Below are 56,382 nucleotides of genomic sequence, written 5' to 3' on the forward strand. Positions count from 1 at the left end.
ATTCCTCGTCGAATACATCGGCGACGAGTCGCCGTGGGATCGTCCGCTGCTGGAGCGTGGCTGGGTTCGTTGAGCGAAGCGATTATTCGCGAAACGCAAATGCCGTAGTCGCGCTCCGTTGCCTTGTTGACGGGCGTCGTCGCCCCTAAAGTTGAATCCAACAAGCGGTTCAACTCAGGAGACAGCAATGACCGACACGGCATTCCACACCGTCTTTGGCTCGCTCGACGGCTACACGAAGGGCGAGATCGAAATCACCAGCGGCAGCGCAAAACACTACGCGTTCTCGAACGTCTTCGAGATCGCATCGAAGTCGGCGCCCTACGAAAAGGTCGTCGCCGGCAAGAACCTCGAATACGTGATCGAAGTGCTGCGCACCGAAGGCCAGTCGCCGTGGTTCGCGTGCGCGCATGACGAGTTCGCGATCCAGATGGATGGCGAAGTCCGCATCGACTTCATCAAGCTCGACAACCCGCCCGCCACCGGCCGCGGCACCGTGAACGCCGGCACGCAGCCGGCGGGCCGCGAGATGGGCTATGTCGTGCTGCGCAAGGGCCACCAGGCACTGCTGCCGGCCGGCTGCGCGTATCGCTTCGCCGCCGGCAAGCCGGGCGTCGCGCTCGTGCAGACCGTGCTCGGCGAGCTGTCCGTCGAGAAGTGGGCCGACATCTGCCTGCACTGATCGATTCGATCGCGAAGATTCAACTATTCCAGGAGACACGTTATGGCCACCCTCGAGACCCTCGATCTTTCCGCAGGCTTCGCCGCCGATCTGGTGCAGGCCACGCAAGCCGATGCCGTCACCGGTTACCGCCGCTTCCACCTCGGTGAATTCGCGTTCCAGCGCGACGAGTATTTCGTGAAAATCAGCTGGCCGGCGAAAGGCCAGACCCGCACGCACGCGATCCCCGCGGACGCATTCCTGCGCGCGATGATGCGCGACGTCGCGTGGGGCTTCTTCTACGGCTGGGTGAATTTCGATCACGTGTTCGGCACGCGCAACCACTACGGCAAGGTCGACGTCTATGCGGGCACGTTCAACGGGATCCTGAAGGAAGCCGGCGTCGACTACACCGAGACGTTCGAAACGCCGACGATCATGGCGACCTTCAAGGCGATGCTGCACGACTGGACCAACGAAGGCTTCGATCCGTTCGCGGCGCCGGAGGAAACCGGCACGGCGTTCGGGCGCAAGCACGGCGAGAACGGCTCCGCGATCGAACGCACGCGCATCGCGACGCGCCGCATGCCGGGCCTCGAAGGCGACTCGCCGCTGCGCGACGATCTGCCGGTCAACCGCGCGTTTCTCGACGTCGCTCAGGACGAGCCGGAAGTGCACGTGAAACCGGGCTTCGAAGGCGAGCTGCATGCGTTCAATCTGTTCAAGTACCTGTCGCGTTCGGACGTGACGTGGAATCCGTCGGTGACCTCCGTGTGCGGGCGCAGCCTGTTCTGCCCGACCACCGAGGAATTCATCCTGCCGGTATTCCACGGCAACGACCGCGTCGAATGGTTCCTGCAACTGTCCGACGAAATCGTGTGGGACATCGGCGACAAGAACACCGGCGCACCGCGCGCGCGCGTCACGATGCGGGCCGGCGACATCTGCGCGATGCCCGCCGACATCCGGCACCAGGGCTACTCGACGAAGCGTTCGATGCTGCTGGTCTGGGAAAACGCGACGCCGAACCTTCCGCAGCGATACGAGAGCGGCGAGCTGGCGCCGTATCCGATCGAGTTCTGAGCCGCGCCGGCTCGCACAAGCACACCATCGAGGACGATTCATGCAAACCCAACTCTTCATCGACGGCCGTTTCGTCGACGCCGTCGAGCGCGGCACGATCGACGTGCTCAATCCGCACGACGGCTCGCTGATCACGAAGATCGCCGCCGCCACCGCGGCGGACGTGGACCTCGCGGTGGAAGCCGCGACCCGCGCATTCCCGAAGTGGTCGGCGATGCCGGCGGCCGAGCGCGGCCGGCTGCTGCTGCGCCTCGCGGACGCGATCGAAGCCAACGCGGAGGAACTCGCGCAGCTCGAATCGCTGGACACCGGCCACCCGATCCGCGATTCGCGCGCGCTCGACGTGCCGCGCACGGCCGGTTGCTTCCGCTACTTCGGCGGCATGGCCGACAAGCTGCAGGGCTCGGTGATTCCGGTCGAAACCGGCTTCCTGAACTATGTGCAGCGCGCGCCGATCGGCGTCGTCGGCCAGATCGTGCCGTGGAATTTCCCGCTGATGTTCACGAGCTGGAAGATGGGCCCGGCGCTGGCGGCAGGCAACACCGTCGTGCTCAAGCCGTCGGAGATCACGCCGCTGTCGACGCTGCGCATCGTCGAACTGATGGCCGAAGTCGGGTTTCCCGAAGGCGTCGTCAATATCGTTCCCGGCTACGGTCATACGGCCGGCCAGCGTCTCGCCGAACACCCCGGTGTCGGGAAGATCGCGTTCACCGGTTCGACGGCGACGGGCCGCCGGATCGTCGAGGCGTCGCAGGGCAACCTGAAGCGCGTGCAGCTGGAACTCGGCGGCAAGGGCGCGAACATCGTGTTCGACGACGCGAACCTCGACGCCGCCATCAACGGCGCCGCGTGGGCGATCTTCCACAACCAGGGGCAGGCGTGCATCGCCGGTTCGCGGCTCGTGCTGCATGAACGCATCGCCGACGAATTCCTCGAGCGCTTCGTGTCGCTGGCGTCGTCGATCCGCGTCGGCAACCCGCTGGACCCCGACACCGAGATGGGCCCGCTGACGTCGAAGCAGCATCTCGACCGCGTGCTGTCGTTCGTCGACGTCGCGCGCGAGCAGGGCGGCCGCGTGCTCGCCGGCGGCAGCGCGCCGCAGGATGCGGCACTCGCGAACGGTTACTACGTGCGCCCGACCGTCATCGAGGCGAAGAGCGCCGCCGATCGCGTCGCGCAGGAGGAAGTGTTCGGCCCGTTCGTCACCGTGCTGCGCTTCGGCAGCGACGAGGAAGCGCTGTCGATCGCCAACGCGACCGAATACGGGCTCGGCAGCGGACTCTGGACCAACGATCTCTCCCGCGCGCACAGGATGGCGTCGCGGATCGACGCGGGCATGTGCTGGATCAACTGCTACAAGCGCGTCAATCCGGGCAGCCCGTTCGGCGGCATCGGCAAGTCGGGCTACGGCCGCGAGATGGGTTTCGAGGCGATGCACGACTATACGGAAGCACGCTCGGTGTGGGTCAACGTCGACGGCAAGGTGCCGCCGCACTTCAAGCGCTGAGGCCGAGATGGAGCGCTTCGTCTATCAGGGAACGCCGTCCCGCGTCGTGTTCGAATGGGGCGCGCTCGAACGGCTGCCGGACGAGTTGTCCGCGCTCGGCGCGCAGCGGGCGCTGATTCTGTCGACGCCCGAGCAGCAGCCGCTCGCCGAACGCGTCCGGGACGTGCTCGGCGAGCGTGCGGCCGGCGTGTGCGCGCAGGCCGTGATGCACGTGCCGGTCGAGGTGGCGCGCGCCGCGCGCGAGATGGCCGCCGAGCTGGGCGCGGACTGCTGCATCGCGATCGGCGGCGGCTCGACGATCGGGCTCGGCAAGGCGATTGCGCTCGAGTCGTCGCTGCCGATCCTCGCCGTGCCGACGACTTACGCGGGCTCGGAGATGACGCCGATCTTCGGGCTCACGGAAGGCCGGCTCAAGCGCACCGGGCGCGATGCGCGCGTGTTGCCGCGTACGGTGCTGTATGACCCGTCCCTGACGCTGTCGCTGCCGCCGGGGATTTCGGCGGCATCGGGCGTCAATGCGATGGCGCATGCGGTCGAGGCGCTCTACGCGGAAGATGCGAACCCGGTGATCAGCCTGATGGCCGAGGAGTCGATTCGTGCGCTCGGCGAAGCGCTGCCGGCGATCGTGCGCGCGCCCGACGACCGCGAGATGCGCAGCCGCGCGCTGTATGGCGCATGGCTCGCCGGCACGTGCCTGGGTGCGGTCGGCATGGCGCTGCATCACAAGCTCTGTCATACGCTCGGCGGCACCTTCAACCTGCCGCACGCACAGACGCACGCCGCGATGCTGCCGCATACCGCACACTACAACCATGCGGCGGCGCCCGACGCGCTGCGCCGCGTCGCGCGGGCGCTGGGCGGCACCGACGCGGCCGACGCCGGCCCGCTGCTGTTCCGGTTGAACCGGCAACTGGGCTTGTCGGCGGCGCTGGCCGACATCGGAATGCCGGAAGCGGGCCTCGACGAAGCTGCCGACCTCGCGTGCCGGAACCCGTACGCGAATCCGCGGCCGATCGAGCGCGCGCCGATCCGCGAGTTGCTTCAGCATGCGTGGGAAGGGCGCGAGCCGCAGTGAGCGGCCGGCTGCATACAAAGGAGACGAACGTGACGAATGATCATCATGATGACGGCGACACGCGGTTGACCGAGCAGGTCGTCGCCAGCTTCGACGGTACGCCGAACCCGCGCTTGCGCGTGCTGATGCAGAGCCTCGTGCGGCACCTGCATGCGTTCGTCCGCGAAACGGAGCTGACCGAGGCCGAGTGGATGGCCGCGATTCGCTTCCTGACCGAAACCGGGCAGATGTGCGACGACGTCGTGCGCCAGGAATTCATCCTGCTGTCGGACACGCTCGGCGTGTCGATGCTGGTCGATGCGATCAACCATCGCTTCGCCACCGGCGCGACGGAAACAACCGTGTTCGGCCCGTTCTACATCGAGGGCATGCCCGAGCGCGCGTATGGCGAAAACATGGCGTTCACGCCCGGCACGCCGGTCGTCGTGCATGGCCGCGTGCTCACTACCGACGGCGCGCCGGTGCGGGACGCCGTGCTCGACGTCTGGCAGACCGCCGAAAACGGCATGTATTCCGGGCAGGATACGGCGCAGCCGCACGGCAACCTGCGCGGCCGCTACCGGACCGATGCCGAAGGTCGTTACGCGATCACGACGATCCTGCCGGTCAGCTATCCGATTCCGACCGACGGCCCGGTCGGGAAGATGCTCGACGCCACCGGGCGCCATCCGTGGCGGCCCGCGCATTTGCATTTCATGATCGATGCGCCGGGCTACCGCAAGCTCGTCACGCATCTGTTCGACGAGAACGACGCGTATCTGCAGTCGGATGCCGTCTTCGGCGTGAAGCCGTCGCTGATGGTCGCCTATCGGCCGCGTGCGGCGGGTGACGAGCTCGCGCGCCGGGTCGGCTTGAGCGGCCCGTATCGCGAGGCGACGTACGACTTCGTGCTCGACCGGAGCTGACCGACATGGCGCGATTCTTTGCGGTGTTTGCGACGGACCAGCCCGGGATGCGCGAGGTGCGCGACCGCGTGCGGCCGACGCATCGGACCTACCTGCGTTCCGCCGCGCAGCACGGCGTGTATGTGCGGCTCGGCGGGCCGACGCTCGATCCGCAGGGCGATGCGATGAACGGCACGCTGCTCGTCGTCGAGGCGGACGACATCGATGCGGTGATGCAGTTCGTCGGCAACGATCCGTATGTGAAGGAAGGGCTGTTCTCGCGGGTCGAGGTGCGTCCGTGGGACTGGAGCCTCGGCAATCCCGAGCGGAGAGCGTGAGTCATGGGTGCCACGCAACTCTGTCGCTTCGCCGATGTGCCGGATGGTGGCGCGCGGGTCGTCGATGAGGCGTGCATCGGACGCCCCGTCATCGTCGTGCGGCGCGGGGAGCAGGTGTGGGCTTACGTGAATCGTTGCCCGCATTTCTCGGTTCCGCTCGATTTCGTGCCGGGCAGCGTTTCCTGCTATCGATCCCAGGTGCTGATGTGCGCGCATCACAGTGCGCTGTTCCGGTTCGACGACGGTGTGTGTATCGACGGGCCGTGTTCGGGGGCCGGGCTGGAAGCCGTGGCCGTCGAGGTGGATGCGGCGGCGTGGGTGATTTGCCGGAGCGCCTGAATCGGCGGACGGGCCGATCGCATCTGACTGGATGAAATCGGAAATACGCGGGATTTCATTCGTTCAAGTCGATAAGCAAAACTAAATGAATTTTATTGTACCGGCCCGGATGCAAGCCTGATCCGGGTGGGGGAAGGTGTTGTTTCACGAAGCATGAGCGGATCGTTCGCGACGTGGCGGGCGACCGGCTCGAATTTCAAAAAAGACGGAGACGCAATGAAGCTCAGGTTTGGAGTATTCGCGATGCTGGCCATCGCGCAGGGTGCGTATGCACAGAGCAGCGTGACCATGTTCGGTCTGATCGACAGCGGCATCTCGTACGTCAGCAACGAGGGCGGCGGGAAGAACGTCAAGTTCGACGACGGCATCTTCACGCCGAACCTGTTCGGCTTTCGCGGCACGGAAGATCTCGGCGGCGGATATCACGCGACGTTCGCGCTCGTGAACCAGTTCTCGATGGCGAACGGCAGCATCATCGGGACCGGGATCTTCGGACGTAATGCATACGTGGGTATCGAGAGCGACCGGTTCGGCAGCGTCAGGCTCGGGAATCAGTACGACTTCATGGTCGATTCGCTGTTTGCGAAGGGGAATGCGATCTCGATGGACATCTCGGGGCTGTACGGATTCAGGAATGGCCCGTTCCAGCGTCTCGCGCTGCCCGGTAACCCGACCGGCGCGTTCGACTGGGATCGCACGGCAGGCAGCAAGCCAGTCGCGAACTCGGTCAAATACAGTTCGCCGACGATTGCAGGGTTGTCGGGCGGCGTGATGTATGCGTTCGGCGGCGTGGCCGGTTCCATCGGCGCGGACAATGCCATAAGCGCGGGCTTGAACTACGAAGTCGGCGCGCTCGGCATCGGTGCCGCATATACGAACGAGAAGTACGGCCCGGCGCCCGGCACGCCGTCGACCAGCGTGCGCAACTGGGGTGTCGGGATGCACTACGACTTCGGTGCGGTGAGCGCGAAGGCACTCCTGACCACCGTGCACAATTCGTTCAACGATGCCGGCGTGTGGATGGCCGAGGCCGGCGGCGTGTGGCGGATCAGGCCGGACGTGTTTCTCGGCGCGAAGTACATGTACATGAAGGGCAACGAAGCCGTGAACGACAACCATGCGCATCAGGTCAGCGTCGCGCTTCAATACCTGTTCACGAAGCGGACGATGGTCTACGTGTCCGCCGATTATCAACGCGCGAACAGCGGCGCGAACGCGCAGATCAACGGCGTGCTCGATCCGAACGGGGCGTCGAGTTCAGCGAGTCAGGCGGTGGCGCGCGTCGGGCTGCATACGATGTTCTGATGGTGCGGCGGGCGGGACCGGCGTCGCGGTCCGCCCGCCAACCGGCTACCGCGCCGCTGCGGCCGCCTCCTTGGCCTTGTCCTGTTCCGCCGCCAGCGCCGCATCCGCCGCCTGCGCGCGCTGGATCGCCGGGCGCGCCAGCACGCGATCGATGTACGCGCGAATGCGCGGCGTTTCGGGTACCAGCTTGAACATCGTCGTCCAGTTCAGTGCCGAGCCCCACAGCACGTCGACCGCCGTGAAGCGCTCGCCCAGCAGGTAGGGCCCTTTCGCCAGTTGCGCATCGATCCGCATCATCACGGTATCGAAGTCGCCGTACGGCGACGTCGAGTAGGCGGCGGGCGGGCGATTCATCGAGCGGTCGACGATGGCCGGCTCGAGGCACGAGCCATAGAACGTCATCCAGGTCAGATACGGCCCGCGCAGCGAATCGCCCGGCGCCGGCGACAGGCCGGCTTCCGGATACAACTCGGCCGCGTACATGTAGACGGCGGCCTGCTCGGTGACGATCACGTCGCCATGACGCAGCGCGGGCACCTTGCCCAGCGGGTTGATGGCGAGGTAGTCGGCTTCGTGATGTTTTCCGGTGGAGAGGTCGAACGCGTGCAGTTCATAGTCGGCACTCAGTTCTTCCAGCAGCATCCGCGCGCCGGCCGAGCGGCTGCGCGGGGAGTGGAACAGGGTCAGGTGACGGTCTTGCGGCATCGCGGGCTCCGGTGTGCATTCGGGACAGGGCGCCCAATATAGGACGGCCGCGCGGCTTCGTCTTGGAAAAATCCGCTGTGGCGGTGCATCATCACGCAGTCACCTCAACGGTTCGTCACCATGGCCGACTTGCGTAACGTGACCGAGACGCCCAAAGGCGTCGTCGGCCCGAAAGCCTTCAATCAGCGCTTCCGCCTGAATCGCTATTACCCGTGTGCCGACCTGGCCGGCGTGCTGGATCACCACTGGATCGTCGAATGGGATCTGCGCGACCAGCCGCCGTATGTGCAGCGCACGCTGCCGTATCCGTGCGTGAATCTGGTGTTCGACCGGCGGCGGACGGGGATCTTCGGCGTGGTGTCGGGGGCGTTCGAGACGACGTTGGCCGGGGCCGGGCGGGTGATCGGCTTGCGGTTCCGGCCGGGCGCGTTTCGGGCGTTCTTCGGCAAGCCGGTGCATTTGTCGACCGACAAGGTGCTGCCGGTGTCGACGCTGCTCGATTGCGGCGACGCGCAAGCCGAAGACGCCGTGCTCGGTGCCGAGGATGACGCCGGGATGGTGGCGGCTGCCGAGGCGCTGCTGTTGCGGGTGCTGCCGCCGGCCGATCCGCAGGTCGAACGTATTCATGGCATTTTGCAGATGCTGCAGCAGGATATCGGGCTCACGCAGGTGCGCGATCTGGCCGAGCGCGCGGGGCTGAGCGAGCGCACGCTGCAGCAACTCTTTTCCGACTATGTGGGCGTGACGCCGAAGTGGGTGATCTGTCGTTATCGCCTGCATGAGGCGGCCGACAAACTCGCCGGCGGCGAGCCGGTCGATCTCGCGGAACTGGCGCAGGCGTTGGGGTATTTCGACCAGGCGCATTTCACACGCGATTTTCGCAAGCTGGTCGGGAAGGCGCCGGCGGAGTATCGGCGGGAGGATCGGCAGGGGTGAGGTTGCGGATGAGCGGGCGTTGGCCTGCTTTCGGGCTGACAATGAACCGGCGAAGGGGCGCTCAGGGCATCGGTGAATTTCAAACAATGGATGCGTTGCCTATCATTCCACCCTATAGTGCTCGTCGTTGACCGATCCGCAAGAAAATCAGGAGCCTTCGTGTTTCATCGGAAATCCAAGTTGGGGCGTTCGAGCTTCGCGTGCGTCGTCGCTTTGACGATGATCCTGGCGCCGGTCGCGGTGCATGCAGAGGCGGAGGCCGTTGACGGCACGACGCACGTCGCGCCTGCTGCCGATCACGACGCGTCGCCCGCACGACCGATCGTCGGCGACGACCCGGTTGCCATTCGGGATGCCCTGAAGAAGCTGCACATCAGCCCCGCGCCGCCTTCCTTGACCGACCGGGTTCGCGGCCTGGTCTCCGACGCAACCGACCGGTATGCCCCGAATCCCGCCCTGGCGGCCGTCGGCCTGGATCGCGACGTGACGTTCGTGGTGCCGGTGCAGTACGGGCTGCGGTACCGGTCGCAGCGACACCTGTTGACGCTGGACGTCGACCTGTTCGACGCGGAGCACGGCGACCGGACGGGCGTCCTGCTCCGGAAGGTCACGAAGGGGCCACGAGGGCGAGGGCTCGTGATCGCCCCCGAAGCGAAAGCGAAAGGGTACATCCAGCAGATCGACATCATCGAACTCGATTCCGGGCATGGGAAAAAGACCACGGTTCGCAGCCGGATGCGGATTTCGCCTGCCGTGTACGCTCAAGCGCATGGCGACTTCGCGCTCGTCTTTTCCGGGCGGCTGGTTCGGCCTTATCTGACCGAGCAAGTCGAGCATGCCGATCCGAGTATCGACGAGCCGACGGACATTACGACCCGGATCTCCAGGGTGCATATGGATATCAATGCGATCTCGCTGGTGAGTCCGTCGAGCGGGGTTGTGTTGGCGAAAAAGCTGAAGTTGTCGAAGTAGGGTTTTTTCCAGTGCGGGGCGGGGATGCTGTGCGCGCATGTCCTGAGCTTCGATGCCGATCCTCGGCGCGATTGCGTGCGATTGCGGTGTCGTTGGCGTCCGGTCGGAACAATAGTTCCGGTATTTCGCTGTCGAGAGGGGCGTGCGCCGGGTTCGCGACGCGGAAAACTGCAGTTGCGTCCGGGAGAAACAAAAATGTCACTGAAAGATCACAAAAACTTGTTCCGCAAGTATTCGGGGCACAGGCTTGGTTTTCAACACATTCTGATAAGAACGACAGACCATCTCTCGCCGTTTCAGGCGATGACTTGTCCCGAGTTGCCGGCATCCGACCCAAGGGTATGGAACGGGCACTATTACACAAGCTTTTTAACACCGACTGCCGGCCGAAAAGGGCTTGCAAATGCAGCTTGGAGCCCAAAAACGCAGCGAGTCCATATCAGTGAAGTGTGTTCGTCGCATGACGCCGCTTAGCCATCGCCGCTGGATGCATGCACTATTGCTGGTGCGTTTTCAAGCAAAGGTCCATTTGCTCGGAAAAAGTTCCGACTGCCTGCCCGAATGCTTGTGCTAGTTCGCCTTGCTCTTCAGGCGATTTACCTCGAATTACACATACTCGGTATTCCCGCGAGCTGCTCGGCGAAATTTCCGCTTCGGACGGAAGTGCACACTGTGACGACGTCGTAGCCGAGGCGGATGATGCGGCAGAAATCGCTCGTTTCGCTGCGGCAATCGCTTCATCGGACGCTTTTTTCGCTCTTTCGATGATATCCGTTGATGCCAACTGTTGTCCTTGAACAGAAATTGAGGATGCTAGCTGAGAGGAGGCATCAGCCGCCACTTTGGCGGCTGATGCGGCACTGGCCGCTAAGAAGACGGCGGCCTTTTCATCTACCACTTTGGTGTTTTGTATGGCTAGCGATACCTTTGTGTGCAAGTTGGACGTGTATTGGGTGGATTTATTTTGCGCGGCCTTGTAGCTCTGCAGCGAATTCAGTAAGTCCTGTTCTGACGGAGCGCTGAGTGTTACTGCGGTTAGTGCAGCTCGGAGGTCAAGGCTTACTTTTTCAATATAATTATTAGTGAGATGAGGAATGGTGGCATAGAGAGACATTGTCTCTGCGTGGATTTGCTTGCGAGCGTCTGCTGGAAGTGCGTCCAGTAAAGCTGGGTCAATTGGGTCGAGCAAATCCCTCGCGCAGCGCATTCTTTGAGCGGCTCGGTCGAAGGCCAACGACTGTACGCTGGGCTGGTAATGATTATCTAATGCAACGCTGCCAGCAGCTATTCCGGCGCCGACATTTCTCAAGGCGATGCTGCTCGCGGCGACACCGCCAACCGCAAGAAGACTCCCGTAAAACAAGAGCTCGCGCGTTATCATCTTTGCATCATCTCGGTGCCGGCTCGCGGTATTCAATTTTTCAGTGAGTCCGAAAACCAGGTTCCTCGCGTCATCTACCGTCAGAGGAACGGCGGTCAGCTTCGCCCCATCATTAACGAGCGCACGCTGATCTTCGGCATTAAACATCGGATATATCCACGAATCCGATGCGCAGCCGCTAGCTAGGAGTACAACCGAAGAAAGCAGAATAATTTTTTTCATTGCTATCATCGACAAAAAGATGTCGTATAGAAATTTTGGTGTGCGATAGAAATCGCTATATCGTTTCCCACGCATTCTGTACCGTAATTTGAATAGGTTGATTTGCATGTCGAACTATACTGATACGGGTCATCAGCGCGTCAAATGCAACTTTGCTGTTGAGTATCTCGTTTTGAGCCTTCAGTGTGCCAACGAGAATGCAACCCTCGGTGTCCTTCGGAAAATTTCCCGCGTGAATGCGAACCCCGGAGAATCCAGGGACATTGTCTAGTAGAGGTGTATAGTATTGGTCGCGATAAAAATACGTTACTTCGACGTTGTATGTGCCAACAGGAATCGCGGTTGAGCCAAAAACCTTCCAAGCGCTCACTGGCACATTAGGTCGCTCGCGGTACACCGGCTCCAGGGTATAAGAGAAAAAAACTTCGTCAATGAATAACTTTCCTTCCGTGGATTGCGATGTCTTTATGATGCGTTGCAGTAGAAGATTCACTGCAGATCTCCTTTCTCGTTGATATTGGCGAGGACGCGGGTCGCTTGGGATAACGTCCTCGGCAGAATTTAGATATTGATATTTGTTTGGTCAAAGTTGAGAAATCGCGTCCCAAACAAACTGGTCAACAGTGTTGTCGTTAACGTAGAAATGAAGTTCGGTTATATTGTTGCTGTCTGCGGCAGTGGCATATTGTTGAATTTCGTGAGAGCCCTTTACTGAGCCGAGCTCTCCGGCCATCGGGAATATTTTCCCAGCCGCCGCCCCGATATTCCCCCAAGCGCTTAGCGAAGCAATATAGTTGGACGATGGCCCGGTGCCGATAGATATTGGTCCGTGGTCAGTATCAGCGCGCCAGTAGGCTTGAGGGTACACGGCGTCTGAATATTGTAAAAACGTGGCCCAAGGAAGGGCGGGGTACGGCTTTGCTGCCAAGTAGTGCGAGGTGACACCAAACAGCATCGTTGGATTTGCTTGACGGATGGTTGAACAGTAATCGTCTGCTACGGCGGCTAATCCTGGATGGTTCCAGTTGTAGAGTGAGCGGCTATCGCCCTCTGGGTCAACGATAAATCCATCCAATCCTAGTTGAACAATTTGAGCTGTATCCAGCGCCTGTTGATGTGCGGCATGTGGGTCAGTTGGCGGATATCGCCAGCCGAGGACGTCAATGCTATTTTCTTTCATGGCCGGGATAAGGTCCGCAAAGTCAGTGTAGCTCGTACGGACGCAAACCGCTCCGAACCCACATTGCGTTGCTCTTTGAATTAGAGTGTCGATATTCGGTACGTCGATTGCCCATAGAATTTTTCGATAAGTCATTTTATTCTCTCGTAGCGAAATGGTGTTTGTATGAGTGTCGTTAGACTATTGCATGTCTGTCGCATGTCTCAGGATGTTATTTTGAAATTTTTCTGAAGAGTAAAAATTGTAGTGCTGGAACGTCGAAATTCTATTCGGCGAACTGGTCTGGTACCGCTGATATTCTGCGTCGCTTAGTGACTTCGTGGTCTACGCAATTCAACTGCGAAAAACGTGTGTTAACAGGCCTGTTCGGATGGCGAGAATTTAAGTTGTCTCGTGGTTCGATGAAAATTTTAAGATGTATGATGTCCCCTCCATTGGTAATTTGATGGTGGAAATGTTTTGGGTATATTTAATTAAATCTTAAATTTAAATCAGGAAAGTTCTTGGGAGGATGCTGTAAATATAGTTATGACATTCCTGCCATTTTTTCAAGTACTTTTTGCATGGTGGAATGGGGTGTGGGAAGAATTTCCTGCTCTTCGTCGATGTTCGGCTAGCGGCGAAATTTTTGTAATGGATGCGAAGCGCAAATGAAAGAAATCTGGCGGTTGACCTAAATGTCTACCGACTGGCAAGCGCAGCTTCTGATCGCAGAATTTGCAGAATAGAAGGCAATGGGAGCGGCAACCGCAACACTCACCGAAGTTGATGTTCGCCGCGCGATTCAGCGTCAATTGATTGCAAGCGGCTACCTACGTGGGCAGGCGGATGGAAGCATTGGACCGCGCAGCCGCGGAGGTACCACATTTAAATCGGTTTGCTGAAGGAACTACAACCCACGCAAACAAAAAACAACGTGCACGGAATTTCAGCCACTTGATACATCGCCGATTGCCAGTCGGGAGCCAGCGTTAACGGCCGGGCACGGTGCGGTCCTTCCAATTTTCTCCATTTCTCGAGAAATAGAAGACGGCGTTCGAGGGTGGATTGATGTCGCGCCTATAGCAATTGAAGAGAAGGTCTGTCGCTAACGAGAAGAGGAATCCAAGTAAGATGGTGCTCTTCATTCGGATCGCACAGAGTGAATTTGATGCGATTGGCGGGTAGCTCCTCCAGTATTCGCGCGAATCTTGAGTTTGCGCGGGCCTGCCAGGGATTGGGTATCCGGCACAAATTTACGTGGGCGTATCGTCCGCAGACCAACGGCAAGGCCGAACGCTTCATCCAGTCCGCGTTACGTGAACGGGCCTACGCATGGACATACCAGAGCTCCGCCAATCGCATCGAAGCCTTGGCGAGTTGGCAGCGCCACTACAACTGGCATCGTGCCCATAGCGCCATCGGCGGCGTTGCGCCGATGGCCAGACTTCCTGCGTCGAGAAACAACCTCTTGACGCTTCACATCTAGCCGGTTCATCCAACGGTTGACGACATCTAGGATATGGATGAGAACGTGCAGGACTAGGTGCGCGGACACCACTGGAGTTGCCGGATTGAAGGCCGCCGCATGACGTGCGACAGGCCGGACGACGGCGCCAGCGGCGGCGACTTTCGCGACTATGCATCGCGGGCTCGCGGCATGACGCTAAGGGTTCTTTCGGAAGGCGCTTTCCGGACCGCGAGCTAGTATTACTGGACAATATGGGGCCGTCAGGGCGGCTGAGCCACGCGGCGCGAGGTGAACAAAAATGTCACGTCTATCCTGGTTGCGGCGCGATGCCGCAATGTCGACGCGCGAGCTGTGCCGGCTCCTTACGTTGGTGGGGGCCTTCTGCCTGAGTTTGGTCCTGATCGCATGCGACCAACGGCCGCCGCCGGACGTCGCGAGTGCCGCCTCTGCACCGGAGTCGACAACAGCATCGAAAGACCCATTGGCGCTGCCCGCCGACGGACTAGACGATGAAACCATTGCGAACTATCTGCATGCCGCGATGGACTATAAGCGGCCGGACGAGTTTTCCAAGGGCTTTAACGACGCCGCCTTGGTCGGCCGGCACTTCAAGATTTACATCCCGGCAGACAAGGAAGGTGAGCGCGGGCCGACGTATGACTACGATGCGGACAAAGAGCAACTCACTCTCACTGTTCGTCCCGCCTACAGTGTTGGCTCTCTTGACTATCTCACCTTCGTGCAGGAAGTGTCGTACGGAGCGCCCAAGCTGGAATCCAACGCATACAACGTAACCAAGGAAGTCACGCCGGTCTCGTACCGGGTCATTGGCGTAGGCGCCGTGGCGGGCATGTACATGGGCGTCTTTCCGAAAGATAGCTATTCGACGAGAAAAGTCATCGTTTATCGAGACCTTACCAAAACGCTCAAACTCTCACCGGATGCAGCTAAGAGAGCCGTCGAAGGCCTGACGATGGAGGTCGAAGGTACGGTTACCAAGGACCGCAACGGCCACGCGATTGGTTGCATGGCAAGCACTCGAGGGGCCACGGTCGACCACCTGTATGAGGAAGATTGGCTCCAGTGTGTGCTGTTGGTGAATCTCACACGCATCACCGTCAGCTCGCCAAGTGCGGGCGTGCTCGCTCAGTGGGACGCGGCCGGTCGAGTCGAACACCACAAGGGCGTCAAAAAGGTAAAAGCCCTGGCCGCCACGGGGTGACCCCTGCCGAACACGCCCCGGCGTCAGGCCAGCGGTTTCGGCGCCTCGCGCTGGCGTGAGCCTATACAGCTTTCATTTCCAGCGAGCACGAGCCCGGCCCTCCACGATATGCCCTCACTCCACCGTCACCGACTTGGCCAGATTCCTCGGCTTATCGATATCCGTCCCCCGTGCCAACGCCGCGTGATAAGCGAGCAACTGCATCGGCACCGTATGCAGAATCGGCGACAACGGCCCGTAGTACTCGTTGAGCCGAATCACCTCGATCCCCTCACTCGGCATCAACCCGCAGTCCACATCCGCGAACACGAAAAGCCTGCCGTTCCGCGCGCTGACTTCATGCATGTTCGACCTGAGCTTTTCGAGCAGCACGTCATTCGGCGCCACCGCAATCACGGGCATTTCGTTACTGACCAACGCCAGCGGCCCATGCTTCAACTCCCCGGCGGGATAAGCCTCCGCGTGGATATACGAAATCTCCTTCATCTTCAGCGCGCCTTCGAGCGCGATCGGATAATGCATTCCGCGTCCGAGAAACAGCATGTTGTCGCGTCGCGCGAGCAGTTCCGACCAGCCCATGATCTGCGGCTCCAGCGCAAGCACCTTCGACATCGCATCGGGCAGATGCCGGAGCGCACGCAGATGCGCCTTCTCCTCGTCGTCGCTTAACCGCCCGCGCACCTGCGCCAGTGACAACGTCAGCAAGAACAACGCCACGAGCTGCGTCGTAAAAGCCTTCGTCGACGCCACCCCGATCTCGATCCCAGCACGCGTGACGAACTGCAGCGTGCATTCGCGCATCAGCGCGCTCGTCGCGACGTTGCAGATCGCGAGCGTGTGCAGCATCCCGCGCTGCTTCGCGACGTGCACGGCCCCGAGCACGTCAGCCGTCTCGCCGCTCTGCGACACCGCGACGACCAGCGTGCGCGGATTCGGCACGCTGTCGCGATACCGGAACTCGCTCGCGATCTCGACACTCGCCGGCAGCTTCGCGATGCTCTCGATCCAGTACTTCGCGGTCAGCGCTGCGTGATAGCTGCCGCCGCACGCGAGCAGCAACACCGAATCGACGTCGTTGAACGCGCGCCACGCGCCGTCGCCGAACAGCTCCGGCATGATCGACCCGACATCGAGCAGCGTATCGGCCACCGCCTGCGGCTGCTCGAAGATCTCCTTCTGCATGTAATAGCGATACGATCCGAGATCGGCCGCGCCGCTATGCGCGGCCACCCGCTGCACCGCACGCTCGACGCGCTGGCCGGCCGCATCGACGATCCAGTAGCGATGCAGCTGGATATCGGCAACGTCACCGTTCTCGAGGTAAGCGATTCGATCGGTGATACCCGACAACGCGATCGCATCCGACGCCAGGAAATTCTCGCCATCCCCGACACCGACGACGAGCGGCATCCCGTCGCGCGCACCGACGATCCGGTGCGGCTCGTCGCGGCACATCACCGCGATCGCGTAGCTGCCGCGCAGTCGCGCGACCGCGCGGCGCACCGCGTCGAACAGGTCGCCGTCGTACAGGTGATCGATCAGGTGCGCGATTGCCTCGCTGTCGGTCTGGCTTGCGAACACATAACCATGCGCCTGCAGTTCCGCGCGCAGCTGATCGCAGTTCTCGATGATCCCGTTGTGCGACAGCGCGATGCGCGCGTTGTCGTCGCTCGGCGAGAAGTGCGGATGCGCGTTGAGCGTGACGGGCGCGCCGTGCGTCGCCCAGCGCGTATGCGCGATGCCGGTATAGCCCGACAGCGCATGCTCGGCGATCTCGCGCTGCAGGTTGGCGACGCGGTCGACGCTGCGCGCGCGGGCCAGCGCGCGATCGCGATAGACCACGACGCCGCACGAGTCGTAGCCGCGATATTCGAGCCGCTTCAGCCCGTCGACGAGGTTCGGCAGGATGTCCCGCTGGGCAACCGCCCCGACAATTCCACACATAGCGCACTCCGTAAATGTCCTGTCTGGACCCGTGACAGCGATGGTAGAGGCGCACGAATGGAATTAAATTTCAAAATACGTCAACGAATGAAACGGACGGGCGATCGTCTATCATGTTGAAATTAAATTTCACACCCTGACCGGAAGGAGCCGCCCATGGCCGGCATCACGCTCGACGATCTCGACCTGCGCATTCTCGCGATCCTGCAGGACGACGCATCGGTGTCGAACCTGCAACTCGCCGAGCGCGCGCTGTCGTCGCCGCCGACCTGCATGCGTCGCGTGCGGCGGCTGACGGAGGCGGGCGTGATCCGCCGCCAGGTCGCGGTGCTCGATCCGGTCGCGATCGGCACGGCGGTCACGGCGCTGATCGAGATCAGCCTCGACCGGCAGACGGCCGAAGACTACGACGCGTTCGAAGCCTACGTGTGCGCGGAGCCGGCGGTCACGCAGTGCTACCGCGTGTCGCCGGGGCCGGATTTCGTGGTGGTGGCCGACCTGGCCGACGTCGCCGAATACGACGCGTTCGCGCGGCGACTGTTCACCGGCGCATCGAACGTGCGCAACGTGCGGACGTTCTTCTCGACGCATCGTGCGAAGTTCGAGGCGAACGCGCGGGTCGCGCATGCGATGCGCAAGCGTGCGTAATCGCGCGTAAGCGCAGCCGTCACGCCGCGGCGGCTGCCGCGAGTTGCAGCGGCTTGCCGTACCCGAAGCAGTGCGCCGGCTCGGGAAACACGCGCTGCCGCACGTCGTGCGCGTACTGGCGGATCGCGTCGCGCATCACCGCGTTCGCATCGGCGTAGCGCTTCACGAAGCGCGGCGTGTACGCGTCGAATGCGCCGATCATGTCCTCGGTCACGAGCACCTGCCCGTCGCACGCGGGCGATGCGCCGATGCCGATGGTCGGGATCGACAGTGTTTCGGTCAGATGGCGCGCGAGCGCTTCCGCGGTGCCCTCGACGACGACGCTGAACGCGCCGGCCCGCTCGGCCGCGCACGCGGCGTCTAACACCTGCGCGGCCGAGCGCGGGTCCATCCCCTGCGCGCGGAAGCCGCCGGTCGCATTGGCCTGCTGCGGCATGAGGCCGACGTGCGCCATCACCGGAATGCCGCGCTCCGTCAGGAAGCGGATCGTGTCGGCCATCTCGCTGCCGCCTTCGAGCTTGACGCCTTGCGCGCCGGTTTCGGCGAGCAGCCGCGCGGCGGAGCGATACGCTTGCGCGGGCGATTCCTGATACGTCGAAAACGGCAGATCGACGACGACGCACGCCTGCGCGGTGCCACGCACGACGGCCGCGCCGTGCGCGCTCATCATGTCGAGCGTGACGCGCAGCGTATCGGGCATGCCGTACAGCACCATGCCGACGGAGTCGCCGACGATGATCACGTCGGCCACTTCGTCGACGAGCTTCGCCATCGGTGCGGAATAGGCGGTGAGCGAGACGAGGCTGCCGATGCCTTTCGTCGCGCGGATCGCGGTGACGGTCTTGCGGGTGGTGCGGGTATGCGCGCTCATGAACGGAAGCCGTGAGAAAGAAGAGTCGTTACGGTAGCATCGCGATCGTGCATGCAATGACCTTCGGAGGACGTCTTATGTCGCTGGCGGGACAATCGGGTGATCCGTACGCGGTGCCGCCGATGGCGCGCCTGCCGAGGCCGCTGTTCGTGCGCGCGTTCGGGATTCCCGGCAACGCGAGCGTCGACGCGCATAGTCACCCGTGGGCCCAGCTGATGTATGCGACGAGCGGCGTGCTGGAGGTATCGACGCCGTCGGGTCGGCATCTGCTGCCGCCGCACTATGCGATGTGGATTCCGCCGCACGTGCCGCACGCGGTGTCGACGCGCGATTGCGTCGCGTTCCACAGCCTGTATCTCGACGATGCGATCGCGCGCGACGATGCCGCCGACGATTGCATGATCCTCTGCATGACGCCGCTGTTGCGCGAGCTGGTGATCGCGACCGGCGAGTTGCCGGTGAACTACGACGAGTCGGGGCCGGACGGTGCGCTCGTGTGCCTGATCGCCGACCGGATCGCGCGGATGCGGCCCGCGCCGCTGACGGTGCCGCTGCCGCACGATTCGCGTCTGCTCAAAATCGCGCGTGCGTTGCATGCGCATCCGGGCGACACGCGCAGCCTGGACGAATGGAGCCGTCAGGTCGGTGCGACACGGCGCACGCTGTCGCGTCTGTTCCGGCAGGACACGGGGCTGTCGTTCACCGAGTGGCGGCAGGCCGTGCGGCTGCTCGCGGCGCTGCCGCTGCTCGATGCGGGCGAGCCGATCGGCGCGGTGGCCGCGCAACTGGGCTACGACTCGACGTCGTCGTTCATCGCGCTGTTTCAGGCGAAGTTCAACGTGACGCCGGGCGCGTATGCGAAGCGTGAAGCGCGCCGGCCGGCATTGAGCGCATGACGCGGCAACGCGCGCCGCGGATCTTCATTCAGAACGCCAGCGACTGCTGCATCGGATGACGTTCCCCGCGCGCGAACCCGGCGCCTTCGAGCGACAACAACGCGCGTTTGCGTTCGATGCCGCCTGCATAACCGGTCAGGCTGCCCGACGCGCCGATCACGCGATGGCACGGCACCATGATCGACACAGGATTGCGGCCAACCGCGCCGCCGACGGCACGCGCCGCGCTCATCGGCAGCCCGACGCGTTCGGTGATGTCGCCGTATGAAACGAGCTCGCCGAACGGAATCGCGAGCAGTTCCTTCCACACGCTGCGCTGAAACGCGGTGCCGCGCAGATTAATCGGCACCGAGAAGGTTTCGCGCGTGCCGGTGAAATATTCGGCGACTTCCTCGGCGACCTTGCGCGCGAGCGGCGACGCGCCGCGTACGTCCGCGTCCGGCGCGATCGCCAGCGACGGATAGTATTTCTGGCCGACGAAGAACAGGCCTGTGAGCGCATCGTCCTCGATACGGATGGCGATGTCGCCCAGCGGGCTCGGAATCAGATGAGCGTGCGTCATCGCGAAGCGTCTCCATGAAGGTCGAGCAGCCCGTGGCCGGGCGCGAGCTCGGGCCGGCAGCGCATGCACGGCCGAAAGCCGGCCTTCTCGGCGGCCGCGGCGGTCGGGTAATAACTGCAGTTCCGCGCCTTCGGCGGTTTCACCGGGCAAACGGGGCGGCAATACACGCCGGTCGTCGACACGCCGACGAAGAACCAGCCGTCGAAGCGGCGGTTCCGCGCAAGCAGGGCGTCGTAGCAGGTGTCGGGGTCGAGGCGCATGCGACGAATGTAAACCATCCGCGCCGCCGATTCTGGCTGGAATCGGACATGTGTATCGACGCGCCATCCCGCGTCGTGGCCCCGTTTCGCACGCGTGAAAGTCCCGGAAAAACGGTTAATGCCACTCTGCGAAACAGTCATCTCTTTTTGCGCGGCCCATTTTGAGATGACTCATCGAAATCCCCGACTGACACGGCACCGGCCCACGCCCTATCCTTTGAAAAACGTTTTCCAGAACTCGACGGACGAGCGGCCGCGCCACGCAAGGGGCGTGGCCGCCGCCCGCCCCGGCGCCCGTCGTCGGTCACGGACAGCACAATCCAGCGGCGCGACGGGCGCGACCGCGTATCGGAGACATTCATGCAATCCGCCGTCGTCGGTGCCGTGCGCACCGCGGCCAGCCGCTACCGCTGGACCGTTTGTGCGCTGCTGTTCTTCGCGACCGTCATCAACTACATGGATCGACAGATCCTCGGCCTGCTCGCGCCGATGCTGCAGCACGACATCGGCTGGAGCCAGGTGCAGTACGGTCGCATCGTGATGGCGTTTTCCGCGTTCTATGCGATCGGCCTGCTCGGCTTCGGGCGCATCGTCGACTGGCTCGGCACGCGCATCTCGTATGCGGTCGCGATGCTGGTGTGGAGCATCGCGGCGATGCTGCACGCGGCGGTCGGCTCCGTGACGGGCTTCGCGGCGGTGCGCGCGCTGCTCGGGATCGGCGAGGGCGGCAACTTCCCGGCCGCGATCAAGACGACGGCCGAATGGTTTCCGCGCCGCGAACGCGCGCTCGCCACCGGCATCTTCAACTCGGGCGCGAACATCGGCGCGGTGTTCGCGCCGGCGATCATCCCGGCGATCGCGGTGGCCTACGGGTGGCGCGCGGCGTTCGTGATCATCGGCGCGATCGGCATCGTGTGGCTCGCGGTGTGGCTGCTGATGTATCGCACGGCCGACACGCGCGCGCTCGCCGCGGAATACGACGAGCCGCGCGACGAAGCCGAAGCGCTCGACGCGGCGAACGCGGATGCCGGCGCGCCGCGCTGGGGCGAACTGATCCGCAAGCGCGAGACGTGGGCGTTCCTGATCGGCAAGTTCCTGACCGACCCGGTGTGGTGGTTCTATCTGTTCTGGCTGCCGAAGTGGCTCAACGAGTCGCGCGGGATGGACATGCAGCATATCGGCCTGCCGCTCGTGTGCATCTATGCGCTGACGACGGTCGGCAGCATCGGCGGCGGCTGGCTGTCGTCGGCGCTGCTGCGCGCGGGCTGGAGCGTGAACGGCGCGCGCAAGACGGCGATGCTGTTCTGCGCGTGCTGCGTGCTGCCGATCGCGTTCGTGTCGCAGGTGCATAGCCTGTGGATCGCGGTGCTGATCGTCGGTCTCGCGGCCGCCGCGCACCAGGGCTGGTCGGCGAACCTGTTCACGACGGCGTCCGACCTGTTCCCGCGCCGCGCGGTCGCGTCGGTGGTCGGCATCGGCGGGATGGCCGGCTCGATCGGCGGCGTGCTGTTCTCGGAAGTGATCGGCCAGGTGCTGCAACGCACGGGCCACTACTGGGTGCTGTTCGCGATCGGCGCGCTGGCCTACCTGCTCGCGCTGGCGATCATGCACATGCTCACGCCGAAGATGAAGCCCGCGAAGCTCGACGCGTGATCGCGTGCCGGCAAACGAACGCGCCGCCCGGAGGCGGCGCGTTTTTGTTTGCGAAGCGACGAAGCGACGAAGCGACGAAGCGACGAAGCGACGAAGCGACGAAGCGACGAAGCGACGAATCAACGATACGCCGAAGCAGCGATACAGCGGATATCGAACGCGATGCGCGCTTCAACCCACCGCGGCCGTCGACGCGCGCATGATCAGCCGCGGCTCGAACGTCGAATAGCTCGCCTCGGTACGCCCGGCGAGCGCGTCGATCAGCTTCTGCATCGCGAGCTCGCCCATGTTTTCGCTCTGGATGTCGATGGTGGTCAGCGCGGGCGCCGCGTATGCGCCGTACGGCACGTTGTCGACGCCGGCAACCGACACGTCCTGCGGCAGCCGGAACCCGAGCGACGCCGCTTCCTTCATGAAGCCGAGCGCGATCAGGTCGTTGTAGCAGATCACGGCCTGCGGACGCTGCGGCCCGAGCATCACGCGCGAGCATGCGCGCTCGCCGGCTTCGGCGGTCGGCGCGTGCGCGTCGTGCACGTCGAGCGTGAGCCCCGCTTCCGCGAGACAGTCGCGCGCGCCCTGGATCCGTTCGTCGTTCACGCGCGCGGGCCCGAAGCCGAGGTACGCGATGCGCGTATGGCCGAGATTGAGCAGGTGACGCGCAAGCATGTAGGTGGCGAGCCGGTTGTCGATGCCGACGCTCGGAATCGGCAGGCCGGGGCTGCGCCGCAGCAGCACGAGCGGCTTGTGCAGGTCGAGCATCCAGCCGGCCTGGTCGTCGGGCATCCGCGTGCTGACGATCAGCCCGTCGACGCGCTGCGCGAGCGCCTCGATCAGCGAGCGTTCGCGCGCCTGGTTCTCCTCGGTATCGACGAGCAGCAGCGTGTAGTCGTGCTGGAGCGCGACGCGGTTCGCGCCCTTGACGACGTTCGTGAAGTGCGGATTGCTGATGTCGAGGATCACGAGGCCGATGGTGCGCGTGCGCCCGGTGATCATCGAGCGCGCGAGCGGGTTCGAACGGTAGCCGAGCCGTTCGATCGCTTCCTTGAGCCGCGCTTCGACGGTCGGCGAAAAGCGCTGCGTGCCGTTCACGTACTTGGAGACCGTCGCGACCGACACGCCGGCTTCCGCGGCCACGTCGCGGATCGTCGGGGAAACTTTTTTCATCGGAAGGGTAACGTTTTCGTTCGATTGCACCGGATTGTGGCAGAAAAAGCCGGCGTCCGGCCGCCGGACGATATCGGGAAAGTGCGGATGGGTGCGAACAGGTTCAACCATTGACGTTCGGCTTTTGCCCCGCGTATAGTTGGAAAACGTTTTCCGATCGTTTGCCGGCTCCGCCGGTTTCGGGCAACGTCCAGGACACCTCAGAACAGATTCAAGGAGATTCGATGAACGCCACATCCACCGGCGCACGCAAGCCGTTCGGGCGTCTGCTGCTGACCGGCGCGGCCGGCAATCTCGGCCGTCAGGTGCGCGGCGCGCTGGCGAACTGGGCCGACGTCGTGCGCGTGAGCGACATCGCCGCGCTGGGCGACGCCGCCCCGCACGAAGAAACCCGCGTCGTCGACCTGGCCGACCGGCCGGCGGTGATGGAACTCGTCGACGGCGTCGACGCGATCGTCCACCTCGGCGGCATTTCGGTCGACGCGCCGTTCGACGATCTCGTCGATGCGAACATCACCGGCACGTACAACCTGTACGAAGCCGCGCGCAAGCACGGCGTGAAGCGCGTCGTGTTCGCGAGCTCGAACCATGCGATCGGGTTCCATCCGGTCACGGAAGTGCTCGATGCCGATTCGCCGCAGCGTCCGGACAGCCTGTATGGCGTGACGAAGTGCTTCGGCGAGTCGCTGTCGCGCTACTACTTCGACCGCTTCGGGATCGAGACGGTGTGCCTGCGGATCGGCTCGTCGTTCGAAGTGCCGAAGAACCCGCGCATGCTCGTGACGTTCCTCAGCTATCGCGACTTCATCGAGCTCGTGCGCTGCTCGCTGCTGACGAACCGCGTCGGCCACGCGATCGTCTACGGCGTGTCGGACAACCCGGTGAAGTGGTGGGACAACACGAAGGCCGGCTTCCTCGGCTTCCGGCCGCAGGACAGTTCCGAGCAGTTCGCCGGGCTGTTCCCGGTGACGGCGCCGAGCGCCGAGTACGACGATCCCGCGCAGCGCTTCCAGGGCGGCGGGTTCGTCGTCGGCGAGCCGCTGGAGCGCAACGCGAAGTAAGCGAGGCCGGCTCGCGCACGTCGATCAGCGCAGGATGTCGGTCGCCTTGTGCCGCTCGTCCACGCCGTCGATCAGGATCAACGGGCCGCTCGCGTGCCGCGCGCGCAGCGGCTGGATCTGCCGGTACGCGTCCGATTCGTACCACGCGCTCGCCGTATCGAGATCGGGAAATGCGATCGCGATCAGGTCGCCGCGCCACTCGCCTTCGCGCACGTCGGGCCGCGCGCCGTGAATGACGAAACGGCCGTCGAACGGCGCGAGCGTGCCGTCGATGCGTTCGAGGTATTCGACGATGTCGTCGCACATGTGAACGTCGTGCAGGTGGGCGATGGCGTAGGCGGTCATGGCAGGCTCCGGGGTGTCGATGCGATGCGTCGATCGTCGATCGTTCGTCGTTGATCGGTGAAGCCATGATCGATGCGCACGCGGCGCGCGTCGATTACCTGCGACGTAAGCAAATCCGCGCAGCCGTGCGCGCGGGCCGCCCCGCGTGAACCACACCGCAAGACCCGGCGCACGCGTGCGCTCGCCGCGCCTACGCGCGCTTGCGCATCGGCCGAGCGTGCGCCATCGGCGCAGGCGCCGGCACCGACTCGGCTTCCTCCTTGCACAGCTTGTCGAGCATGCGTTGCGCGGCGCCCGCGCAATCCTCGCCGGCCGGCTTGTTCGCGATCTCGTCGATCAGCGTCTGCAGGTTGCGCCGGTTCTGCGCGAGCCGCTGCTCGAGCAACGCGATTTCGTCGACCTTGTGCCGCAACGCCTCCAGCAGTTCGTCGCGCGGCCATGCGCCGAGATCGGGCGGCAGCACCGCGCGAATCTCGTCGAGCGCAAAGCCCGCGCGCTGCGCGCGGTCGATGATCGCGAGCCGCGTCAGCGCTTCCGGCCCGTATTCGCGATAGCCGTTCGCCTGCCGGCGCGCCGGTTCGAGCAGGCCGCTCGCTTCGTAGAACCGGATGCGCGACGCCGCGATGCCGCTGGTGCGCGCCAGCTCGCCGATTTTCATGCTCGTGCTCCAGAGGGGCTTGACCTTGAAGCTGACTTTAAAGTTATGGTTGGGCATCGTCAATCGAGGAAGTCCACCATGAACCTGTTTGCGCCCCTCACGCTGCCCAATGGTGCGGTGATCCCGAACCGGCTCGCGAAGGCCGCGATGGAAGAGAACATGGCCGATGCGGATCACGCGCCGTCCGACGCGTTGCTGCGCCTGTACCAGGCGTGGGCCGACGGCCGGGCGGGCCTGATCCTGACCGGCAACGTGATGGTGGACGGCCGCGCGATGACGGGGCCGAACGGCGTCGTGCTCGACGGCGACGCACATCTCGACCGCTTCCGGCGATGGGCGCAGGTCGCGCGCTCCGGCGGCGCGCACGTGTGGATGCAGATCAACCATCCGGGGCGCCAGATGCAGGCGGCGCTCGGCCAGACGACGCTCGCGCCGTCGGCCGTGCCGCTCGCGCTCGGCGCGCTGTCGAAGCAGTTTCCGGTGCCGAAGGAGATGACGGAAGCCGACATCGCCGACGTGCAGCAGCGCTTCGTGCGCGCCGCGCAGCTTGCCGAGCAAAGCGGCTTCACCGGCGTGCAGATCCACGCGGCGCACGGTTACCTGCTGAGCCAGTTCCTGTCGCCGCTGACGAACCGCCGGCAGGATGCGTGGGGCGGCAGCATCGAGCACCGCGCGCGGCTGCTGCTCGACATCGTGCGCGCGGTGCGTGCGACGGTATCGCCGGCGTTCGTCGTGTCGGTCAAGCTGAATTCGGCCGATTTCCAGCGCGGCGGCTTCAGCGCGGACGATGCGAAGCGCGTCGTCGAACTGCTGAATCCGCTGGGCGTCGATCTCGTCGAACTGTCAGGCGGCAGCTACGAAGTGCCGGCGATGCAGGGCGAGGCGCGCGACGGACGCACGCTGGCACGCGAAGCGTATTTCCTCGAATTCGCACGGGACATCACGGCGGTCGCGGCGATGCCGCTGATGGTTACGGGCGGGATCCGGCGTCGCGCGGTGGCCGAGCAGGTGGTCGCGAGCGGCGTGGCGATGGTCGGCATCGCGACCGCGCTGTCGATCGAGCCGAACCTGCCGCGCGACTGGCAGGCCGGCAAGGACAGCGCGCCGGCGCTGCAGCCGATCCGGTGGAAGAACAAGGCGCTGGGCGCGCTGGCGAACATGGCCGTCGTGAAGTTCCAGCTCGCACGGTTGAGCGTCGGGCGGCGTACGCATCCGGGCGTGTCGCCGCTGCGCGCGCTGCTGTCGCAGCAACTCGCCGCGCAGTGCCAGACGCGGCGGTACCGCAAGTGGATGGCGGGGCGGGCGGCGCGCTAGCCGCGCACGCGGCGCGTCGGGCTGCCCGAGGCTCGCTCACACCGGATACGCGTCGTCGACCTTCAGGTTCGCGAGCCGGAACAGCGTGCGCAGCGTCTGCGGATGAATGTCGCGGTGCGCGGCGAGCGACGTCAGCATGAAGTCGAGGACCTTCGCGTAGCGCAGCAGTACGAGGCAGTGCGCGAGATCCGCGCTGCCGCCGCGCATGGCTTCCGCGTAGCTGACCATCCGGGTCGACAGCGTGCGCGCCATCTCGAGTTCCATCTGCTGCTTTTCAGTCCATTCGGGCTGCGGCTGTTCGAGCAGTTTCGCGAGGAAGATCTGGAACGACGTATCGGACGAATTGGGCAGCGCATCCATGATGTGCCTCGCAGCTTGCGTGGATCGTTCGGGCGTATCCGGGGACGGTCCCGATCCGGGTTCGTGTTCGCGCCGATCGTCGGCGCGGCTGTCACTGCAATGCGAATGCAGGTTCCGTACCAGCCCTCGATCCGATTGTTGAGCACTGTTGACGCGGGGCGCGGCAGCGGTCATCGCGTCCCGCCGGGACTGGCTTGCACGGAAAATCGGGCAGGGCGCCCGTCCGCCGCGCGCGATCGCGCGCGGCCGCGCGACAGGGGCCGGACGGACGAAATGCTTCAGCGATGTAACGTAACGCCGGGTTGAAAACGGTCGAGTGTGTCGATCGACGCAGCGCTGCAAGGTCGCGGAGCATGGGCGTCGGCGGCGTCCCCGCGGCCTCGGGACGGTCTCGTGCGGCGAGCCGCGACGCCACCCGCCGCGCGTTGAAGGCGCGCGTCGCATGCGCCGGATGTTTCATATCCGAGACGTTTTTTTCGCGGCCCGCCGGACGCACGTGCAACCTGCGTCACGCGCGCCCTCCAACTGGCCCAGCGAATAACCCGACAACTGTTCATGGGCAGCGGCGCCGGGTTCGCGAACAATCACCGCATCATCCCCGCGAGGTTCGACATGAGCGTCCACGCCTTCTTCTCGGCCAACCTGCTGCTGGCCTACACGGCTTACTTCGTCGGCACGGCCAGCCCCGGCCCGAGCAATCTCGCGATCATGGCGGTCGCCGCGAACCACGGCCGCAAGGCGGCGCTCGCGTTCGCGCTCGGCGTGATCTCCGGTTCGATGTGCTGGGCGACGGTGGCCGCTTTGGGCGTTTCGGCGGCGCTGCTCGCATGGTCGAAGCTGCTGCTCGCGATCAAGCTGTTCGGCGGCGTGTATCTGCTGTGGCTCGCGTTCAAGTCCGGCCGCACCGCGTGGTCGGCGAAGGCGGGCGCCGCGCTGAAAGCTGCGCCCGAGCAGACGCTGTCGCGCTTCTTTGCGCGCGGCGCGATGCTGCACCTGACGAATCCGAAAGCGATCCTGGTGTGGGTGTCGATCGTCGCGCTGTCGTCGAACGGCGCGGGCGCGTCGCACGGCGCCGTCGTGCCGGGCTGCCTCGCGATCGGCTGCGCGGTGTTCGGCGGTTATGCGCTGGTGTTCTCGACGGACGGCGCGCGCCGGCTGTACGTGCGCGGCCGCCGCATGATGGACGCGTGTCTCGCGGTGGTGTTCGGGCTCGCCGGGGTCCGGCTGCTCGCGTCCAACGTGTGAGCGAACCCGCCGCGGTCACCGGAACCCGAATCCCGGAACCGCGAATCCCCGAATCCGAAAACAGACGATCCGCCGCGCACACACGCGGCGGATCGTCGATCGCGCCGTCCCGGCTTCAGCGCTTCAGAAGATGAAGCCGGTATTGATGAACTTCGAGTAGTGATCCGACACGATCGAATCGAGCAGCTGCTTGCTGCCGTCGGTCTGCTTCGCCGCGACCATCGAGCGGATCGAGAACGCGCGCAGCGCGTCGCTCACCGACAGCGTGCCTTCCGCCGAATCCTTGCGCCCGGCGAACGGGAACACGTCCGGCCCGCGCTGGCACTGGCAGTTGATGTTCACGCGGCACACCTGGTTCACGAGCGGATCGACGAGCGCGCCGATCTGCGCCGGATCGGAACCGAAGATGCTGACCTGCTGCCCGTGCTCCGAGGTCGTCACGTAATCGAGCGCGGTTTCCACGTCGTCGAACGGCGCGACCGGAATGATCGGCCCGAACTGCTCCTCGCGATACAGCTTCATCCCTTCGGACACCGGATACACGACGGCCGGGTAGAACAGCGTCTTGCTGAACTCGCCGCCCGAGTGGTTGACGACCTGCGCGCCCTTGGCCTTCGCGTCGTCGATCGCGTCGGTCATGTACGCGGTGCGATGCATGCCCGGCAGCGGCGTGATGCTGACGCCTTTCTCCCACGGCATGCCGATCTTCAGCTGTTCGAGCGCGGCGGTGAAGCGCTTCAGGAATTCGTCGACGATCGAGCGGTGCACGAGCAGCATCTTCAGCGCAGTACAGCGCTGGCCGTTGAACGACAGCGCGCCGAGCAGGCACTCCTTCACGGTGAGGTCGAGATCGGCGTCGGGCAGCACGATCGCCGCGTTCTTCGCGTCGAGGCCGAGGATCGCGCGCAGCCGGTGCGACTTCGGGTGCTGCTTCTTCAGGTGATCGGCGACCTTGCTCGAACCGATCAGCGCGAGCACGTTGATCTTGCCCGACGCGAGCATGTGCGGCACGACCACCGCGCCCGGTGCGTAGATCGTGTTGATCACGCCTTTCGGGAACGCGTCGCGGAACGCTTCGAGCAGCGGCTCGAACAGCAGCGTGCCGTACTGAGGCGGCTTGAACACCACCGTGTTGCCCATCAGCAGCGCGGGGATCAGCGTCGCGAAGGTCTCGTTCAGCGGATAGTTGTACGGGCCCATGCACAGCACGACGCCGAGCGGCGTGCGGCGGATCTGGCCGATCGTGCCTTCCGCGATCACGAAGCGCGAGTTCGCGTTGTCGAGCTCCTTCAGCGCGTCGATCGTCTGCGTCATGTACGTGACGGTGCGGTCGAACTCCTTCTGCGAATCGGCGAGGCTCTTGCCGATCTCCCACATGATCAGGTTCACGACCAGCTCGCGCTGCGCGACCATCCGCTTGATGAAGTCCTGCATGCAGGCGATGCGCTGCTCGACCTTCATCGTCGGCCACTCGCCGCGGCCCGAGTCGTACGCGCGCACCGCGGCGTCGAGCGCCGCGTCGCTTTCCGTCTCGCCCATCACCGGATAGCTGCCGATCTCCATCTGCGCGACGCTGCCGTCCGGCTGGCGCACGCACACGGGCGACAGCACGGTCTTGGTCGTGCCGTCCCACGGACGCAACTCGCCGTCGACCAGCGACACGCGCTGGTGGATCGGTGCTGCGAGCCGGAACTCGGCGGGGATGTCCTGATAGGCGGGAAACAGCTGCTGCAGGGAAGCGGAATCGGGCATGACGGTCTCGTTTGACGGGGGTGTCCGGTAAGGACGGGCGATGCGGAATCCTGAGCTGAACGATCCTCGATCCTGAATCGGCATGATGACGCGCGGACGACGGGACGTCACGTGTCGGCATGGCCGAAACGCGGAATGGAACCAGTTCCATTAAAAAGGAACGCCGAGCCGATTGCAAGATTTGCCGAATGCCATCGCACCACGCGTAAACAATTTGAAGGATTGTGTCCGAATGGCGGGTATAAGCCGCTCGGTGCATGCGCAAACGTTTCACTTCGGCCGCATTGAGTGGATAATGACCCGGCGCGGCGAAGAAAAAATTGCCCGGAACCTGAGAGAAAACAGACGCAGTGAAGAAACGAGAGAAGGTCCGCCGCGCTGCCGAAGCGAGGTCGGCTGCCCGGAGCGCCGGGTCGGGGTTGCCCGGCTCGGCGCGCACCGGACCTCCGGTGACGCGACGCGATCACTCGACGTCTTCGTCGTCCTCCGCATCCATGTCATCGTCCTCCCTGTCCCGCCCCGGCGCCGCATACGCGCTCGCCTGTTCCAGCAACCACGCCCGAAACGATTCCAGCGGCTTGCTGTGGCTGAACTCCGTCGGATACACGAGGTAGTACGCCGAATCGCCGACCGTCGCCGCGTCGCACGGCACGACGAGGCCGAGCTGCTGCAACTGTTCCTCGACGAAGAACTTCGGCACCAGCGCGACGCCGAGCCCGGCCGCGGCCGCGCTGATCAGCATCGTGTGCAGCTCGTAGCGCACGCCCTGCATCGTGCGGATGTCCTCGACGCCGTGCGTCTCGAACCACTGCGCCCACGCGCCGGGACGCGTGGTCGAGTGCAGCAGCGGATACGCGAGCAGGTCCTCCACGCGTTCGACCGGCCCGTCGAGCAGCGCCGGCGAGCAGATCGGCACGACTTCCTCGCCGAACAGGTAGTCGGACGACGTGCCGGGCCAGGTCGGCTTGCCGTAGTGGATCGCGGCTTCGAAGTGGGTGTCCTCGAACGAGAACAGGTCGGTGCGGCTGCCCATGTTCACGCGCACGTCCGGCGTGCGGTCGTAGAAGCTCTTGATGCGAGGAATCAGCCAGTGCGACGCGAAGGTCGGCAGCACCGCGAGTTCCAGGTAGCCGCCGCCGCTGCCGTGCGCGATGATCGACAGCGTGTCGCGGTCGAGCGCCTCCAGCGCGCGCCGCACCTGCGTGCCGTACAGCTTGCCGGCGCGCGTCAGGACGACGCGCTGCTTCACGCGCGCGAACAGTCGCACGCCGAGGCTCGCCTCGAGCGTCGCGATCTGCCGCGATACCGCGCTTTCGGTCAGGAACAGCTCCTTGGCCGCGTGCGTGAAGCTCTCGTGGCGCGCCGCGGCTTCGAAAGCCACGAGCGCACCCATGTTGGGGATCTTGAATTTGCGCATGATGCTCGTTTTGTCTGACGAACGGACCGGCCCGCGGCGGGCCGTCGGACGCGTGTGGGGACCGCGAATAATTCCAAAAACTCATCACGTGTCAATTTAATCTCGCTTTACGCCCCGCTGCAACCCTTTGAATAATGCATCCCACGCAAGGCCAGGCGCCCGCTGGGCGGCCGGCCAATCGAGTTGCCGGCACGTTTGCCGGCGGTCCCCCGAACACGAGAATCCTGATGCGCAATCCGAATATCGAGAGCTTGCTGACCAAGCTGCTGGGACAGGCGAAGACCGACGCCCTGTTCGCGACCCTGAACATGCCGGCCATCCTCGACGAATGGGAAACCGACGTCGTCACGCGCGCGGAAATCGCGCAGGCGATGAACATGGCGCTGTTCGAAGGGCTGCTCGAACGTTCGGCGAACGGCCGCGCGTACACGGCCGATGCCATCGAAAACGGCGGCTCGGTCTACTTCGACCACGGCGCGCTGCGCACGGTGCGCTGGCCGCACACGGGCGCGCTGCCGCCGGGCGAAGCCGCGTTCACGCGCATCCTGCGTCCGCTCGGCTTTCGCCTGAACGGCCGCTATCCGCTCGACAAGCTCGGCATGACCGGCCGCGCGTATGCGCACGAAGACGCGCCGGACGAGATCGCGCAGTTCTTCGTCAGCGAACTGCATCCGGAGCGCTTCTCGAAGGAATTCCAGCAGGCCGTGACGAACGTCGTGAGTTCGTCGCGCGATCCGCTGTCGCCGGCGGCCGTCGCGCTCCTGTGGGAGATCGAGCGCGAAGGCTGGCTGTCGCTCGACGCCGCGCACGCGCTGCTGCCCGAGATCGTCGGTGCGTTCGCGCGCCAGCACGACCTGCCGAACGAACTCGACTACGAAACGCTGCTGCTCGAATCGGCCGAGATGGCGTGGATCGCGACCGAAGGCAACGCGTTCAACCATGCGACCGATCGCGTGGCCGACGTGTTCAAGCTGTCCGACGACGAGAAGGCGAAGGGGCGGCCGATGAAGCCGGAAGTCGAGCGCTCGCGTTCGGGCCGTGTGTTCCAGACCGCGTATCGCGCGGACATCGTCGAGCGCGAGTTCCGCACGCGCGACGGCGGCACGGTGAAGCGCAACGTGCCGGGCTCGTTCTACGAGTTCATCACGCGGCGTCGCACGTTCGACCAGGCGGCGCGCCGCTGGGTGACGGACCTGCGTTTCGATGCGGGCAACGCGCAGGGCATCTTCAAGATGACGGCGAACGCGGCGAAGTAAGCGCGACGCCGCACGAAAAAAACGGGCCGGTGGCTGAGCATAGCCACCGGCCCGTTTGCGTTCAATGGGCGCCGCGATCGTCAGAACAGGTGCGTCACCAGATAGAACAGCAGCAGCACGCCGATCGGTACGCCGAGCAGCCAGGCGATCAGATACTTGCCCATGTCGTTGTCCTCTTCATGGCCGCGACGCGGGATGCGTCGCGGCGGGGTGAGACGACCGGCGCGTTACAGCTCGCGATCGAATTCCTTCAACTGCTTCTCGGCTTCGTCGCGCGCAATCCCGTAACGCTCCTGGATCCTGCCGGAGAGGTAGTCGCGGTTGCCTTCGGCGACCTTCAGGTCATCGTCGGTCAGCTTGCCCCACTTCGCCTTCATCTTGCCGGTCAGCTGCTTCCATTGACCCTTGATCTTGTCCTCGTTCATGATGCGCTCCTGTCATAAGGGGAGAAAAAAGTGCGGCACGCGGCCGCGTGATAGCTCAGGCCTTCGCCTTCAGGCCGGCTGCGTCGACGTGCTTCACGCCCTTGATCGAGCGCGTCGCGGCGACGGCCTTCTTCACCGCGATCCTCGACGGCAGCACGCCCGTCAACGTGACGACGCCGTCGACCGTCTTCACGCTGATGTGCGTACTCTTCACGCCCTCGGTGGTCGCGAGTTCGCTCTTCACCTTGGTCGTGATCCACGTGTCGGTCACGGGCTGGTTCGATTCCGTCTTCATGCCTTCGTCGGACGACGATGCCTGTGCGTTCGTGAGCGGGGCGGCGCAAAGCAGGAACGCCGCGCTGACGGCGAGCAACGCCGACAGGTTCGAGGTCTTGTTCATGGGATGTGCTCCTTCGATTGACGTGATGGATGGGCGAGTCGGTGCAGGCGCGCCGCGCGTCATTGCGCGATCGGCGTGTCGTAGCCGGGCTCGCGCGGCGGCATGTCCGGGCGCGGCACGTCGGGCGGCAGCGGCACCGGCGGATCGGTGCCGGGCGACGGTTCGGGCGGATTGTCCGGAGCCGGCTCGGGCCGCGTCGGATCGGGTGTCTGATGCAGCTTCATCAGTTGGTCCTCCTCTGCGGTATGGAAGGGCAGCGCGTGAGCGCCGATGCAGTACCAGCGTACCGGCGCGAACGCACGCGGGCATCGCGCAAATTCACCGGATCGGCTAGTGCGTTTGCACGGGGACGGAACGGGGAAGCGGGAACGGGAAATGCGTCGTGACACGCGCGATGCGGGACCACAGGCGCGGGAGGCGCGCCGCGCGCCGCTTGGCGGGACGGCGCACGCAGGCGGCGCGGCATGCGAATGTACTATTGCGCAGGGTGCATCCGTGCCTCTCGACCGCGTCGACCGCACGCGATCATCGCGGCGCGCGCCGGCCCGCGCATGTCGGGGCTTATCGGCGCTTATCGGCGCTTATCGGCGCTTATCGGCGCGGCGGCGACCCGCCCGGCAACAATATCGACCACGTGGACCACCGATCAATGGACGAACGAGTCAACGAACAGGTGCTCAAGTCGCATACCGACCGGCGCCAGTTGCATCAGATCATCGCGGGGCTCACCGAGGGCGTGATCCTCATCGAACCCGACCAGCGCATCGTATGGGCGAACGAGGCCGCGCTCGCGATGCACGGCGTGACCGAGCTCGACGCGCTCGGCGCGGACGTCACCGAGTATCGCGAGCGCTTCCGGCTGCGCTACCGGAACAACCGTCCGGTGCGCGACGGCCACTATCCGATGGACCGCGTGATCGCGGGCGAGGAGTTCAGCGACGTGACGGTCGAAGTCGAATCGGCCGCCGACGCGAACGTGAGCTGGGTCCACCGGATCCGCAGCCTCGTGCTGACGAACGCGGCCGGCGAGCCCGACTGTCTCGCGCTCGTGCTGCACGATGCGACCGAATGGGCGAGCGCCGAGGACCGCTTCGAGCGCACCTTCAACGCGAACCCGGCGCCGGCCGTGATCTGCCGACTCGACGACCTGCGCTACGTGAAGGTCAATCAAGGCTTCCTCGAGATGACGGGCCATGCGCGCGACGACGTGCTCGGCCGCTCCGTCTACGAACTCGACGTGCTCGAACAGGCCGAGCGGCGCGAACTCGCGATCGAGCGGCTGGGCGAGGGCGCGACGATCCCGCAGATGGAGGCCGTGCTCAAGCGCGCGGACGGCGGCACGAAGGCGGTGGTGGTCGCCGGGCAGCCGATCGACATGAACGGCGAGCCGTGCATGCTGTTCACGTTCATGGATCTCGAGCCGCGCAAGCAGGCCGAGCTCGCGCTGCGGCAGAGCGAGGAGCGCTTCGCGAAGGCGTTCCGGATGGCGCCGGTCGCGACCGCGATCGTCACGGCCGACGGTTTCGTGCTGCTCGACGTGAACGACGCGTTCGTCGGGATGGCCGGCCATGCGCGCGACGACCTGCTCGGCAAGTCCGCGGACGAGATCGGCCTGTGGGCCGAACGCGGCGCACGGCAGTGCATCGACACGCAGCTCGCGCGCGACGGCAACGTGCGCAACGCAGATGTGCAGATCCGGACGCGCGACGGCGACGTGCGCGATTGCGTCGTGTCGGCCGAGCCGGTCGCGATTCACGGGCAGGATTGCCTGCTGATCGCGCTGCTCGACATCAGCGATCGCAAGCGCACCGAGATGGAACTCGTCTATGCGATCGAGACCGCGATGCAGGATGCGTCGTGGTTCAGCCGCACGCTGATCGAAAAACTGGCGAACGTGCGGCGCGCGAATGCGCCGGACGCGGGCGCGCAGCTGTCGGACCTCACCGCGCGCGAGCGCGACGTGTTCGACCTGCTGTGTCACGGCCTCGCCGACAAGGAGATCGCCGGCCGTCTCGGGCTCGCGCCGAACACGGTCCGCAATCACGTCGCGACGATCTACGCGAAGCTCGACGTGCATAGCCGCGGCGAGGCGATCGTGTGGGCGCGCGAGCGCGGGATTGTCGGCACGTCCGACGCGAACGGTGCGCGCGGCGAGAAAGCTGCCGACAAGGACGGCAAGAACTGACGCCGGCCGTCGGGCCATCGGTGCGAATGCACCATGCAGGCTGGTGCATCCGCATCTGCCGCGCGCCGCGCGCGGCTGCGATCCTGTCCACTCGGCGGTGCGGCGCGGGCTGCCGTGCCGTCGTCTCTCTCCCCAACTCATCGCAGGAGACGACCATGGACAGGAATCGCATCGAAGGCAAGCTCAAACAGGTGAAGGGTTCGGTCAAGGAAGCGCTCGGCAAGGTGACGGGCGACCGCGAGACGGAAGCGGAAGGCGTGGCGGAGCAGCAGGCCGGCAAGCGTCAGGAGCAGGCCGGCGAGGCGGCCGATGCGGTGCGCAAGCAGACGGGCACCGACCGGCATTGAGCGGCACCGGGCGCCATTGATCGAATCGCGCGAGGTGCGCTGCGTTGCCGCCGTGTGGCACGGCGATGATTCTCCATCGGCATGACCCGACGCGGCCTTGGGGCAACGGTACGTGCGCGCATCCCGCTCGATGCGTTTGCTTCCAGGCCGCCGTCGCGCGGGCCGCGGATCGGTGGCACGGGCACTTGATGACAATTCCTCACAACATAGTTCCGATATTTCGTTTGCTGCACGCGTATTGGCTACCCACAATCGGTTCACCTCTTTCGCGCTGACAGGTTCCCCGGAGACGGAACCGCGGTGATCGACCGGCAGGCGATGCGCCCTTGCGCGACGACGCTTCCGGCGACCGAAAAAATCACCGGCACGCGAGAGGTCGCCGGCGCGCGATGGTCGCGCGTCGCATCCCGACCTACAGAAGAAGGATTGGCCGATGACGTTCCGCATTCGTTCGCTTTCCGGCATTGCATTGACCGCTGCGATTCTCGCGTTCCAGACGGGCGCGGCCCACGCGCAGGAAACCGTCGTCAAGGTCGGCGTCGCCGTGCCGCTGACCGGCGGCGGCGCCGCGTATGGCAAGGACATCGAGAACGGCGTGCGCATGGCCGTCGACGAGGCGAACGCCGCGCACCCGACGATCGGCGGCAAGCCGGTGAAGTTCGTCGTCGCGTCGCAGGACGACCAGAGCGATCCGCGCATCGGCGTGCAGGCCGCGCAGCAGTTGACCGACGCGCAGGTGGCCGTCGTGGTCGGCCACTTCAATTCGGGCACGACGCTGCCCGCGTCGAAGATCTATGCGAAGGCCGGCATTCCGATGATCACGCCGTCGGCGACCAATCCCGACATCACGCGCGCCGGGCTCGGCACCGTGTACCGCGTGATCGCGACCGACGCGCAGAACGCCGGCAATGCCGGTGCGTATGCGGCGAGCGTGACCAAGGCGAAGCGCATCGCGATCATCGACGACCGCACCGCGTTTGGCCAGGGCGAAGCCGACGAATTCGAGAAGGCCGCGAAGGCGAACGGCGGCACGATCGTCGCGCGCGAATTCACGAACGACAAGGCCGTCGACTTCAGCGCGCAGCTCACGAAGATCAAGAGCACGAATGCCGACCTGGTGTTCTTCGGCGGCCTCGACGCGCAGTCCGCGATGCTGGTCAAGCGCATGCGCCAGCTCGGCATCCGCGCGCAGTTCCTGGCCGGCGGCGGCGTGATGAACGCGAACTTCATCAAGCTCGCGGGCAATGCGGCCGAAGGCGCGTCCGTGTGGGAATACGGGCAGCCGCTGTTGCGTCTCGCGAAGGGCAAGCAGTTCGAAACGAAATTCAAGCAGAAGTACGGCGTCGACATGCTCGCGTATGCGCCGTTCGCGTACGACGCGACGTGGATCGCGATCAACGCGATGCAGAAGGCGAACTCGACGAAGCCGGCCGATTTCAACGGCGCGCTGAAGGGCACGCGCTACGATGGCATCACCGGCACGATCGCGTTCACGAACACGGGCGACCTGAAGAACCCGAGTTCGACGCTGTATGAAGTGAAGAACGCCGCATGGCAGCCCGTCACCACGCAAACGGCGGACTGAGTACCTGAATTACCCGAACGCGCGCGGACTTTCGCGGCGAGCCCGGACGTGCTGAAATAGCCAGAGCGATCGGATCCGATCGCGGCGCATGTCGGGGCGATTCGCCGGGTGGTCACGGTCTGCCGCGCACGGCGCCGCGCGCGACGCGGCACGAACAACCTTCGGGCGCGGCCGGCCGGCCGCGCCTTTCACGTGCAACTGGAGTCAGTCGTGAGTTCTCAAGTCGTCATCGTCGGCGGTGGTGTGATCGGCAGCTCGATCGCCTATTTCCTGCGTGCTACCGATCCGACGGTGTCCGTCACCGTCATCGAACGCGATCCCACCTATGCGAAATCGTCGTCGGCGCTGTCGGCCGCGTCGATTCGCCAGCAGTTCTCGACGCCGCTGTCGATCGAGATGTCGCTGTTCGGGATCGACTTCCTGCGCACGATCGGCGAGCGGCTCGAAGTCGACGGCACGCGGCCGTCGATCGATCTGCATGAAGGCGGCTACCTGTTTCTCGCGACGCCGGCTGGTGACGCGACGCTGCGCGAGAACCACGCGCTGCAGACGAAGCTCGGCGCCGATATCCGGTTGATGGATCGCGACGCGCTGCGCGCGAAGTTTCCCTGGCTGAACGTCGACGATCTCGTGTCGGGCGCCTATGGCGCGAGCGGCGAAGGGTGGTTCGACGGTTACGGGCTCGTGCAGGCGCTGCGCAAGAAGGCGCAGGCGCTCGGCGCGCGGTATGTGCCGGCCGATGTGACCGGCGTCGTGCGCGATGGTCGCAAGATCACGCACGTGGTGACGAACGACGGCGAGCGCTACGCATGCGACACGCTCGTCAACGCGGCCGGTGCGTGGACGCGCACGCTGTCGTCGATGATGGGCATCGACATTCCCGTGTACGCGCGGCGTCGCAGCATCTTCAATGTGTCGTCGCCGGCGAAGCTCACCGATTGCCCGCTGCTGATCGATCCGACGGGCGTGTATTTCCGGCCGGAAGGGCGCACGTACATCTGCGGGACGTCGCCGAGCCCCGATCGCGACCCCGACGACCTGCCGCTCGACGAGGTCGATCACGACCTGTTCGACGAGGTGATCTGGCCGACGCTCGCGAATCGCGTGCCGGAGTTCGAGGCGCTGCGCGTGGAGAACTGCTGGTCCGGGTACTACGAGTACAACGTGTTCGATCACAACGCGATCATCGGGTATCACCCCGAGCTCGACAACGTCGTGTTCGCGAACGGGTATAGCGGGCACGGGCTGCAGCAAGGGCCCGCAACCGGGCGTGGGGTGAGTGAACTGATCCTGGGCGGGCGATATGAATCGCTCGACCTGTCGTCGCTCGGCTGGGAGCGGGTGCTCGAAAACCGGCCGATCGTCGAAAAGAACGTCGTGTAGCGCGGCGTGACCGCCCGGTGTGGGGTGGGCGGGATTCTCCTTGTGTCTCAATCTGATTGGCCCGGCTTTGCCGGGCTTTTTTTTGGTTCATCGCAGATTACCGGGGAACGCGGCGCGGATCTTGAGGAAGACGTACGCCTCGTCGCGGTACCCGTAAGCGTATGCCAGCCCAGGTCGTAGAAGGCGGCTACCGCCTGCACGCTAGCCGCTTGCAGCAGCTTCTCGCAGGCCTTGGCGAATCGCTCTGTCACCCGCTGGTAGCGGCCCGGCCAGTCAAGCTTCTCCAGCGTCGGCCCACCGCAGCGCTCGCACCAGACCCGGCGTCGGGGCACGTGCAGCACCACCCGGTACTCGAACAACGGCAGATCACGTACCCGCCGTACGGTCGTTTCATGAATCTGCTGGCAACGCGCACCACATTGCTCGCAGTACATGACCTTGCTGACCGGCTTCAGGTAGAGCGACAGCGTGCGGCTATCGCCGACCAATCCTTTCAATTTCGCGGTTCCATTCGTCGGAATTGTGGACGACGGAGTGCTGGTTCCGATGGCGTTGCATTTGATGATCCGATGTCTTCCGACCCAGCTACAACATCTACACCACAGATGAGGCATAAAACCGGTCAGTCGGCATCTGGCTATCGTCAACAATCGGCAGGCCTCATCGGATTTCCTCTGTCGCCCTTTGTTTGGTGGAAATTTTTAGACCATCGTTAACGGATTTTAATTCCACCAATGAGTAACAATGCCTTTATTGCTAAAGTCAATGAACAACTGGCGCGCATATCCATTTTCTTTCGCTGCCTTTCCATCCTGAGCGGAAGTCGCGACTGTCTTGGCACCGTTAACCCTTCTATTTGCGCCATTAACTTGATCGCTAACGGCGCCCACTGTATTTTGAGCCGTAGATAAGCCCATTTGAGATAAACCGGAAGTAATTCCACTAAGCATCCCTCCCATGCGTTCCATTACATTTGGAGTCGATGCGGTACTTTCATTGTAATACCAAGTTTCTCTGCCATCATCTTTCGTTTGCTTGGAATTTGAATCTCCATATAGCGCAACTACATCGGCCTTCGTGGTTTTTCCTACAACAATGTGTTGCCTAACATAGCTCGGTGAAAATTTATCCATTTGATTACCACTGCTTGACGGCATTTGCGTACAGGCTGTGGTGCTTGCCAGAATTGAAATTGCAAAAAGCGAAATCAACGTTTTCATATATTGGACCCTGAATGGTTCATTCAACCATCATAATGGAAGTGAAATTTGTCTTGCGCCAGACGGTTGCATGAAAATACGAACGATAATTTGATCGAACGTCGGGGTATTAGACCCCTGGATAGTATCGGCCCCAGCCATTTTGCATGTGGTCTCCCGTAATTATTATTCTCGATCGACGAATCGTCGACCGACATCAACTTCATCACCGGTACGACAGATCTAACGCCATGGCAGTAAGACAGAAATTGCTCACCCCAATTCGAATTAAGAAGTTGTTATTTCTAAAATGAAAGAGGGTAATTCGCGGCACCCTCTCTTTGATAAGGTATAGCACTACGTAAGATAGGTGCAATGAAATCGACGGGTACTTTGCAATCCTTGACATTTCACAATAGCTCCCTCGTCGAGCACAAGCTCAATCGATTTCGCCGTTGATACATGCTGCAATGCCGCGCTGGTACATATGAAAAGGTGAAGGACTGCGGTTCTACAACCGGCCACGTAGGGCCAATGGCCCGGACGCTGATGACTATCGGCCTTCGTCCATCTATGCCCATGGCTACCGGCTTGAACGAGTCTGAAAGGGAGGTCGCGCTATTCAGCAACGGGGATCGGAGAGGCGCTGCCGAGCTTAATGACGTGTGTCAGCCGCGATCATGCGTCGACCAATCGGGATTTCGCTACGGCCGCCATTTGTGCATCGTGCTCGATCACAACCCGCTCAAGCGCGATCCGCTCATGCTCGCTCGGTCGCCCACACTCCCCCCTTTGCATGCGAGCGACGATGGCGTTCAGAACATCTCCTGCTTCACGATAGCGAGACAGATCGACGTCGTCTGGATCTCGAGGAAAGAAGGCGAGATACACCACATTCAAAACGTCGCTATCGAATCGACGTCGGTACGACGCGTTAGGAGCGTAGCTAGTGCCCGGTGATGCTTGAGCGACAAGCGCTGCACATCCCGAGTCGGTAGCGGGAGAAGTTGTGCTTTCGTCAGGCGTCGACGTACAGCGCGTGGCTTCGTCGCGTTCATTCGTTTCGCGTGGTGACCTGCTCCCCGCGTTTAGTACGGTGACGGTGTAGAGTTCGTTCCAGCCACTGACGCAAGTCGGCAACGATCTTGGCATTTTGCGCGGGCGACACCTGTATGCAAGGCGACACGGTTTCCTGCGATGAACCTTTTTTTATCGGAGCGGGGGGCCGGACGCGTCGTTCCGGCGCGAGCGACTCAGGCCAGCAAGCAAGCGATCAGATCGTGCGTCGTGCGCACCTCGTACTTCCGCAGCAAGCTTGCACGATGAATATCGACCGTGCGCGGGCTGATGTTCAGCTCCTTGCCGATTTCCTTGCTGGTGAGCCCGTGAACCAGGAATGCCGCGACGTCGCGCTCGCGATCGGTCAGCGTGCTGGCGACGTCGGGATGCTTCGCGTCGCCCGACAGGTCGGTGAAGGTCCAGACGGCCAGCTCGAAAGGCCGCTTCGGGTTGTAGCCGAAGCCGCACACGGTGACCCAGAAATGGCTGCCGTCGACGCGGCGCATGATGCGATCGTCGCTGAACCCCGCACGCTTCGCGAGCAGCGGCGCGAGGCGACGGCCGGTCGTCGCGAAGTCCTTCTGCTGCGGATACAGCTTCGCGAACGACTGGTCGATGATGTCGTCGCGGGTCGCCCTGAACAGTTGCAGCGCCTTCTCGTTGCAGTCGATCATGATGCGCTCTTTCGCCACGATCGCGGCGACGGGAAGATGCCTGAAGAGATCTTCGTAGTCGAGGCTTGGCATCGTGTCGGTCATGTTCGGCATCGGGTCGGCGGCTCCGAACCGTGTTCGGACCCAGGCTATCGGGCAGGTTCGCTCCTGTCGGATTGTAGCCGTAGCGCTTGCAGCACATTCAACCGACGTGAAAGACGCAGCAGTCGTGCCCTTCGCCCGCGCACCGGAGTTCGGCCGAATGCGCACGCGGGCCCCTGCTCGCCGTGTCGGGCGCGGTGTCGTTGACCCAGTCCATTGCGCCGGCGAACCAGCCCGCGAACATGTAGCAGAGCTTGCCGTGCTTGTCGGGCTGGGCCAGCACGAAGGACGAGTGATGCAGATGGATGCGCGCGTGCGACGTCGCCGGATCGGCTTCGGCAATGCTGAACACGCCCCAGCCGCGCTGCGACAGCCGCTTCAGATAATGTTCGAACACGGCCATGCCGGCGATGCCGTGCTGCTTCGCCTCCTTGTCGCACCAGTGATAGGCCGACTTGTAGCCGGCCTTGTAGAGAATCGACGCGTAGGCTTCGCGGCCGAGCGCCTCTTCCACGGCGACATGATTGTTCGTGAAGAAATGGCGCGGCACGTACAGCATCGGCAGCGCGTCGGTGGTCCAGACACCGGTGTCCGGATCGACGTCGATCGGCAATTGTGGCTGCATGGCGGGTGCGTGGCGGGTTCGTGTCGTGCGATCAACCGTTCCAGACTTCGCCGAACACCCGCAGCCAGTTCTCGCCCATCACCTTCCTGATGCGCGACTCGCTCCAGCCGGCGCGTTGCATCGCGGCCGTCAGGTTCGGGAATTCGCCGATCGTGCGGATGCCTTCCGGATTGACGACCTTGCCGAAGTCCGTCAGGCGGCGATAGCGGCCCTTGTCGTGCGTGATCCAGTCGAAGAACTCGGTGCTGTAGCCCTGCGTGAAGTCCGTGCCGATTCCGACCTTGTCCTCGCCGATCACGTCGATCACGTATTCGATCGCTTCGAGGTAATCGTCGATGGTCGCGTCGGCGCCGCGTCGCAGGAACGGCATGAACATCGTGACGCCCACGAAGCCGTTCGCCTCCGCGATCTCGCGCAGTTGCTCGTCCGTCTTGTTGCGCGGATGTTCCTTCAGCGCGGACGGGCAGCAGTGCGAGTAGGTGACCGGCTTCTTCGAACAGGCGATCGCGTCGGACGAGGTTTTCGCGCCGACGTGCGAGAGATCCACCATGATGCCGACGCGGTTCATCTCCTGGATCACTTCGCGGCCGTAGCCGGACAACCCGCCATCCGGTTCATAGGAACCCGTGCCGACGAGGTTCTGCGTGTTGTAGCAGAGCTGCACCACATTCACGCCGAGTTCCTTGAACACTTCGATATAGCCGAGGTTGTCCTCGAACGCATATGAGTTCTGGAAGCCGAGGATGATGCCGGTCTTGTTCTCCTTCTTCGCGCGCAGGATGTCGTCCGTCGTGCGCACCAGCGTGAGGATTTCACTGTATTCGCGGATCTGCTGCTTCATCTCCGCGATGTTGTCGATCGTCTTCTGGAAGTCTTCCCACACGGAGACCGTGCAGTTGACGGCCGTGACGCCGCCCTTGCGCATGTCTTCGAACACCGATCGCTCGAAGCGGGAGATGTTCAGGCCGTCGATGATGATGCTGGTGTCGTGAAGGCTCGTCATGGTGTTTCTCCATGCGTTGGTTTAGTCGGCCCCGTTTGCATGAGCGGGGCGTGTACTCAAACCGCGCCTTCGACGCCGCGCTTCGCGGACTGGCCGGTTCTCGCGGTTGCCGGACCTGCATCTTCGAGCGCCGTCTTCGACGTTTCCGGCAGGGACAGGCCGCCGATCATCGCCAGGATCGACACGGCGATCAGGTAATAAGCGGGCGACAGGTTGGTCCCCGTCGCCGAGATCAGCCACGTGGCGACGAGCGGTGCGGTACCGCCGAAGATCGTGTACGCGAGGTTGTACGTGATCGCCGATGCGGTATAGCGCGTTTTCGTCGCGAACACTTCCGACATCAGCGGTGCCGTCACGACGCCCGAGAACACCGCGCCGATCGCAAGCAGCGCGACGCCGGCCAGCGATTGCGACAGCACGCCCGAGCCGCCCAGCGAGAACGCCGGATAAACCGACACGATGATGAAGAGGCCGGTCGTGGCGATCGTCGCGCGGCGGCCGACGAGATCGGAGAAGAAGCCGGCGACCGGGCACAGGGCCGCGGCGAAGAAGAGGGCGAGCACCGTCACCAGGAGCGACGTGCCGCGAGACAGGTGCCCGGCCACTTGAAGGTAGGTCGCGAAATACGTCGTGAACGTGTAGAACGACAGCGCCGTCACGGACACGAACGCACCGAGCTTCAGGATATTCAGCGACTGCGAACGCAGCGTTTCCATCAGCGGCGCATGCGCGATGTCGTGCTTGCCTTCGAGCGCCTGGAACGCGGGCGTTTCATTCAGGTTGACGCGCAGGTACACGCCGATGAGGCCGACCGGTGCCGCGATCAGGAACGGCACGCGCCAGCCCCATTCGACCATCGCCTGCGACGACAATGACGATTCGAGCAGATAGGCGACCACGGCCGCGCAGGCGAACGACGAGAAGGTCGACACCGGCACGAAGCTGCCGAAGAACGCGCGGCGGCGGCGCGGTGCGTGTTCCATCACGTACGCGCATGCGCCGGCGTATTCGCCGCCTGCCGAGAACCCCTGGACGCAGCGGATGATCGTGAGCAGCAACGGGGCCCAGTAGCCGATGCTCGCGTAGGTCGGGAGCAGGCCGATCAATGTGGTCGAGCCGGCCATCATCAGGATCGTCAGCGCAAGCGTGCGCTTGCGGCCGATCCGGTCGCCGATGACGCCGAAGACCAGGCCGCCCAGCGGGCGGAATGCGAAGGCCACCGCGAAGACGGCGAAGGTCTTCAGGAGACCGACCGTGGGGTCGCCGCTCGGAAAGAATTCGCGCGTCAGGATGGTGGCGAGAAAGCCGTATGCGGCGAAATCGAACCACTCGACGAAATTGCCGATCGAGGCTGCGGCGATCACGCGTCGTAGCGTGCTGGTATCGACGTCCTGGGTGGTCATGGTCGTGTCCTCTTCGTAGGTGTGGTTCGGTTCGCGTCGAAAACATCGTAGGGACGCCAATTACGTAGGTCCATACGTGTCAATTACCTAGGTAATCGGGGGCGGGGCGGGGGGCGGCTGCCGGCCGGCATTGCCGGAGTTGAATAAGGGAGCGTGGAGGCTAGACTGGAAGTTCCCCATGCACACCATGGAGGGAGACATGACGACCATCTATGTCGTGAAGACCGGGCTTCAGTTCCTCTGTACCGGCGAGGACGGCGACATCGGCATGGCACCGGAAATCGAAGAAGCGATGTCCTTTCTTTCGTATGAAGAAGCGAAAAAGGTGGCGAGCGAGAACGCCGATCCGGGGTACGAGATCCTGGCGGTCGATATTGTGTGCCGCTGATGGGGAGTTTCGCGGCGAGGGCTCGATGACGGAAGATGCCTCGGGGTCGCGCGCATCCTGGGGCTAGGTGCGGCGTCGCTTCCGTGCGGCCATCAACGCATGTAGTAGATCCGGCGACACACCGCGACACACCGGTAGTCACCTTTGACAACTGCCACGGCCGCGAACCGCCGTGAGGCGCCAACACGTACCTGTCGAAACTCTCCAACGTACTCTATCCATCCGCGCGGCACGGCCGCATCACGTCTCTTAAATCGATGATCGAACCACAAGACCGTGATCGATGGATATCGTTTGTCGATATCGACCGCGGTTAGCCAATCATGTAGCCCTTGGGCTACATCGGTGCCTGTTTTATCAGTTTTTGTATCCCTGAGGATACAAAATCGCAGGTGGCAATTTGTGCCTCTGGGGCTACAATTAAGCCAGGTTCACTCATTTTTGATGCCCCGGGGCTACAAATGACCACATTGTCCGATGTCGGAGAGATGCTGAAAGAAGCGCGCAGCGCGGTGGGGCTTTCCCAGAGAGAACTCGCGGAGCGCGCCGGCATCGCCCGTACGACGCTTGCCCGTATGGAAACGCTTGCACGAGGCGACATGAGCGTATCCGCGCTGGTGCGCCTGCTTGAGGCAGCCGGCTACGATCTGCGCATGGTTCGGCGCGGACATCAGCGCACGCTGGACGATGTTCTGGCCGAACAGCGCAAGACCGAGGACTGACGAGATGCGCCTTAACGTCTATGTCAAAGGCAAGCTTGTCGCTCATCTCAATCGTCAGGCGGACGATTATGCGTTGCGCTACACCGACGATGCGACCGCCGACAACTTTGTCGGCTTGACGATGCCCGTTCGCGAAAATGCATGGGTGTGGCCTCGCGACTTGCATCCCTTCTTTCGCCAGAACTTGCCGGAAGGTTTTCTCCTTCAGGTGATTCGTGAGCAGTTCGGTCCTTATCTGGACGGAACGGACCTTTCGCTACTGGCTGTTATCGGAAGCTCGGGCATTGGCCGCGTGACCGTCTCACCCGAAGGAGGCTCACCAGGCGGCGAGCTCGAACCGGTCGATCTCAAGCGCCTGCTGCACGAGGACATGACGACCGATCACTTCGCAGAACTGGTGCGGTACTACGCTCGCGCGGCGATTTCCGGAGCCGTGCCCAAGTTCCTGGCACCTGAATCCTCATCGTTGCAGACGCCTGTTGGCAAGCAGACACTGCGCACGAGCAGGCACATCATCAAAGGCTCCGATGAGCAAACGCCGTATCTGGGCTTCAACGAACATTACTCGATGCAGGTGCTGGCAAGGCTGGGCGTCGCCCGCGTCGCGAATACCACGATGTCGGACGATGGTCGCGTGCTCGTCGTCGATCGTTTCGACGTGGACGAGCAAGGCAAACCGGCATATGGCGTGGAAGACGCGTGCAGCCTGCTTGGCCTGCCTCCGCACGAGAAGTACCGTCCGTCAATGGAACAGGTTGTCAACGCAACGAAACCATACGTCCACGCTGCAAATTGGAGGCGGCAGGCCGAACAGCTAGGCTGGCTGATCATCACCAACCATGTGGTGCGCAACGCAGACTGCCATGCCAAGAACATCGCTCTCCTGTACTCGGGCATCGATGATGTCCTCTACACCCCCGCCTATGACATCGTCACCACGGAGGCTTACCCGCGCTTTGCGAACAATCCGCCCGCGCTGAGCATCGACGGTCGCAAGACATGGGCGCCGGGAAAGACGCTGGAGCGCTTCTTCAACACCCGGCTCGGCATCCCGCCGAAGCAATATCGCGAGATGGTCGAGGCGATCTGCGATTCGGCCGTGTCCACCGGGAAGGCAGTCGCCGAAGCGGCAAAAAACGACACGCGGTGGCACTGGGTGGCAAAGCAGATGCTGCATGCGTGGAACGAAGGGATGGCGTCGCTACGGAGTGCCAAACCGCAGGCGGCACTGAGGGCGCTCACACCGGTGATTGATGCCGCCGGTTTCTCGGACGCGGACAAGGCCGACAATGGAAGAGAAGTGATCGGGCGCTCGGAATTGCTTGGAGAGCGCGGGAAAGGCGGGTGATGTCGGGTCACCGAGCCGCCGACAACCGGAAACCGGGGGAGTCTGCCGACCTCCCGAGAAGCGGCGAGCGCCGCCCATTTGATGACCAAACCGCAAGACCTAGTGCATAGATATCGTTTGCCGCAGCGTTAATGACTATCGACAATCGTGGCTCGAATTCCCGCTGTTGGCGCCAGAAGTGCCTTGGCGGGCGGCACCCGTCGGCTATCCCGGCCGTCGCTGCCATCCAGCTCACGACGACATGTACGCGTTCACGCCTTCATTCCAGAATCCTGCCGGTTCGCCGATCCGCGAGCTGTTCAAATACCTCTCCGAGCCGGGGATGATTTCGTTCGCCGGCGGTTACCCGGCCAGCGACCTGTTCGACGTCGACGGCCTGAACGCCGCCGCCGAACGCGCATACGCCCAGCCGGTCCGCTGCCTGCAATACGGCCCGACCGACGGCCTCGCCGAACTGAAGCAGCAACTGATCGCGTTGATGGCGCGCCGCAACGTGACGTGCACGCCCGCCGAACTGCTCGTCACGACCGGCTCGCAACAGGGCCTCGATCTGCTATTGCGCGTGATGGTCGGCCCCGGCGACGTCGTGCTGACCGAACAGCCGGCGTACCCGGCAACGCTGTCGGCGATGCGTCTGCAACAGGCGCGCATCGTCACGATCCCCGTCGACGGCGAAGGCCTCGACGTCGACCGCCTCGCGTCGCAACTCGCGTCCGGCGCGATCGCGCAGCCGAAGCTGCTCTACACGGTCCCGACCTTCGCGAACCCGACCGGCGCGACGCTCACGCGCGAACGCCGGCTGAAGCTGCTGCGCCTCGCGGTGCAATACCGTTTCCTGATCGTCGAGGACGATCCCTACGGCGACCTGCGTTTCGCGGGTGAACCGGTGCCGTCGATGCTTGCACTCGCGAACGACGTCGAAGGCGCGCGCGACTGGATCGTGCATTTCGCGAGCCTGTCGAAAATCGTCGCGCCGGGGCTGCGCGTGGGCTGGACGATCGCGCCGGCCGAAATCGCGCGGCGCTGCGTGATCGCGAAGCAGACGGTCGACCTGTGCAGCACGCCGTGGACGCAAGCCACCGCCGCCGAGTATCTCGCCGACGGCGCACTCGAACGCCATCTGCCGCGCATCACGGCGGCCTACCAGCGCAAGTGCGACGCGATGTGCGACGCGCTGCGCGACGGTCTCGGCGACGCGATCACGTTCCATCGTCCCGAAGGCGGGATGTTCGTGTGGGCGCGCATCGGCGCGGTGTCGTCGGACGTGCTGCTGCAGCAGGCGATCGCGAACAAGGTCGTCTTCGTGCCGGGCAAGGCGTTCTTCGCGGACAACGTCGACGCGGCATCGCTGCGGCTGTCGTTCGCCGCGCCCGATGTCGACGCGATCCGGGAAGGCGTGGCGCGCCTCGTGCGCGCGTATGGTGCGGCGCTGGCCGCGTGAGGAGACACACATGAACATGATCATCAACCACACCGCATGGATGGACGAAGCGCCGGGCATGGCCGATATCCGTCCCGTCGCGCACAAGTCGTCGCAGATCAGCGCGGGGCCGCAGTACGTGGCCGACGTACTCGGCCGCTTCGGCGCGGAGTCGACCGACACGCGCGACGCCGCACCGGCCGTCCTCGGCTACAACTGAACCGCGCGGCGGCGGGCCCACAAGGAAAGCCCGCCGCCGAAACGGTTAAGCTGTCGCGATCGAATCGCGCAGGATCGCCACGCCATCATGTCCGACACCGACACCCCCTCCGAATCGCTGACGGAAACGTACGACCGCCTTTGGTCCTGCCTCGAGTCCGGCGTCGGCGCGCAGCGCTCGCCGTTCACGATGCTGCAGGCCGCGACGCTCGGCCTCGATGGTGCGCCGAAGGTGCGCACCATCGTGTTGCGGCAAGTGAGCCGCGCCGATCGCCTGCTGTCGTTCCATACCGATGTACGTTCGGAGAAGGTCGCGGAATTGCGCCGTGACGCGCGTATCGCCATCGTCGCGAACGATCTCGATTCACTCGTGCAGATTCGCGCGGAAGGCGTGGCATCGATCTGCGACGACGAAGCGCAACGTCGCGCGGTCTGGCAATCGAGCCGTCCGCATACGCTGCTGCTGTATCGCGCACCGCTGCGCCCCGGCACGCCGATCGAGTCGCCCGAAGAGGCGCACGTTGCGGCAGGCGCAACCGCAGGCACATCGGCCATCGACGACGGGTACCGGAACTTCTGCCTGCTCCACGTCACGGTGACGCGCATCGACTGGCTCGAACTCGCGCGCAGCGGCCATCGCCGCGCGGTGTTCGACGTGAACGACGACGGCTACGAAGGCCGTTGGGTCGCGCCCTGACGGCCACGTCCGCGTTTTTGCTACAAACGCGTACAAGTCAGACAAATCCCCGATACATCAGATCTTTCAAATGGGCAACGCCGCGTGACCGGCGCGCGCCCGAATGAAAGCGAAGGCGCGCTCCGACGCGCGGCATGTTCACTTTCCACTTCACGAAAGGAGATGCCGAACGATGTCTTCCACACCGTTTTCCCCGACGCGTCGCCACCTGCTGGCCACTTCCGTGGCCGCCGGGGTATCCGCGATGCTGCCCACCGCCGCGCTGCGTGCGGCCACCGGCGGCAACGGCATACGCCCGTTCACCGCCCATATCCCCGACGACGCACTGGCCGATCTGCGCCGCCGCCTTGCCGCGACGCGCTGGCCGGGCCGCGAGACCGTCGCCGACGAATCGCAGGGCGTGCGGCTCGCGCGCATGCAGGCGCTGCTGCGTTACTGGGGTACCGAATACGACTGGCGCAAGGGCGAGGCGCGCCTGAACGGCTTTCCGATGTTCATCACCGAGATCGACGGGCTCGACATTCACTTCATCCACGTGCGCTCGCGGCACGCGAACGCGATGCCGATGATCATGACGCACGGCTGGCCCGGTTCGATCTTCGAGTTGCTGAAGGCGATCGGCCCGCTGACCGACCCGACCGCGCACGGCGCGAGTGCCGACGATGCGTTCCACGTCGTCGTGCCGTCGCTGCCGGGTTTCGGTTTCTCGGGGCGTCCGGCGAAAACGGGCTGGGGCTCCGACCACATCGCGCGTGCCTGGGGCGAGCTGATGGCGCGCCTCGGCTATACGCGCTTCGTGTCGCAGGGCGGCGACTGCGGCTCGGTGATCTCGCACCGGATGGCGATGCAGCGCGTGCAGGGCCTGGCCGGGATTCACGTGAACATGCCGGCGACGGTGCCGCCGGACATCGCGACGCTGCTCCAGACCGACGCGCCGGCACCGGCGTCGCTGGCGCCGAAGGAGAAGGCCGCGTACGAGAAGCTCGCGACGTTCTATCGCGATAACTGCGGCTACTCGGCGATGATGGTCACGCGGCCGCAGACGGTCGGCTACGCGCTCGCCGATTCGCCGTCGGGGCAGGCAGCGTGGATGTACGACAAGATCTCGCAGTGGACCTACAGCGGTGGCGTGCCCGAACGGTCGATCCCGCGCGACGAGATCCTCGACGACATTTCGTTGTACTGGCTGACCAACACGGCGACGTCCGCCGCGCAGATCTACTGGGAGGATCACTCGAACAACTTCAACGCGGTGGACATCTCGCTGCCGGCGGCGATCACGGTGTTCCCCGGCGAGATCTACCAGGCGCCGCGCAGCTGGGCCGAGCGCAGCTATCACAACCTGATCTACTTCAACGAAGTCGACAAGGGCGGGCATTTCGCGGCTTGGGAGGAGCCGGAACTGTTCGCCCGCGAAGTGCGCGCCGGGTTCCGGCCGTTGCGTCGCGCGTAAGCGTGGTTTGACGGGAAAACGCGGGCCGGTAGCGATGCCGGCTCGTGTCGCGCGTCGCGCGCGGCCGACCGCGAACACCCGTTTCCGCCACGATTTTGAATCGCTGTATGTCGTACCCGAACACAGATACGTTGGGATACAAAGCGTCCGGACGGTTCGGATATAAAACCGGTGAAGCGATTCACACGGCGGCGCGGTGCGATGCGCCGCCGCCGTGAATGGCGATACCGCATCGCCCGCACGTGCCGCGGGCCCCTTTCTTACCGATCGACAATGGAGAACGCGTCATGCCTGATACCGTCAACACCCGCCGCCGCCTGATTCTGGGCACGACACTCGCCAGCCTGAGCCTGGCCGACCTCGGGTTCGGCTCGCTGGCGCGCGCGCAGTCGGCGCCCGATGCGTCGACGCCGAAGCGCGCGGCCGGCGCGGCGTCGCTCGGCAAGATCCACCAGATCGACGCGGGCGTGCTGAACGTCGGGTATGCGGATCTCGGGCCGAAGAACGGTCCGGTCGTGTTTCTGCTGCACGGCTGGCCGTACGATATCTACAGCTACGCGGACGTTGCACCGCTGCTCACGGCGGCCGGCTATCGCGTGATCGTGCCGTACCTGCGCGGCTACGGATCGACGACGTTCCGCTCGGCCGACACGGTGCGCAACGGCCAGCAGGCGGTGACGGCCGTCGACATCGTCGCGCTGATGGATGCGCTCAAGATCGACCGCGCGGTGTTCGGCGGCTACGACTGGGGCGCGCGCACGGCCGACATCATCGCGGCACTGTGGCCGCAGCGCGTGAAGGCGCTGGTGTCGGTGAGCGGCTACCTGATCGGCAGCCAGGAGGCGAACCGCAAGCCGCTGCCGCCGCAGGCCGAATTGCAGTGGTGGTATCAGTTCTACTTCACGACCGAGCGCGGCGCGCTCGGCTACGCGGCGAACCGCGACGCGTTCAACAAGCTGATATGGCAGCTCGCGTCGCCGAAGTGGCAGTTCTCCGACGAGACCTTCGCGCGCAGCGCCGCGTCGTTCCAGAACCCCGACCACGTAGCCGTCGTGATCCACAACTATCGCTGGCGCCTCGGGCTTGCGCAGGGTGAAGCGCAATACGACGACATCGAGCGGAGGCTCGCGGCCGGCCCGGCGATCACCGTACCGACGATCACGATGGAAGGCGACGCGAACGGCGCGCCGCATCCGCAGCCGGCCGCGTATGCGAAGAAGTTCACGGGCAAGTACCAGCACCGGACGATCACCGGCGGCATCGGCCACAACCTGCCGCAGGAAGCGCCGCAGGCGTTCGCGGATGCGATCTTGCAAGTGGAGCATCTGTGATGCGGGCACGTACTGCTGGTGTTGTGCATCGCGGCGCGCGCCGTGCACTCGTCGCGGGTGTGCTGCTGGCCGGCGCGCTGGCAGCGAGCGGCCCGGCGGCGTTGGCCGAGCAGCCGAAGCCGGCCGCGTCGCCGATCTACGGCGTGACGATTCCACCCGGCTACCGGAAGTGGGAAATGGTCGCGCCGGCCGAGGAAGCGGCACCGCTCGACGAATTGCGCGTGGTGCTCGGCAACCCCGTCGCGATCCGCGCGCTCGAACAGGCGACGCTGACGTTTCCGGACGGCGCGATCCTCGTGAAGCTCGCGTACAAGCGCAAGCAGTCCGACGAGTTCGCGTCGGCGACGGTGCCCGGCCAGGCGACGACCGTGCAGGTGATGGTGAAGGATTCGCGTCGCTATGCATCGACGGGTGGCTGGGGCTTCGGGCGCTTCATCAACGGCGTGCCGGCCGATATCGGTCAGCATCAGACCTGCTTCGCGTGCCATCAGGCGCGCGTGAAGAATCACGACTATGTGTTCACGCGGCTTGCGCCTTGAGGGGGCGAGCGTGGCGGAACCGGCGAATGCGTGTCGTGTGGGGTACGCCGTTCGCCATTCACCATCGTTCTGATCGCCGGTGCCGAATTGCGGGTGGCGCGGCGGAGCGGCCGAGCGAACCCGGTCGCCAACGATTGCGCCGCCGCGTAGTTTGCGTCACCACGAATAGCCTTGCATGCCGTAATCGGTGTCGTGTCGACGACCCCACCAGGGGAGGTACGCGTTGTTGCCGCCGCGTGCGCGGAACCAGTCTTTGGCGGGATCGATCGGGGTGAGCTTCGATGGTGGTCTGACGACGACGGCGACGGGGTGCTCGGGGTCGGTCGTGCCTGCGACCAAGGCGTTGCCGCCAAAGTGGTTGATCCGGCCGATTGCGAGTGCGACGTCGGTCAATGCGCTGCCGGTTCCCATGTCGCCGAGCAGGGCGGCCGTGTTGAAGGTCTGATTCCTGGGGTCGTATTCCGGAAGGGTTTCAGTCAAGGTCTGCGCGAGCGAGACAACGCGTAACGACGCTGCGTCGTTGGGTACACCTGCGTCGTGGACGATGTAACTCAGGTCCGTAACCGCGACGCCGGCGTTGCGTGCTGCTTCGTCGATCGTGGCTTTCCATGCCTGCACCGTTCGCGTCGTGCCGACCTTCGGCGAAAAATCGTGCGTGTTGCCGGTTGCGGCCTTGCCGATCCATGCGAGCGGTTCGCGCTCGGTGTTGAAGTTCGGGCCGGCGAGAAAAAGCACGACGAGGTTCTCGTTGATCTGCGCATCTGTGGGCGGGAAGTTCGGGGCGTCCCAGTTCATGGCCCATACGGTCTTGTCGGGGTTTTTCTGTAAATAGTCCAGCGCGTTGTTCAGCGATGTGAAGCCGGCGTTTGCACCGCCTTGAGTGATTTGCACGTCGGGAGGTGTGTCGCGGCTCCAAAGCGTCTTCGCTGATGGCGGGCCAATCTCGAAGAAGTTCATCATCCGATCGACCATGCGCGACTTGGCAAAGGCCGGATCGAGTCGGGGCGGAACGGCAGCTTCGACGCGTATGCCGGCGAGTTCGCGCCAATCTTTCTGGCTATCGGATTTCACGGTGTAGAAGTATTTCACGTTGCTGAAGTAACGAGCGCGTAGAAGCAGGATGAATTTGTCGATGTACTTGGCATAGAAGCCGTCGAACGTTTCCTCGCCTTCGTTGCCATATGCGATCCCCGCTACCGATTGCAGGGTGGTAAAGGACTTCGGATCGGTGCGGACCATGTCATCGTTTTTGTTCGGTGTCGCAAGCCCTTGCGTCCACAACGATTGCCATTCGGTCGGGTAATCCATACGTTGCAATGGATTCAACCAGACCAGGCCGACAACCTGAGCGACGAATGGCTTGGCCGATTCTGCGGATCCGACTGCTGTACCTTCCTTCGGATCCCCGATAGGTGCGCCTTGTGCTGAACGCATCATGGCCGTAGTGAACGCAAAAACCATAGCCGCAGTCAGTGCGGGCACGACAAAAAAGCGTTTCATCCAATCTCCGATTTCCAAATGCGCAGGGTCAGGTTGTTCTACGTGCGCCATCAGCCAGGCCATGAGAGCGGTGGTGATCAGCCAGACACAAATAGCGATAGCGATACGTCGCGGCCATGTAGCGATCAGCATCTTCATACGGCCCCCCCAACCTTTAAGTAAAACCGACCTTCACGCTCATTCGAGATTGCGGCCGGCATCTCGCCTTCGCTTTTCTCTGCGTGTACCCATTCCTGGAGAGGCGTTCTAGCGAAAGAGCCAGACGCAAAATAGTCGGCATACTTCTTGTTCGGGGTGTCTTTGGGTATCCCATCGCCCATCCGCCAATCAGCCTCAATGCGCAGCGATTTGAGCTGTTTTTCCGTCAAGTAGCACAGGCCCACGGCCACGTCATACGCAAGCGCCTTTTCGGCATGCTCGGGGTTGGTCATCGTCGTTGAGTGATTCGTCGGGCTGTTGGTCGCGCCGCGATCGAGCCAATCGACAATCTGTTTGTCGCGCCATTCCTTGTAGCCTTCGGGCATCGCGCTTTTGCCGTCCTCGCCGATCACGTGGCCGTCGCCGTCGAGCCATTCCCTGTTCAGCGTTCGTCGCGCTTCCATCCGCATCAACGCGCGGTCCTCATAACGCTGCCCGGCCTCCGTGCCTGCCGTACCCTGCGCGACGCTATCCGTGTTCTTCGGCTGGTACTGGTCGTACGGATCATCGGCCCGCTTGTCTGCGTCGCTCTTGTTCGCGTCGCGCCAAGCAGCCGGCGGATCGTTGCCTTCGTTGAAGTCGCTTGTCGCATCGCCGTCCTTCGTCTCGACGGGTTTACCGAATCGCATCGCCTTCGGCGGGAACGGCTCGTCGAGTTCCGGCGCATCCGCCACCACCGTCCAACCCTTCGGCGGGTCAGCGTTCACGCGGAGCATGTTCAACGCCGAACTGATGCCAGTCACGACGAACATGAGCGGCGCGGTCGCCAGCGTTGCGGCTATCCCCAGAACGCTTTCGTTTCCTTTGAGCGCACCGATCAGATTGAATTTGGCCGGCGGTGACGGCGGATACCAGAATCCCGGCTTCGTTCCCTTCTTGTCATATCGCCAATCGTCTTCCCAGTACCGGTAGGGTTTCTGAACGCCGACCGGAAAGCCGGATGCGAATACACGCTGAGTCAGGATGCCAGCGGCACCGATATCGTCGAGTTCGTGCTTGCCGATACCGCGCCAGCCGATGCCTTGAACCGTCACCGCCGAAATCACCTGATCGTGCGGACAGCAATACGCGGTGACGCGGCCATACGTCGATTCATTCAGCCCGTGCCTCGCGCGATCCTCTTGCGCCGCATAAGACCGCTTACTCGTCGGCGATACCCGCTCGTTCTCCATGTCCTCATCGATTTTGTGGGCAGGCTGTTCGTAAGCCTTTCGAGCGCCGATAATCGAGAGGAATTTGCCGAATGTCTTCGTGCGCGCGGCGTAGGTTTGTCGTCCACGCCGGCCGCTGCCGTCTTTCGTCGCGCGCTGCGACCATGTATCCATGAATGTGTCGGACTTGTTCGGGCCGTCGGCATTGGCGAGACTGTACGGCGCGTTCGCCAGCACGTAGGCGTCTGCCACGCAGTGGCCCGTGCGCCCCCACGGATCTTCGACATCGGGAAACGCGTCGCCGAAGAACGCTGCCGTGAGACCGACGATGTTGCCCTGGCTGTGACACACGACGGTAATCGGCACGTCGGCCTGCATGCG

54 protein-coding genes and 4 pseudogenes (2 of these 58 cut by a window edge) are annotated in these 56,382 nt (G+C 63.9%); 33 read left to right on the forward strand and 25 right to left on the reverse strand.

The annotated features are described in order from the left end of the window. The 9 genes from U4012_RS03880 to U4012_RS03920 form a co-directional block, all read left to right on the forward strand. Positions 1 to 73: the 3' portion of a LysR family transcriptional regulator gene (locus tag U4012_RS03880; protein ID WP_044848336.1), read on the forward strand. Its footprint begins 857 nt before the window's first position; 73 of the gene's 930 nt are visible here — the last part of the coding sequence; its start codon lies off the left edge, out of view; the stop codon is at positions 71 to 73. 114 nt (positions 74 to 187) lie between these two features. Beyond that, a complete protein-coding gene (locus U4012_RS03885) occupies positions 188 to 682 on the forward strand; it encodes a hydroxyquinol 1,2-dioxygenase (protein ID WP_321796334.1) in 495 nt (164 codons plus the stop codon). A gap of 42 nt (positions 683 to 724) precedes the next feature. Beyond that, complete coding sequence (locus U4012_RS03890) at positions 725 to 1,744, forward strand: hydroxyquinol 1,2-dioxygenase (protein ID WP_044848338.1); 1,020 nt, start codon at positions 725 to 727, stop codon at positions 1,742 to 1,744. Positions 1,745 to 1,784: 40 nt separating this feature from the next. After that, positions 1,785 to 3,251, forward strand: a complete 1,467-nt coding sequence (locus U4012_RS03895) for an aldehyde dehydrogenase family protein (RefSeq protein ID WP_044848339.1) — start codon at positions 1,785 to 1,787, stop codon at positions 3,249 to 3,251. Positions 3,252 to 3,258: 7 nt separating this feature from the next. Next, a complete protein-coding gene (locus U4012_RS03900; protein ID WP_124571448.1) occupies positions 3,259 to 4,326 on the forward strand; it encodes a maleylacetate reductase in 1,068 nt (355 codons plus the stop codon). Between the two features lie 29 nt (positions 4,327 to 4,355). Further along, on the forward strand, positions 4,356 to 5,231 hold the full coding sequence (locus U4012_RS03905; protein WP_044848368.1) for an intradiol ring-cleavage dioxygenase: 876 nt from the start codon (positions 4,356 to 4,358) through the stop codon (positions 5,229 to 5,231). A 5-nt stretch (positions 5,232 to 5,236) separates the two neighbouring features. Then, positions 5,237 to 5,548 carry a YciI family protein gene (locus U4012_RS03910; protein WP_321796337.1) on the forward strand — a complete coding sequence of 104 codons (312 nt, stop codon included), beginning with the start codon at positions 5,237 to 5,239 and terminating at the stop codon, positions 5,546 to 5,548. Between the two features lie 3 nt (positions 5,549 to 5,551). After that, entirely contained in the window at positions 5,552 to 5,887 is a 336-nt protein-coding gene (locus U4012_RS03915; RefSeq protein WP_044848342.1) for a Rieske (2Fe-2S) protein, read from the forward strand. Positions 5,888 to 6,103: 216 nt separating this feature from the next. After that, positions 6,104 to 7,192, forward strand: coding sequence for a porin (locus U4012_RS03920; protein ID WP_321796340.1), 1,089 nt, complete (start codon positions 6,104 to 6,106; stop codon positions 7,190 to 7,192). A gap of 45 nt (positions 7,193 to 7,237) precedes the next feature. On the opposite strand, the gene U4012_RS03925 is transcribed toward U4012_RS03920, so the two are convergent. Further along, the gene (locus U4012_RS03925; RefSeq protein WP_321796342.1) at positions 7,238 to 7,897 is read right to left on the reverse strand and encodes a glutathione S-transferase family protein; all 660 of its coding nucleotides are present in this window, start codon (positions 7,895 to 7,897) and stop codon (positions 7,238 to 7,240) included. A gap of 120 nt (positions 7,898 to 8,017) precedes the next feature. On the opposite strand from U4012_RS03925, the gene U4012_RS03930 reads away from it, so the two are divergent. Both U4012_RS03930 and U4012_RS03935 read left to right on the forward strand, forming a co-directional pair. After that, positions 8,018 to 8,833, forward strand: a complete 816-nt coding sequence (locus tag U4012_RS03930) for a helix-turn-helix domain-containing protein (protein WP_044848345.1) — start codon at positions 8,018 to 8,020, stop codon at positions 8,831 to 8,833. 159 nt (positions 8,834 to 8,992) lie between these two features. Next, positions 8,993 to 9,805 (forward strand): hypothetical protein, encoded by an 813-nt coding sequence (locus U4012_RS03935; RefSeq protein WP_321796345.1) that lies wholly within the window; start codon positions 8,993 to 8,995, stop codon positions 9,803 to 9,805. Between the two features lie 496 nt (positions 9,806 to 10,301). On the opposite strand, the gene U4012_RS03940 is transcribed toward U4012_RS03935, so the two are convergent. From U4012_RS03940 to U4012_RS03950, 3 genes are all read right to left on the reverse strand, one after another. Next, positions 10,302 to 11,516 carry a hypothetical protein gene (locus U4012_RS03940; RefSeq protein WP_321796347.1) on the reverse strand — a complete coding sequence of 405 codons (1,215 nt, stop codon included), beginning with the start codon at positions 11,514 to 11,516 and terminating at the stop codon, positions 10,302 to 10,304. After that, the gene (locus tag U4012_RS03945) at positions 11,464 to 11,901 is read right to left on the reverse strand and encodes a DUF5675 family protein (protein WP_321796349.1); all 438 of its coding nucleotides are present in this window, start codon (positions 11,899 to 11,901) and stop codon (positions 11,464 to 11,466) included. The genes U4012_RS03940 and U4012_RS03945 overlap by 53 nt, the downstream gene beginning before the upstream one ends. A gap of 90 nt (positions 11,902 to 11,991) precedes the next feature. Next, positions 11,992 to 12,723, reverse strand: coding sequence for a hypothetical protein (locus U4012_RS03950; protein ID WP_321796351.1), 732 nt, complete (start codon positions 12,721 to 12,723; stop codon positions 11,992 to 11,994). A 1,054-nt stretch (positions 12,724 to 13,777) separates the two neighbouring features. Here U4012_RS03950 and U4012_RS03955 point away from each other — a divergent pair. Both U4012_RS03955 and U4012_RS03960 read left to right on the forward strand, forming a co-directional pair. Beyond that, positions 13,778 to 14,056 (forward strand): annotated as a pseudogene (locus tag U4012_RS03955) (integrase core domain-containing protein); the annotation flags it as partial. Between the two features lie 280 nt (positions 14,057 to 14,336). After that, positions 14,337 to 15,260, forward strand: coding sequence for a hypothetical protein (locus U4012_RS03960; RefSeq protein ID WP_321796353.1), 924 nt, complete (start codon positions 14,337 to 14,339; stop codon positions 15,258 to 15,260). A 114-nt stretch (positions 15,261 to 15,374) separates the two neighbouring features. Here the strand turns inward: U4012_RS03960 and glmS are convergent, their stop codons facing one another. Continuing rightward, on the reverse strand, positions 15,375 to 17,204 hold the full coding sequence (gene glmS, locus U4012_RS03965) for a glutamine--fructose-6-phosphate transaminase (isomerizing) (RefSeq protein ID WP_321796355.1): 1,830 nt from the start codon (positions 17,202 to 17,204) through the stop codon (positions 15,375 to 15,377). A gap of 156 nt (positions 17,205 to 17,360) precedes the next feature. On the opposite strand from glmS, the gene U4012_RS03970 reads away from it, so the two are divergent. Continuing rightward, a complete protein-coding gene (locus U4012_RS03970) occupies positions 17,361 to 17,852 on the forward strand; it encodes an Lrp/AsnC family transcriptional regulator (protein ID WP_006761025.1) in 492 nt (163 codons plus the stop codon). Positions 17,853 to 17,871: 19 nt separating this feature from the next. Here U4012_RS03970 and panB read toward each other — a convergent pair whose 3' ends face one another. Further along, positions 17,872 to 18,723: a 3-methyl-2-oxobutanoate hydroxymethyltransferase gene (panB, locus tag U4012_RS03975; protein ID WP_321796358.1), complete on the reverse strand. Its 852-nt coding sequence runs from the start codon at positions 18,721 to 18,723 to the stop codon at positions 17,872 to 17,874. Positions 18,724 to 18,800: 77 nt separating this feature from the next. On the opposite strand from panB, the gene U4012_RS03980 reads away from it, so the two are divergent. Next, entirely contained in the window at positions 18,801 to 19,619 is an 819-nt protein-coding gene (locus U4012_RS03980; RefSeq protein WP_321796360.1) for a helix-turn-helix transcriptional regulator, read from the forward strand. Between the two features lie 28 nt (positions 19,620 to 19,647). Here the strand turns inward: U4012_RS03980 and U4012_RS03985 are convergent, their stop codons facing one another. Together U4012_RS03985 and U4012_RS03990 are read right to left on the reverse strand one after the other, a co-directional pair. Next, entirely contained in the window at positions 19,648 to 20,181 is a 534-nt protein-coding gene (locus tag U4012_RS03985; RefSeq protein WP_321796362.1) for a methylated-DNA--[protein]-cysteine S-methyltransferase, read from the reverse strand. Positions 20,182 to 20,189: 8 nt separating this feature from the next. Beyond that, positions 20,190 to 20,459: pseudogene (locus tag U4012_RS03990) on the reverse strand (Ada metal-binding domain-containing protein); the annotation flags it as partial. A 342-nt stretch (positions 20,460 to 20,801) separates the two neighbouring features. On the opposite strand from U4012_RS03990, the gene U4012_RS03995 reads away from it, so the two are divergent. Then, complete coding sequence (locus U4012_RS03995; protein ID WP_321796364.1) at positions 20,802 to 22,094, forward strand: MFS transporter; 1,293 nt, start codon at positions 20,802 to 20,804, stop codon at positions 22,092 to 22,094. A gap of 171 nt (positions 22,095 to 22,265) precedes the next feature. On the opposite strand, the gene U4012_RS04000 is transcribed toward U4012_RS03995, so the two are convergent. Continuing rightward, positions 22,266 to 23,369, reverse strand: a complete 1,104-nt coding sequence (locus U4012_RS04000) for a LacI family DNA-binding transcriptional regulator (RefSeq protein WP_124489267.1) — start codon at positions 23,367 to 23,369, stop codon at positions 22,266 to 22,268. Between the two features lie 113 nt (positions 23,370 to 23,482). On the opposite strand from U4012_RS04000, the gene U4012_RS04005 reads away from it, so the two are divergent. Then, positions 23,483 to 24,319: an NAD(P)-dependent oxidoreductase gene (locus U4012_RS04005; protein ID WP_321796367.1), complete on the forward strand. Its 837-nt coding sequence runs from the start codon at positions 23,483 to 23,485 to the stop codon at positions 24,317 to 24,319. A 24-nt stretch (positions 24,320 to 24,343) separates the two neighbouring features. On the opposite strand, the gene U4012_RS04010 is transcribed toward U4012_RS04005, so the two are convergent. Together U4012_RS04010 and U4012_RS04015 are read right to left on the reverse strand one after the other, a co-directional pair. Continuing rightward, positions 24,344 to 24,664, reverse strand: coding sequence for a DUF1330 domain-containing protein (locus U4012_RS04010; protein ID WP_321796369.1), 321 nt, complete (start codon positions 24,662 to 24,664; stop codon positions 24,344 to 24,346). Between the two features lie 190 nt (positions 24,665 to 24,854). Next, positions 24,855 to 25,322 carry a MerR family transcriptional regulator gene (locus tag U4012_RS04015; protein WP_321796372.1) on the reverse strand — a complete coding sequence of 156 codons (468 nt, stop codon included), beginning with the start codon at positions 25,320 to 25,322 and terminating at the stop codon, positions 24,855 to 24,857. A gap of 78 nt (positions 25,323 to 25,400) precedes the next feature. Between U4012_RS04015 and U4012_RS04020 the strand changes: the two genes are divergently transcribed. After that, positions 25,401 to 26,636 carry an NADH:flavin oxidoreductase/NADH oxidase family protein gene (locus tag U4012_RS04020; protein ID WP_321796374.1) on the forward strand — a complete coding sequence of 412 codons (1,236 nt, stop codon included), beginning with the start codon at positions 25,401 to 25,403 and terminating at the stop codon, positions 26,634 to 26,636. 36 nt (positions 26,637 to 26,672) lie between these two features. Here the strand turns inward: U4012_RS04020 and U4012_RS04025 are convergent, their stop codons facing one another. After that, positions 26,673 to 26,996: a DNA-binding protein gene (locus U4012_RS04025; RefSeq protein ID WP_124489271.1), complete on the reverse strand. Its 324-nt coding sequence runs from the start codon at positions 26,994 to 26,996 to the stop codon at positions 26,673 to 26,675. 612 nt (positions 26,997 to 27,608) lie between these two features. Between U4012_RS04025 and U4012_RS04030 the strand changes: the two genes are divergently transcribed. Beyond that, positions 27,609 to 28,241 (forward strand): LysE family translocator, encoded by a 633-nt coding sequence (locus U4012_RS04030; protein WP_321796377.1) that lies wholly within the window; start codon positions 27,609 to 27,611, stop codon positions 28,239 to 28,241. Between the two features lie 123 nt (positions 28,242 to 28,364). On the opposite strand, the gene U4012_RS04035 is transcribed toward U4012_RS04030, so the two are convergent. Further along, positions 28,365 to 29,993 (reverse strand): NADP-dependent glyceraldehyde-3-phosphate dehydrogenase, encoded by a 1,629-nt coding sequence (locus U4012_RS04035; protein ID WP_124571427.1) that lies wholly within the window; start codon positions 29,991 to 29,993, stop codon positions 28,365 to 28,367. 463 nt (positions 29,994 to 30,456) lie between these two features. Next, positions 30,457 to 31,410, reverse strand: a complete 954-nt coding sequence (locus tag U4012_RS04040) for a LysR family transcriptional regulator (RefSeq protein ID WP_044848360.1) — start codon at positions 31,408 to 31,410, stop codon at positions 30,457 to 30,459. Positions 31,411 to 31,637: 227 nt separating this feature from the next. Between U4012_RS04040 and U4012_RS04045 the strand changes: the two genes are divergently transcribed. Next, positions 31,638 to 32,666, forward strand: a complete 1,029-nt coding sequence (locus tag U4012_RS04045; RefSeq protein ID WP_124489273.1) for a DUF1338 domain-containing protein — start codon at positions 31,638 to 31,640, stop codon at positions 32,664 to 32,666. 227 nt (positions 32,667 to 32,893) lie between these two features. Here U4012_RS04045 and U4012_RS04050 read toward each other — a convergent pair whose 3' ends face one another. From U4012_RS04050 to U4012_RS04060, 3 genes are read right to left on the reverse strand one after another with little or no spacing between them, the layout of a single operon-like run. Further along, the gene (locus tag U4012_RS04050; RefSeq protein ID WP_044849025.1) at positions 32,894 to 33,091 is read right to left on the reverse strand and encodes a CsbD family protein; all 198 of its coding nucleotides are present in this window, start codon (positions 33,089 to 33,091) and stop codon (positions 32,894 to 32,896) included. A 55-nt stretch (positions 33,092 to 33,146) separates the two neighbouring features. Continuing rightward, positions 33,147 to 33,491, reverse strand: coding sequence for a BON domain-containing protein (locus U4012_RS04055; protein ID WP_044849024.1), 345 nt, complete (start codon positions 33,489 to 33,491; stop codon positions 33,147 to 33,149). 59 nt (positions 33,492 to 33,550) lie between these two features. Next, a complete protein-coding gene (locus U4012_RS04060; protein WP_321796383.1) occupies positions 33,551 to 33,715 on the reverse strand; it encodes a hypothetical protein in 165 nt (54 codons plus the stop codon). A gap of 425 nt (positions 33,716 to 34,140) precedes the next feature. Here U4012_RS04060 and U4012_RS04065 point away from each other — a divergent pair, with 425 nt between their 5' ends. The 4 genes from U4012_RS04065 to U4012_RS04080 all read left to right on the forward strand — a co-directional run bounded on the left by U4012_RS04065 (position 34,141) and on the right by U4012_RS04080 (position 38,991). Further along, entirely contained in the window at positions 34,141 to 35,676 is a 1,536-nt protein-coding gene (locus tag U4012_RS04065) for a helix-turn-helix transcriptional regulator (RefSeq protein WP_321796385.1), read from the forward strand. A gap of 155 nt (positions 35,677 to 35,831) precedes the next feature. Continuing rightward, positions 35,832 to 36,023, forward strand: a complete 192-nt coding sequence (locus tag U4012_RS04070; protein WP_124530190.1) for a CsbD family protein — start codon at positions 35,832 to 35,834, stop codon at positions 36,021 to 36,023. 433 nt (positions 36,024 to 36,456) lie between these two features. Then, positions 36,457 to 37,608, forward strand: coding sequence for a branched-chain amino acid ABC transporter substrate-binding protein (locus U4012_RS04075; protein ID WP_321796389.1), 1,152 nt, complete (start codon positions 36,457 to 36,459; stop codon positions 37,606 to 37,608). 210 nt (positions 37,609 to 37,818) lie between these two features. Next, the gene (locus U4012_RS04080; RefSeq protein ID WP_124489279.1) at positions 37,819 to 38,991 is read left to right on the forward strand and encodes an NAD(P)/FAD-dependent oxidoreductase; all 1,173 of its coding nucleotides are present in this window, start codon (positions 37,819 to 37,821) and stop codon (positions 38,989 to 38,991) included. Between the two features lie 155 nt (positions 38,992 to 39,146). Here U4012_RS04080 and U4012_RS04085 read toward each other — a convergent pair. The 6 genes and pseudogenes from U4012_RS04085 to U4012_RS04110 form a co-directional block, all read right to left on the reverse strand. Next, a pseudogene (locus U4012_RS04085) lies at positions 39,147 to 39,473 on the reverse strand (helix-turn-helix domain-containing protein); the annotation flags it as partial. A gap of 240 nt (positions 39,474 to 39,713) precedes the next feature. Then, positions 39,714 to 40,211 carry a hypothetical protein gene (locus U4012_RS04090; RefSeq protein ID WP_321796392.1) on the reverse strand — a complete coding sequence of 166 codons (498 nt, stop codon included), beginning with the start codon at positions 40,209 to 40,211 and terminating at the stop codon, positions 39,714 to 39,716. Between the two features lie 1,232 nt (positions 40,212 to 41,443). Continuing rightward, a complete protein-coding gene (locus U4012_RS04095; protein WP_052664858.1) occupies positions 41,444 to 42,016 on the reverse strand; it encodes a PAS and helix-turn-helix domain-containing protein in 573 nt (190 codons plus the stop codon). Between the two features lie 388 nt (positions 42,017 to 42,404). Then, a pseudogene (locus U4012_RS35880) lies at positions 42,405 to 42,629 on the reverse strand (DUF5943 domain-containing protein); the annotation flags it as partial. Between the two features lie 31 nt (positions 42,630 to 42,660). Continuing rightward, positions 42,661 to 43,632: a dipeptidase gene (locus U4012_RS04105; RefSeq protein ID WP_321796396.1), complete on the reverse strand. Its 972-nt coding sequence runs from the start codon at positions 43,630 to 43,632 to the stop codon at positions 42,661 to 42,663. Positions 43,633 to 43,688: 56 nt separating this feature from the next. Next, complete coding sequence (locus tag U4012_RS04110) at positions 43,689 to 45,035, reverse strand: MFS transporter (RefSeq protein WP_044849019.1); 1,347 nt, start codon at positions 45,033 to 45,035, stop codon at positions 43,689 to 43,691. 199 nt (positions 45,036 to 45,234) lie between these two features. On the opposite strand from U4012_RS04110, the gene U4012_RS04115 reads away from it, so the two are divergent. From U4012_RS04115 to U4012_RS04155, 9 genes are all read left to right on the forward strand, one after another. Further along, positions 45,235 to 45,423: a hypothetical protein gene (locus tag U4012_RS04115; RefSeq protein WP_059819600.1), complete on the forward strand. Its 189-nt coding sequence runs from the start codon at positions 45,235 to 45,237 to the stop codon at positions 45,421 to 45,423. 461 nt (positions 45,424 to 45,884) lie between these two features. Next, positions 45,885 to 46,145 (forward strand): helix-turn-helix domain-containing protein, encoded by a 261-nt coding sequence (locus tag U4012_RS04120; RefSeq protein ID WP_044849018.1) that lies wholly within the window; start codon positions 45,885 to 45,887, stop codon positions 46,143 to 46,145. Between the two features lie 4 nt (positions 46,146 to 46,149). Further along, positions 46,150 to 47,493 carry a type II toxin-antitoxin system HipA family toxin gene (locus U4012_RS04125; protein WP_321796403.1) on the forward strand — a complete coding sequence of 448 codons (1,344 nt, stop codon included), beginning with the start codon at positions 46,150 to 46,152 and terminating at the stop codon, positions 47,491 to 47,493. Between the two features lie 241 nt (positions 47,494 to 47,734). Further along, a complete protein-coding gene (locus U4012_RS04130) occupies positions 47,735 to 48,934 on the forward strand; it encodes a PLP-dependent aminotransferase family protein (protein ID WP_124489285.1) in 1,200 nt (399 codons plus the stop codon). A gap of 10 nt (positions 48,935 to 48,944) precedes the next feature. Continuing rightward, on the forward strand, positions 48,945 to 49,133 hold the full coding sequence (locus U4012_RS04135) for a hypothetical protein (protein ID WP_044849029.1): 189 nt from the start codon (positions 48,945 to 48,947) through the stop codon (positions 49,131 to 49,133). Positions 49,134 to 49,220: 87 nt separating this feature from the next. Next, the gene (locus U4012_RS04140; RefSeq protein WP_321796406.1) at positions 49,221 to 49,829 is read left to right on the forward strand and encodes a pyridoxamine 5'-phosphate oxidase family protein; all 609 of its coding nucleotides are present in this window, start codon (positions 49,221 to 49,223) and stop codon (positions 49,827 to 49,829) included. Positions 49,830 to 50,001: 172 nt separating this feature from the next. Next, entirely contained in the window at positions 50,002 to 51,282 is a 1,281-nt protein-coding gene (locus U4012_RS04145; RefSeq protein ID WP_124571420.1) for an epoxide hydrolase family protein, read from the forward strand. Positions 51,283 to 51,569: 287 nt separating this feature from the next. After that, the gene (locus U4012_RS04150; protein ID WP_044849013.1) at positions 51,570 to 52,613 is read left to right on the forward strand and encodes an alpha/beta fold hydrolase; all 1,044 of its coding nucleotides are present in this window, start codon (positions 51,570 to 51,572) and stop codon (positions 52,611 to 52,613) included. After that, positions 52,613 to 53,152: a cytochrome P460 family protein gene (locus U4012_RS04155; protein WP_321796411.1), complete on the forward strand. Its 540-nt coding sequence runs from the start codon at positions 52,613 to 52,615 to the stop codon at positions 53,150 to 53,152. The genes U4012_RS04150 and U4012_RS04155 overlap by 1 nt, the downstream gene beginning before the upstream one ends. Before the next feature lie 156 nt (positions 53,153 to 53,308). Here U4012_RS04155 and U4012_RS04160 read toward each other — a convergent pair whose 3' ends face one another. Together U4012_RS04160 and U4012_RS04165 are read right to left on the reverse strand one after the other, a co-directional pair. Then, complete coding sequence (locus U4012_RS04160; protein WP_321796413.1) at positions 53,309 to 54,790, reverse strand: virulence factor; 1,482 nt, start codon at positions 54,788 to 54,790, stop codon at positions 53,309 to 53,311. Next, a protein-coding gene (locus U4012_RS04165; protein ID WP_321796414.1) for a hypothetical protein crosses the window boundary here: on the reverse strand, positions 54,787 to 56,382 show its 3' portion. The gene runs 717 nt beyond the window's last position; 1,596 of the gene's 2,313 nt are visible here — the last part of the coding sequence; the start codon falls outside the window, past its right edge; its stop codon occupies positions 54,787 to 54,789. The genes U4012_RS04160 and U4012_RS04165 overlap by 4 nt, the downstream gene beginning before the upstream one ends.

Source organism: Burkholderia sp. BCC1988 (assembly GCF_905339895.1).
Taxonomy (GTDB): Bacteria; Pseudomonadota; Gammaproteobacteria; order Burkholderiales; family Burkholderiaceae; genus Burkholderia.

Coding starts and splice junctions, on each gene's coding strand:
- U4012_RS04015 (WP_321796372.1), bottom strand. CDS start 25,322: ATGAAAATCGGCGAGCTGGCGCGCACCAGCGGCATCGCGGCGTCGCGC.
- U4012_RS03895 (WP_044848339.1), top strand. CDS start 1,785: ATGCAAACCCAACTCTTCATCGACGGCCGTTTCGTCGACGCCGTCGAG.
- U4012_RS03930 (WP_044848345.1), top strand. CDS start 8,018: ATGGCCGACTTGCGTAACGTGACCGAGACGCCCAAAGGCGTCGTCGGC.
- U4012_RS04125 (WP_321796403.1), top strand. CDS start 46,150: ATGCGCCTTAACGTCTATGTCAAAGGCAAGCTTGTCGCTCATCTCAAT.
- U4012_RS03920 (WP_321796340.1), top strand. CDS start 6,104: ATGAAGCTCAGGTTTGGAGTATTCGCGATGCTGGCCATCGCGCAGGGT.
- U4012_RS04105 (WP_321796396.1), bottom strand. CDS start 43,632: ATGACGAGCCTTCACGACACCAGCATCATCATCGACGGCCTGAACATC.
- U4012_RS04115 (WP_059819600.1), top strand. CDS start 45,235: ATGACGACCATCTATGTCGTGAAGACCGGGCTTCAGTTCCTCTGTACC.
- glmS (WP_321796355.1), bottom strand. CDS start 17,204: ATGTGTGGAATTGTCGGGGCGGTTGCCCAGCGGGACATCCTGCCGAAC.
- U4012_RS04145 (WP_124571420.1), top strand. CDS start 50,002: ATGTCTTCCACACCGTTTTCCCCGACGCGTCGCCACCTGCTGGCCACT.
- U4012_RS03950 (WP_321796351.1), bottom strand. CDS start 12,723: ATGACTTATCGAAAAATTCTATGGGCAATCGACGTACCGAATATCGAC.
- U4012_RS04025 (WP_124489271.1), bottom strand. CDS start 26,996: ATGGATGCGCTGCCCAATTCGTCCGATACGTCGTTCCAGATCTTCCTC.
- U4012_RS03995 (WP_321796364.1), top strand. CDS start 20,802: ATGCAATCCGCCGTCGTCGGTGCCGTGCGCACCGCGGCCAGCCGCTAC.
- U4012_RS03960 (WP_321796353.1), top strand. CDS start 14,337: ATGTCACGTCTATCCTGGTTGCGGCGCGATGCCGCAATGTCGACGCGC.
- U4012_RS04160 (WP_321796413.1), bottom strand. CDS start 54,790: ATGAAGATGCTGATCGCTACATGGCCGCGACGTATCGCTATCGCTATT.
- U4012_RS04120 (WP_044849018.1), top strand. CDS start 45,885: ATGACCACATTGTCCGATGTCGGAGAGATGCTGAAAGAAGCGCGCAGC.
- U4012_RS04045 (WP_124489273.1), top strand. CDS start 31,638: ATGCGCAATCCGAATATCGAGAGCTTGCTGACCAAGCTGCTGGGACAG.
- U4012_RS04140 (WP_321796406.1), top strand. CDS start 49,221: ATGTCCGACACCGACACCCCCTCCGAATCGCTGACGGAAACGTACGAC.
- U4012_RS04000 (WP_124489267.1), bottom strand. CDS start 23,369: ATGGTTGAACCTGTTCGCACCCATCCGCACTTTCCCGATATCGTCCGG.
- U4012_RS03885 (WP_321796334.1), top strand. CDS start 188: ATGACCGACACGGCATTCCACACCGTCTTTGGCTCGCTCGACGGCTAC.
- U4012_RS04050 (WP_044849025.1), bottom strand. CDS start 33,091: ATGAACGAGGACAAGATCAAGGGTCAATGGAAGCAGCTGACCGGCAAG.
- U4012_RS04130 (WP_124489285.1), top strand. CDS start 47,735: ATGTACGCGTTCACGCCTTCATTCCAGAATCCTGCCGGTTCGCCGATC.
- U4012_RS04005 (WP_321796367.1), top strand. CDS start 23,483: ATGAACGCCACATCCACCGGCGCACGCAAGCCGTTCGGGCGTCTGCTG.
- U4012_RS04010 (WP_321796369.1), bottom strand. CDS start 24,664: ATGACCGCCTACGCCATCGCCCACCTGCACGACGTTCACATGTGCGAC.
- U4012_RS04030 (WP_321796377.1), top strand. CDS start 27,609: ATGAGCGTCCACGCCTTCTTCTCGGCCAACCTGCTGCTGGCCTACACG.
- U4012_RS04110 (WP_044849019.1), bottom strand. CDS start 45,035: ATGACCACCCAGGACGTCGATACCAGCACGCTACGACGCGTGATCGCC.
- U4012_RS04040 (WP_044848360.1), bottom strand. CDS start 31,410: ATGCGCAAATTCAAGATCCCCAACATGGGTGCGCTCGTGGCTTTCGAA.
- U4012_RS04095 (WP_052664858.1), bottom strand. CDS start 42,016: ATGCCGAACATGACCGACACGATGCCAAGCCTCGACTACGAAGATCTC.
- U4012_RS03900 (WP_124571448.1), top strand. CDS start 3,259: ATGGAGCGCTTCGTCTATCAGGGAACGCCGTCCCGCGTCGTGTTCGAA.
- U4012_RS04075 (WP_321796389.1), top strand. CDS start 36,457: ATGACGTTCCGCATTCGTTCGCTTTCCGGCATTGCATTGACCGCTGCG.
- U4012_RS04060 (WP_321796383.1), bottom strand. CDS start 33,715: ATGAAGCTGCATCAGACACCCGATCCGACGCGGCCCGAGCCGGCTCCG.
- U4012_RS03890 (WP_044848338.1), top strand. CDS start 725: ATGGCCACCCTCGAGACCCTCGATCTTTCCGCAGGCTTCGCCGCCGAT.
- panB (WP_321796358.1), bottom strand. CDS start 18,723: ATGAGCGCGCATACCCGCACCACCCGCAAGACCGTCACCGCGATCCGC.
- U4012_RS04070 (WP_124530190.1), top strand. CDS start 35,832: ATGGACAGGAATCGCATCGAAGGCAAGCTCAAACAGGTGAAGGGTTCG.
- U4012_RS03980 (WP_321796360.1), top strand. CDS start 18,801: ATGTCGCTGGCGGGACAATCGGGTGATCCGTACGCGGTGCCGCCGATG.
- U4012_RS03970 (WP_006761025.1), top strand. CDS start 17,361: ATGGCCGGCATCACGCTCGACGATCTCGACCTGCGCATTCTCGCGATC.
- U4012_RS04020 (WP_321796374.1), top strand. CDS start 25,401: ATGAACCTGTTTGCGCCCCTCACGCTGCCCAATGGTGCGGTGATCCCG.
- U4012_RS03910 (WP_321796337.1), top strand. CDS start 5,237: ATGGCGCGATTCTTTGCGGTGTTTGCGACGGACCAGCCCGGGATGCGC.
- U4012_RS04090 (WP_321796392.1), bottom strand. CDS start 40,211: ATGAAAACGTTGATTTCGCTTTTTGCAATTTCAATTCTGGCAAGCACC.
- U4012_RS03940 (WP_321796347.1), bottom strand. CDS start 11,516: ATGCAAATCAACCTATTCAAATTACGGTACAGAATGCGTGGGAAACGA.
- U4012_RS03925 (WP_321796342.1), bottom strand. CDS start 7,897: ATGCCGCAAGACCGTCACCTGACCCTGTTCCACTCCCCGCGCAGCCGC.
- U4012_RS04155 (WP_321796411.1), top strand. CDS start 52,613: ATGCGGGCACGTACTGCTGGTGTTGTGCATCGCGGCGCGCGCCGTGCA.
- U4012_RS04150 (WP_044849013.1), top strand. CDS start 51,570: ATGCCTGATACCGTCAACACCCGCCGCCGCCTGATTCTGGGCACGACA.
- U4012_RS03915 (WP_044848342.1), top strand. CDS start 5,552: ATGGGTGCCACGCAACTCTGTCGCTTCGCCGATGTGCCGGATGGTGGC.
- U4012_RS04055 (WP_044849024.1), bottom strand. CDS start 33,491: ATGAACAAGACCTCGAACCTGTCGGCGTTGCTCGCCGTCAGCGCGGCG.
- U4012_RS03985 (WP_321796362.1), bottom strand. CDS start 20,181: ATGACGCACGCTCATCTGATTCCGAGCCCGCTGGGCGACATCGCCATC.
- U4012_RS04065 (WP_321796385.1), top strand. CDS start 34,141: ATGGACGAACGAGTCAACGAACAGGTGCTCAAGTCGCATACCGACCGG.
- U4012_RS04135 (WP_044849029.1), top strand. CDS start 48,945: ATGAACATGATCATCAACCACACCGCATGGATGGACGAAGCGCCGGGC.
- U4012_RS04035 (WP_124571427.1), bottom strand. CDS start 29,993: ATGCCCGATTCCGCTTCCCTGCAGCAGCTGTTTCCCGCCTATCAGGAC.